At 56.6% G+C, this 56182-nt stretch carries 59 protein-coding genes (2 of these 59 only partly in view); 30 read left to right on the top strand and 29 right to left on the bottom strand.

Annotation, left to right across the window (positions count from 1 at the left end):
- From QE453_RS25060 to QE453_RS25045, 4 genes are all read right to left on the bottom strand, one after another.
- Window positions 1-249, bottom strand: the 5' portion of a protein-coding gene (locus tag QE453_RS25060) for a L,D-transpeptidase (protein WP_205928542.1). Its footprint begins 486 nt before the window's first position; 249 of the gene's 735 nt are visible here — the first part of the coding sequence; its start codon is at window positions 247-249; its stop codon lies beyond the left edge, outside the window.
- The gene (locus QE453_RS25055; protein ID WP_309778662.1) at window positions 246-776 is read right to left on the bottom strand and encodes a VOC family protein; all 531 of its coding nucleotides are present in this window, start codon (window positions 774-776) and stop codon (window positions 246-248) included. Before QE453_RS25055 ends, QE453_RS25060 begins: the two co-directional genes overlap by 4 nt.
- Before the next feature lie 64 nt (window positions 777-840).
- Window positions 841-1689, bottom strand: a complete 849-nt coding sequence (locus QE453_RS25050; protein ID WP_309778657.1) for an alpha/beta hydrolase — start codon at window positions 1687-1689, stop codon at window positions 841-843.
- Between the two features lie 45 nt (window positions 1690-1734).
- Window positions 1735-2559: an oxidoreductase gene (locus QE453_RS25045; protein WP_131607235.1), complete on the bottom strand. Its 825-nt coding sequence runs from the start codon at window positions 2557-2559 to the stop codon at window positions 1735-1737.
- 108 nt (window positions 2560-2667) lie between these two features.
- Between QE453_RS25045 and QE453_RS25040 the strand changes: the two genes are divergently transcribed.
- Window positions 2668-3531: a LysR family transcriptional regulator gene (locus QE453_RS25040; RefSeq protein WP_309778652.1), complete on the top strand. Its 864-nt coding sequence runs from the start codon at window positions 2668-2670 to the stop codon at window positions 3529-3531.
- Window positions 3532-3598: 67 nt separating this feature from the next.
- On the opposite strand, the gene QE453_RS25035 is transcribed toward QE453_RS25040, so the two are convergent.
- The 8 genes from QE453_RS25035 to QE453_RS25000 form a co-directional block, all read right to left on the bottom strand.
- Entirely contained in the window at window positions 3599-3910 is a 312-nt protein-coding gene (locus QE453_RS25035; RefSeq protein ID WP_245417285.1) for a chorismate mutase, read from the bottom strand.
- A 26-nt stretch (window positions 3911-3936) separates the two neighbouring features.
- Window positions 3937-4521 carry a DUF308 domain-containing protein gene (locus QE453_RS25030; protein ID WP_131607237.1) on the bottom strand — a complete coding sequence of 195 codons (585 nt, stop codon included), beginning with the start codon at window positions 4519-4521 and terminating at the stop codon, window positions 3937-3939.
- Between the two features lie 51 nt (window positions 4522-4572).
- A complete protein-coding gene (locus QE453_RS25025) occupies window positions 4573-4902 on the bottom strand; it encodes a hypothetical protein (protein WP_131607239.1) in 330 nt (109 codons plus the stop codon).
- A 34-nt stretch (window positions 4903-4936) separates the two neighbouring features.
- Window positions 4937-5713 carry a molybdopterin-binding protein gene (locus QE453_RS25020; RefSeq protein ID WP_131607241.1) on the bottom strand — a complete coding sequence of 259 codons (777 nt, stop codon included), beginning with the start codon at window positions 5711-5713 and terminating at the stop codon, window positions 4937-4939.
- Window positions 5710-6564, bottom strand: coding sequence for a cytochrome b/b6 domain-containing protein (locus QE453_RS25015; protein ID WP_309778646.1), 855 nt, complete (start codon window positions 6562-6564; stop codon window positions 5710-5712). The genes QE453_RS25020 and QE453_RS25015 overlap by 4 nt, the downstream gene beginning before the upstream one ends.
- A 109-nt stretch (window positions 6565-6673) precedes the next feature.
- The gene (locus QE453_RS25010) at window positions 6674-7300 is read right to left on the bottom strand and encodes a hypothetical protein (protein ID WP_309778645.1); all 627 of its coding nucleotides are present in this window, start codon (window positions 7298-7300) and stop codon (window positions 6674-6676) included.
- A gap of 67 nt (window positions 7301-7367) precedes the next feature.
- The gene (locus tag QE453_RS25005) at window positions 7368-7958 is read right to left on the bottom strand and encodes a TetR/AcrR family transcriptional regulator (protein ID WP_309778643.1); all 591 of its coding nucleotides are present in this window, start codon (window positions 7956-7958) and stop codon (window positions 7368-7370) included.
- Between the two features lie 55 nt (window positions 7959-8013).
- Complete coding sequence (locus QE453_RS25000; protein WP_309778641.1) at window positions 8014-8841, bottom strand: oxidoreductase; 828 nt, start codon at window positions 8839-8841, stop codon at window positions 8014-8016.
- Window positions 8842-8919: 78 nt separating this feature from the next.
- Here QE453_RS25000 and QE453_RS24995 point away from each other — a divergent pair, with 78 nt between their 5' ends.
- Window positions 8920-9846, top strand: coding sequence for an AraC family transcriptional regulator N-terminal domain-containing protein (locus QE453_RS24995; RefSeq protein WP_404977907.1), 927 nt, complete (start codon window positions 8920-8922; stop codon window positions 9844-9846).
- A 51-nt stretch (window positions 9847-9897) separates the two neighbouring features.
- Here QE453_RS24995 and QE453_RS24990 read toward each other — a convergent pair whose 3' ends face one another.
- The 5 genes from QE453_RS24990 to QE453_RS24970 form a co-directional block, all read right to left on the bottom strand.
- The gene (locus QE453_RS24990; RefSeq protein ID WP_309778638.1) at window positions 9898-10587 is read right to left on the bottom strand and encodes an aspartate/glutamate racemase family protein; all 690 of its coding nucleotides are present in this window, start codon (window positions 10585-10587) and stop codon (window positions 9898-9900) included.
- Window positions 10588-10845: 258 nt separating this feature from the next.
- On the bottom strand, window positions 10846-11601 hold the full coding sequence (locus tag QE453_RS24985; RefSeq protein WP_309778636.1) for an SDR family oxidoreductase: 756 nt from the start codon (window positions 11599-11601) through the stop codon (window positions 10846-10848).
- Window positions 11602-11678: 77 nt separating this feature from the next.
- Window positions 11679-13097: an MFS transporter gene (locus tag QE453_RS24980; protein WP_309778634.1), complete on the bottom strand. Its 1419-nt coding sequence runs from the start codon at window positions 13095-13097 to the stop codon at window positions 11679-11681.
- Between the two features lie 80 nt (window positions 13098-13177).
- Window positions 13178-13711, bottom strand: coding sequence for a TetR/AcrR family transcriptional regulator (locus QE453_RS24975; RefSeq protein WP_309778720.1), 534 nt, complete (start codon window positions 13709-13711; stop codon window positions 13178-13180).
- A gap of 158 nt (window positions 13712-13869) precedes the next feature.
- Complete coding sequence (locus tag QE453_RS24970) at window positions 13870-14250, bottom strand: helix-turn-helix domain-containing protein (protein WP_092937872.1); 381 nt, start codon at window positions 14248-14250, stop codon at window positions 13870-13872.
- Window positions 14251-14296: 46 nt separating this feature from the next.
- Here QE453_RS24970 and QE453_RS24965 point away from each other — a divergent pair, with 46 nt between their 5' ends.
- The gene (locus QE453_RS24965; protein ID WP_131607254.1) at window positions 14297-15106 is read left to right on the top strand and encodes an SDR family NAD(P)-dependent oxidoreductase; all 810 of its coding nucleotides are present in this window, start codon (window positions 14297-14299) and stop codon (window positions 15104-15106) included.
- Between the two features lie 45 nt (window positions 15107-15151).
- On the opposite strand, the gene QE453_RS24960 is transcribed toward QE453_RS24965, so the two are convergent.
- The 3 genes from QE453_RS24960 to QE453_RS24950 all read right to left on the bottom strand — a co-directional run bounded on the left by QE453_RS24960 (window position 15152) and on the right by QE453_RS24950 (window position 17508).
- The gene (locus QE453_RS24960; RefSeq protein WP_309778631.1) at window positions 15152-16138 is read right to left on the bottom strand and encodes an alpha/beta hydrolase; all 987 of its coding nucleotides are present in this window, start codon (window positions 16136-16138) and stop codon (window positions 15152-15154) included.
- Window positions 16139-16328: 190 nt separating this feature from the next.
- Complete coding sequence (locus tag QE453_RS24955; protein ID WP_113327736.1) at window positions 16329-16976, bottom strand: NrsF family protein; 648 nt, start codon at window positions 16974-16976, stop codon at window positions 16329-16331.
- Window positions 16969-17508: a sigma-70 family RNA polymerase sigma factor gene (locus tag QE453_RS24950; protein ID WP_309778627.1), complete on the bottom strand. Its 540-nt coding sequence runs from the start codon at window positions 17506-17508 to the stop codon at window positions 16969-16971. The genes QE453_RS24955 and QE453_RS24950 overlap by 8 nt, the downstream gene beginning before the upstream one ends.
- Before the next feature lie 192 nt (window positions 17509-17700).
- On the opposite strand from QE453_RS24950, the gene QE453_RS24945 reads away from it, so the two are divergent.
- The 12 genes from QE453_RS24945 (at window position 17701) to QE453_RS24890 (ending at window position 25823) form a co-directional block, all read left to right on the top strand.
- On the top strand, window positions 17701-18486 hold the full coding sequence (locus QE453_RS24945) for an alpha/beta fold hydrolase (protein WP_113327734.1): 786 nt from the start codon (window positions 17701-17703) through the stop codon (window positions 18484-18486).
- Between the two features lie 417 nt (window positions 18487-18903).
- Complete coding sequence (locus tag QE453_RS24940; RefSeq protein ID WP_045022157.1) at window positions 18904-19149, top strand: CopG family ribbon-helix-helix protein; 246 nt, start codon at window positions 18904-18906, stop codon at window positions 19147-19149.
- Entirely contained in the window at window positions 19146-19436 is a 291-nt protein-coding gene (locus tag QE453_RS24935; RefSeq protein ID WP_113327732.1) for a type II toxin-antitoxin system RelE/ParE family toxin, read from the top strand. The genes QE453_RS24940 and QE453_RS24935 overlap by 4 nt, the downstream gene beginning before the upstream one ends.
- A 280-nt stretch (window positions 19437-19716) precedes the next feature.
- A complete protein-coding gene (locus tag QE453_RS24930) occupies window positions 19717-19977 on the top strand; it encodes a hypothetical protein (RefSeq protein WP_142188064.1) in 261 nt (86 codons plus the stop codon).
- On the top strand, window positions 19977-20243 hold the full coding sequence (locus QE453_RS24925; RefSeq protein WP_309778623.1) for a DUF1488 domain-containing protein: 267 nt from the start codon (window positions 19977-19979) through the stop codon (window positions 20241-20243). Before QE453_RS24930 ends, QE453_RS24925 begins: the two co-directional genes overlap by 1 nt.
- 499 nt (window positions 20244-20742) lie before the next feature.
- Window positions 20743-20970 carry a hypothetical protein gene (locus QE453_RS24920; protein WP_309778621.1) on the top strand — a complete coding sequence of 76 codons (228 nt, stop codon included), beginning with the start codon at window positions 20743-20745 and terminating at the stop codon, window positions 20968-20970.
- Between the two features lie 485 nt (window positions 20971-21455).
- Complete coding sequence (groES, locus tag QE453_RS24915; protein ID WP_100911704.1) at window positions 21456-21746, top strand: co-chaperone GroES; 291 nt, start codon at window positions 21456-21458, stop codon at window positions 21744-21746.
- A 66-nt stretch (window positions 21747-21812) separates the two neighbouring features.
- Window positions 21813-23438: a chaperonin GroEL gene (gene groL / locus QE453_RS24910; protein ID WP_309778619.1), complete on the top strand. Its 1626-nt coding sequence runs from the start codon at window positions 21813-21815 to the stop codon at window positions 23436-23438.
- 49 nt (window positions 23439-23487) lie between these two features.
- A complete protein-coding gene (locus tag QE453_RS24905) occupies window positions 23488-23637 on the top strand; it encodes a hypothetical protein (RefSeq protein ID WP_309778727.1) in 150 nt (49 codons plus the stop codon).
- A 71-nt stretch (window positions 23638-23708) separates the two neighbouring features.
- Window positions 23709-24905, top strand: coding sequence for an IS256 family transposase (locus tag QE453_RS24900; protein ID WP_037095158.1), 1197 nt, complete (start codon window positions 23709-23711; stop codon window positions 24903-24905).
- Between the two features lie 5 nt (window positions 24906-24910).
- Window positions 24911-25243, top strand: a complete 333-nt coding sequence (locus QE453_RS24895) for a hypothetical protein (protein WP_404977913.1) — start codon at window positions 24911-24913, stop codon at window positions 25241-25243.
- 445 nt (window positions 25244-25688) lie between these two features.
- Entirely contained in the window at window positions 25689-25823 is a 135-nt protein-coding gene (locus QE453_RS24890) for a hypothetical protein (RefSeq protein ID WP_268842391.1), read from the top strand.
- A 209-nt stretch (window positions 25824-26032) separates the two neighbouring features.
- Here the strand turns inward: QE453_RS24890 and QE453_RS24885 are convergent, their stop codons facing one another.
- The gene (locus QE453_RS24885; RefSeq protein ID WP_142187246.1) at window positions 26033-26614 is read right to left on the bottom strand and encodes a DUF1003 domain-containing protein; all 582 of its coding nucleotides are present in this window, start codon (window positions 26612-26614) and stop codon (window positions 26033-26035) included.
- A 462-nt stretch (window positions 26615-27076) separates the two neighbouring features.
- Between QE453_RS24885 and QE453_RS24880 the strand changes: the two genes are divergently transcribed.
- The 3 genes from QE453_RS24880 to QE453_RS24870 are packed head-to-tail and all read left to right on the top strand — an operon-like array spanning window position 27077 to window position 30782.
- Entirely contained in the window at window positions 27077-28330 is a 1254-nt protein-coding gene (locus QE453_RS24880; protein ID WP_100911700.1) for a glycosyltransferase family 4 protein, read from the top strand.
- Window positions 28327-29610 carry a glycosyltransferase family 4 protein gene (locus tag QE453_RS24875; RefSeq protein WP_142187248.1) on the top strand — a complete coding sequence of 428 codons (1284 nt, stop codon included), beginning with the start codon at window positions 28327-28329 and terminating at the stop codon, window positions 29608-29610. Before QE453_RS24880 ends, QE453_RS24875 begins: the two co-directional genes overlap by 4 nt.
- On the top strand, window positions 29607-30782 hold the full coding sequence (locus QE453_RS24870; protein ID WP_142187250.1) for a glycosyltransferase: 1176 nt from the start codon (window positions 29607-29609) through the stop codon (window positions 30780-30782). Before QE453_RS24875 ends, QE453_RS24870 begins: the two co-directional genes overlap by 4 nt.
- Here QE453_RS24870 and QE453_RS24865 read toward each other — a convergent pair.
- From QE453_RS24865 to QE453_RS24840, 6 genes are all read right to left on the bottom strand, one after another.
- Window positions 30746-31354 carry a putative colanic acid biosynthesis acetyltransferase gene (locus tag QE453_RS24865; protein WP_100911697.1) on the bottom strand — a complete coding sequence of 203 codons (609 nt, stop codon included), beginning with the start codon at window positions 31352-31354 and terminating at the stop codon, window positions 30746-30748. The genes QE453_RS24870 and QE453_RS24865 overlap by 37 nt on opposite strands.
- A gap of 3 nt (window positions 31355-31357) precedes the next feature.
- Window positions 31358-32635, bottom strand: a complete 1278-nt coding sequence (locus tag QE453_RS24860) for a hypothetical protein (protein WP_309778614.1) — start codon at window positions 32633-32635, stop codon at window positions 31358-31360.
- Entirely contained in the window at window positions 32632-33198 is a 567-nt protein-coding gene (locus tag QE453_RS24855) for a YdcF family protein (RefSeq protein WP_309778612.1), read from the bottom strand. Before QE453_RS24855 ends, QE453_RS24860 begins: the two co-directional genes overlap by 4 nt.
- Window positions 33199-33340: 142 nt before the next feature.
- On the bottom strand, window positions 33341-34486 hold the full coding sequence (locus tag QE453_RS24850; RefSeq protein ID WP_060642740.1) for an MraY family glycosyltransferase: 1146 nt from the start codon (window positions 34484-34486) through the stop codon (window positions 33341-33343).
- A gap of 254 nt (window positions 34487-34740) precedes the next feature.
- A complete protein-coding gene (locus tag QE453_RS24845) occupies window positions 34741-36000 on the bottom strand; it encodes a DUF4038 domain-containing protein (RefSeq protein WP_309778610.1) in 1260 nt (419 codons plus the stop codon).
- 64 nt (window positions 36001-36064) lie between these two features.
- The gene (locus QE453_RS24840; protein ID WP_065705428.1) at window positions 36065-37264 is read right to left on the bottom strand and encodes a glycosyltransferase family 4 protein; all 1200 of its coding nucleotides are present in this window, start codon (window positions 37262-37264) and stop codon (window positions 36065-36067) included.
- A gap of 270 nt (window positions 37265-37534) precedes the next feature.
- On the opposite strand from QE453_RS24840, the gene QE453_RS24835 reads away from it, so the two are divergent.
- From QE453_RS24835 to QE453_RS24825, 3 genes are all read left to right on the top strand, one after another.
- Window positions 37535-38767, top strand: coding sequence for a polysaccharide pyruvyl transferase family protein (locus tag QE453_RS24835; RefSeq protein WP_309778607.1), 1233 nt, complete (start codon window positions 37535-37537; stop codon window positions 38765-38767).
- Window positions 38768-38989: 222 nt separating this feature from the next.
- Window positions 38990-40501 carry an oligosaccharide flippase family protein gene (locus QE453_RS24830; RefSeq protein WP_112391054.1) on the top strand — a complete coding sequence of 504 codons (1512 nt, stop codon included), beginning with the start codon at window positions 38990-38992 and terminating at the stop codon, window positions 40499-40501.
- Window positions 40498-41457 carry a glycosyltransferase family A protein gene (locus QE453_RS24825; RefSeq protein WP_174072788.1) on the top strand — a complete coding sequence of 320 codons (960 nt, stop codon included), beginning with the start codon at window positions 40498-40500 and terminating at the stop codon, window positions 41455-41457. Before QE453_RS24830 ends, QE453_RS24825 begins: the two co-directional genes overlap by 4 nt.
- 33 nt (window positions 41458-41490) lie before the next feature.
- Here QE453_RS24825 and QE453_RS24820 read toward each other — a convergent pair whose 3' ends face one another.
- Complete coding sequence (locus QE453_RS24820) at window positions 41491-45774, bottom strand: CheR family methyltransferase (protein ID WP_065705420.1); 4284 nt, start codon at window positions 45772-45774, stop codon at window positions 41491-41493.
- 794 nt (window positions 45775-46568) lie between these two features.
- Here QE453_RS24820 and QE453_RS24815 point away from each other — a divergent pair.
- The 4 genes from QE453_RS24815 to QE453_RS24800 all read left to right on the top strand — a co-directional run bounded on the left by QE453_RS24815 (window position 46569) and on the right by QE453_RS24800 (window position 51460).
- On the top strand, window positions 46569-47297 hold the full coding sequence (locus QE453_RS24815) for a response regulator transcription factor (protein WP_309778604.1): 729 nt from the start codon (window positions 46569-46571) through the stop codon (window positions 47295-47297).
- A gap of 214 nt (window positions 47298-47511) precedes the next feature.
- On the top strand, window positions 47512-48915 hold the full coding sequence (locus QE453_RS24810; protein ID WP_309778602.1) for a glutamate-1-semialdehyde 2,1-aminomutase: 1404 nt from the start codon (window positions 47512-47514) through the stop codon (window positions 48913-48915).
- 117 nt (window positions 48916-49032) lie between these two features.
- Window positions 49033-50103, top strand: coding sequence for an NAD(P)-dependent oxidoreductase (locus tag QE453_RS24805; RefSeq protein WP_112391050.1), 1071 nt, complete (start codon window positions 49033-49035; stop codon window positions 50101-50103).
- Window positions 50104-50116: 13 nt separating this feature from the next.
- On the top strand, window positions 50117-51460 hold the full coding sequence (locus tag QE453_RS24800; RefSeq protein WP_209159586.1) for a DUF4910 domain-containing protein: 1344 nt from the start codon (window positions 50117-50119) through the stop codon (window positions 51458-51460).
- Between the two features lie 4 nt (window positions 51461-51464).
- Here QE453_RS24800 and rfbC read toward each other — a convergent pair whose 3' ends face one another.
- A complete protein-coding gene (gene rfbC / locus QE453_RS24795) occupies window positions 51465-51992 on the bottom strand; it encodes a dTDP-4-dehydrorhamnose 3,5-epimerase (protein WP_309778599.1) in 528 nt (175 codons plus the stop codon).
- Between the two features lie 307 nt (window positions 51993-52299).
- On the opposite strand from rfbC, the gene QE453_RS24790 reads away from it, so the two are divergent.
- The 5 genes from QE453_RS24790 to QE453_RS24770 form a co-directional block, all read left to right on the top strand.
- Window positions 52300-53592 carry a class I SAM-dependent methyltransferase gene (locus QE453_RS24790; protein WP_065705411.1) on the top strand — a complete coding sequence of 431 codons (1293 nt, stop codon included), beginning with the start codon at window positions 52300-52302 and terminating at the stop codon, window positions 53590-53592.
- Complete coding sequence (locus tag QE453_RS24785; RefSeq protein ID WP_060642731.1) at window positions 53589-54401, top strand: glucose-1-phosphate cytidylyltransferase; 813 nt, start codon at window positions 53589-53591, stop codon at window positions 54399-54401. The genes QE453_RS24790 and QE453_RS24785 overlap by 4 nt, the downstream gene beginning before the upstream one ends.
- Entirely contained in the window at window positions 54398-55051 is a 654-nt protein-coding gene (locus QE453_RS24780; protein WP_026330955.1) for a PIG-L deacetylase family protein, read from the top strand. The genes QE453_RS24785 and QE453_RS24780 overlap by 4 nt, the downstream gene beginning before the upstream one ends.
- An 86-nt stretch (window positions 55052-55137) precedes the next feature.
- Window positions 55138-55848: a response regulator transcription factor gene (locus QE453_RS24775; RefSeq protein ID WP_309778597.1), complete on the top strand. Its 711-nt coding sequence runs from the start codon at window positions 55138-55140 to the stop codon at window positions 55846-55848.
- A gap of 54 nt (window positions 55849-55902) precedes the next feature.
- A protein-coding gene (locus QE453_RS24770; protein WP_309778595.1) for a polysaccharide biosynthesis tyrosine autokinase crosses the window boundary here: on the top strand, window positions 55903-56182 show its beginning. 1883 nt of this gene lie beyond the right edge of the window; the window shows 280 of its 2163 coding nt (coding positions 1-280); its start codon is at window positions 55903-55905; its stop codon lies off the right edge, out of view.

Genomic DNA, 56182 nt, shown 5'->3' with positions numbered 1-56182 from the left:
GTAGGGAACCGCTGGTATCAGGAAACCACCATCTTCAATGGGGCCGTAAATGACCGCAAGTTCGGAATCTGTCGGCGCGGCCGCAATCTGCACAGGGCGAACCCGATCCAGGAGGCGCGTCGGCTGCGGATCCAGCATCCGGCCGGCTCCGGAGGTTGACGTGCAACCTGCCACGGCCGAGGCCGCAGCCATCGCCGAAAGCGACAGAAGGCTGCGGCGAGATAACGAGGTATCAAAGCTCACGCTCATTCCTCGTCCTGCCATCTGCGCAGATCCGTCTGGTCATGATAGGCCATGCGATCAGGCGTGGTGATAAACTCAATCATCGTGCCCCACGGCGTGCGGCAATAGCAGACCTTGTTTCCAGGACCTTTTTCGGTTGCGTAGGGAATAGCGCGTGGTGCCGTGAGGGCTGTTCCGCCGGCCTTCTCAAAGCGCTCTACCGATGCGTCGATGTCGTGGGTATAGACACCGAAATGCGTAATGCCGAAGTCGCTCGGTGTAACCGGCTGCGCTTGTTTGGGGCCGTGCATTTCGAAGAGCTCGATGTCAGGCCCGGATCCGATCTTGACCATCGCCTGCGCACGCACAACCGTTCCCGGGTAGGCACCAGTGGCCCGCTCGAACTCGGGTCCCTCCCTGGCCGGATCCTGCGGCCCGAACGATTGGTAGATCACCTGGCCGCCAAAGGCTTCCACCATGAATGATTTTGCTGCCTCGATATCGGGCACTGTGATGCCGATGTGATTGACGCCACGAATTTGAGGTGCAGTCATGACAGTTTCCTTTCTTGTTGAATCGATGAACGCGTTCGGGCTCATTTTGCCCGGTTCGCAGAGTTCACTTGGCCTTGAGGAAATCGATGAGAGCAGCGGCCACTTCATCCGGGCGCTCGTCCGCGACATAATGACTGCAGCGGCCAATCGAGCCGCCCGTTACATCTGTGGCGAACTCCTTGAGCATTGGGACCATATGAGCACCAAAACGCTGCTCCCCGCCGAGACCTAAAACCGGAATTCGGAGCGGTTGTTTTTTGTATTCGAGCGCGGCCGCATGGTCTGCGGTCAGTGTGCGGTACCATTCCATGCCACCGCGCGTGCGACCAGGAAGTGCCATTGCTTTCGCATAGATGTCGATGTCTTCAGGATTAAAGGTGCTGTGATCGTAAAACCGCTCCGCCATGAAGGTCGAAACATAGTCATGTTCGCGGCCATAAATCAGGCGTTCCGGCAGATCCCGATTAGCATGGAACGCGAAGTGCCAGATCTTTGCCGTCGTAGCCTCCCACTCACTCCAGCCAGGAAGCGGAACATCGAGGACGGCAAGGTGAGTAACGGCATCTCGATAGATAGCGGCCTGCGGAAGCGCCACCATTCCGCCGATGTCATGGCCGCATACGGCGTAGCGTTCATGCCCAAGGGCGATCATGACCTCGTGCGCGTCGCGCGCCATTGTCGCCTTATCGTAGCCGTCAAGCGGGCAGTCGGAAAAGCCTGCGCCGCGTAGATCAATCGCCACCACGCTGAACTGTTCGGCCAGCAGCGGCATGACGTCGTGCCACTCCCACCAAGTTTCCGGCCAACCGTGAAGCAGAAGGAGCGGGGGGCCAGAGCCGCCCGTGACGGCATTGATCTTGATGCCGTTCACCGGCACCAGTTGCTGGGTAAAATCTTCCAGTGTTGGGATCATAACTCTTTCCCGTCGATGTTGATGTTAAACAGAGCTAGCGCCAGCTCAGGCCTGATCGAAATCGGTGGCGACCGAGATGTCTCGCCAAGCGTCGATATCGCTGCGGAAAGAAGCCAGCTTTCGTTCGGCGATTGAATGCGCGACGGGCCCAAGCGGCAGATGAAGCGGGGCGTTATTGGCGTCGACCGCCTGCAGGATCACTGTAACCGCTTTGTCGGGATCGCCTGCTTGATTGCCGTTGTTGGTTTCACGATAATGTCTGCGCGAACTTGCGGCGTATTCCGGCATTTCCTTGGCCGCCATCGTTATCGAGCGTCCAAGGAAGTCAGTGCGAAACGGCCCCGGCTCGACGATCAGCACGCGGACGCCGAACGGCTTCAGCTCACCTGCGAGCGCCTCGGAAACCCCTTCAACCGCAAACTTGGCTGCATTGTAGTATGCTGCCCCGCCGCTGCCCGCGATCCCTGCGCCGGACGACATATTGACGATCATTCCGCCCGAACGTCGCAAGGTCGGCAGCGCTGCTCTGGTGGTTTCGATAAGACCGAAAACGTTCACCTCGAACATCGGTCGATATTCTTCGGGCGTGCCTTCCTCGAGCGCACCAAACAGTCCGTAGCCGGCATTGTTCACCAGCACATCAAAACCGCCAAATGTCTCGACGGCCTTTGCGACCGCGGTATTGGCCGCCGCCGCATCCGTCACGTCGAGCGGCAAGGCGATCATGCGGCCGTCGAATGGCCGAGCCATTTCTTTGATCAAGTTGAGGTTGCGTGCAGTCGCGACAACCTGATCGCCCCGCTGTGCCGCAGCGAGTGCGAGACGTTGTCCGAAGCCGCTCGAGCAGCCTGTGATGAACCATGTTTTCATGACGTTTCTCCGCGTGTATTCAGAAGATGACTTGAATCTAGATGTTTATATTTGTACTTGAAGTGACAGTTTTGTATTTTCATTGTTCACTTTTGTAAGGGCATGGCCATGGAGTGGAGTGACGTAAAAATCTTCCTTGCGATTGCGCGGTCCGGCACGCTCGGCGGCGCTGCGCGTGCTCTTCATACAAGCCATCCGACCGTCGGCAGGCGGCTTCGTGCCCTTGAGGATGCCATCGGCCATACGCTCTTCCAGCGGACCGCGGACGGTCTCGTGCTGACCGAGGAGGGCCATGGGATCATCGCCCTGGCAGAGCAGATGGAAGAAGGCGCGCTTGCAATGGAGCGCCGACTCGCCGGGCAGGAGCAAAATCTCAAAGGCAATCTGCGCATCTCATCGGCAGACTGGTTCGGGGCTTATGTCCTGCCTCCCATCGTGGCGGATTTCTCGAAAGCCTACCCCAATGTAGACGTCGAGATCCTGACCGGCACTCGCCTGTTCAACCTCGCCCAGAGGGAGGCCGACGTTGCCTTTCGCATCGTTCCGTTCGACACTGCCGATGTTATTCAACGGCGGCTCTTTAGGCTCGAATACGGCGTCTACATCGCCGAGGAGTCGCCCGACCCTAAATTCGGCGACGGGACTGGTTTCCGTCTGATCACCCACGACACTTCGACAGGGCAATTCCCCGACATAGCCTGGCTCTCCGAGAGTTTTCCGAACGCGCGACCCGTGCTGCGATCAAACAACCGAAACGTCCAGGGGCGAATGTGCAGGCAGTGTGTTGGGATCGCAGTCCTGCCCCGCGCAGTGGGCAACCAAATCCCGGGTATCCGCAGACTTGACCTACCCAAGCCCCCGCCCGCGCGAGACATCTGGATGGGATATCATCGGGACCTGCGACGTCTTCAGCGTCTTCGGGCGTTTATCTCGACCGTCTCGGACCACATCACAAATGCCCCTGCATGGTAAGCCGCGCGAAGAAGATCGATTTTCCCCGCCGATCCACGGCCGCGGTAGGACAGCCGCGACAGACAACTTACTTGCTGGCCGCAATCTCCCTGTGCCGCTCCACCACAGCGCCCACGATCATTGTCATCAGCCCTTCGACGAAGTGCCGACTGAGGCCCACCTCATTGGCGATACTCATCACTCGATCCAATTGGCGTCGCTCTCGCTCATTATCGATCGCCGGCAACGCCTGTTCGGCTTTCAAGTGGCCGACATGCTCGGTACAGCGAAAGCGTTCGGCCAGAATATAGAGGAGAGCTGAATCCAAATTGTCGATGGTCCTCCGGTAGGAAGCGAGTTGCTGTGCCACATCATCTGTCATCATTTGAATATCTTCCAAGTCGTTTCATAGGCGCGAGGTAGAGCTTATGAGATGGGATGCATACTGCGACGCGACAGGGCGATCGTCAGCCAAATTGCCGAAACCAGGAAGTAGAATGCTCCGACGCCAGCGTAGCCCGCAACCGTGGCGATAGAAGGCTCCTGAGGCATTTGCGCCTGAAAGATGAAGAGAGCACCGGCCACAGAGGATTGGCCTCCGCTCAAAATCATCGCCCACTGACCTCCACTCGTTTTTCGGCGCCGCACAGCAGTTCCAAGCTGCAACAGCCCTGAGAAGATAGCCCATAGACCGAAGGCGCCGAGAACCCAGTTCATGTTCATTGTCAACGCCAGGATCACGGCTATCGTCATAACCGAGCTCGCTGCGACGTTGATCGCTTGGCTCCGGTTGGCGGCAAGACCACCGCTCCTTGCGGCATCGATAACGTTCGCGATTGCATCCCAAGCGGGATAGATGATTAGCAGTGCGGCAGCCACCGCAAAGGAATGCCGTCCGGCAGTCAACGCAGCCGCGACCCACAGCACTGAGAAGGCCGCTCTGGTAAAGTAATACTGCTTGAGCCACTGGTCGTTGCCGCGCGGGGCACGGGAGGTCTGGTTGTTCGACATTGTTTTCTTCCACTTTGTGAACTGGTTGATTGATGGTTCGCGCTAGCGTCGTCAGATGAAGACGACATGTTTGCCGAAGAGGGTGTTCTCGTCCCATTCAGTACGGCCGATCCGATCGCTTTCGCCGGAGAGTTTCCCAGCTGGCTTCTCTGGGAGCTCGACGTTCTGTGCGCCGTCCTGCCACGGCGTCACTAAATCAGTGCCGTGATCGCTCTCCAAGCGCATGCGCCTCTCGAATGCCTCGTTGATCTCCCCCTGCCGCTTTGCGACCCATCGGCCGTCGGGGTCAGAGAGGATCGAGTTGGTTTGGCCGATCTCAACCGGTGGCGAAGAAGCGATCGCTGAGATGGCCATTACTTTTTGAACTGGGCGTCTGCTCATGAGCTTTGATCCTGTGGTTTGCTGTTTGACTGCCTCAGATGCCGGCGTACCATTCGTACCCGCGGTCTTCCCAATAGCCGCCGTTCCCGCCCCACAGGCCGGAGAAACTATCCACCAGTTCGATACGCATGATGTATTTCGCCTGTTTGTAGCCGAGCTGTCGCTCAACCCTGAGACGCAACGGCGCGCCGTGGCCGACGCTCAGGTCCTGGCCGTTCATCTGGTAGGCTAGGATGGTTTGCGGGTGAAACGCATCGACAAGATCGATGCTCTCGTAGTAACGGCCGCTTCCATCGAGTGTCTTTTCGAGTTCGTCGGCACAATGTAGCACGACATAACGCGCCGTCGGCTTCAGCCCAGTCAGCTGCAGCAGACTGGCGAGAGGAACGCCAGTCCATTTGCCGATGGCGCTCCATCCCTCGACACAGTCATGGCGGGTGATCTGCGTGCGCGCCGGGAGCGCCTTTAGATCTGCGAGCGAAAACTCTCGCGGCCGCTCAACAAGGCCGTCAATTTTTAATCGCCAAGCGGAAAAATTACCTTCAGCCAATTCAACATATTCGTCGCCGTCGGGAGCACTCGTTCCATTTACGCGAAACGACGGAGAAATATCCTTTTCATCAAACTCACGCGCCAGGGCATCACGCCCCTGAAGCAGTCTCTGCGCCTTCATCGTTAGGTCCTCGGCCGAACGGAGAACATTGGCGACGTTCGCGTTTTGGTCGAGCAGGTCACATCCGGAAAGGGTCAAGGCGCTAGCGCCAAGAGTGCCACCAATCAAAAAGCGGCGTCGAGTAAAGAGCTTGCTCATGATTTCGGGCCTTTTTCCTGGATCGCATAGCGTCCGGTGATCATCGAGCGGATATTGTTCCAGGGCCCGGAAAGGATCACCATTGCCACATGCACGATAACGAAGATCACAAGCGCCGACGCAGTGATGAAATGGATCGTGCGCGCGGACTGGCGTCCGCCGAAAATATCAACAAGGGACGGCAGAGCGGCATCGACGCCCGGCGACATGGTCAGGCCGGTCAAAACCATCAGAGGCAGCAGGACGACAATGACGGCCAGATAGGTGAGCTTTTGAAGCGAATTATAGTGTTTGGCCTCCTCCCCTTTCGGAAAGCGCAGCCGAGCATGATCGAGGACTTCGCGACCGAGGTGGCTTGGCGAAAGCTCATGGGGCTTTGGCGCAAGGTCCTTGCGGAAATGTCCGCTCAGCACGCTGAAGCCGAGATAGACAATGCCGTTGATCGCAAACAGCCAGGCGAAGAAGAAATGCCAGCGACGTCCGGCTGCAAGATCCTGGAATGAAGGGATGGTTGCCCAGGAGGGAAAAGCGCGTGAGACTTGTCCGCCATCGACATTCGACACGCCGAGGACACCCGTGGTAGGTAGTTCCAGGCCTGCAATGCGAACAAAACCGAGTGGTTCGCCGCCTTTGTCATCGGCCCCAATCGTCAAGACGGCAGGATCGCCGTCGGCGCCATAATGTCCCCAGTATAGTTCGGGGTGGGCGTTGAAGATCTGCAGTCCGCTCAAAAGAAGGAAACTCAGGCAGAGCACGTTCAGCCAGTGCGTGAGCCGGGTCACGACAGAGTGGCGGCGAATAGAGATCGTCCGGGGATATAGAACATTGTCATTGGAAGGGTCTACGCTCATCTCAACGTCTTTCATCGGTGCATTTAGCGGCGACAGACCAAGCAGCGTCGATCTGTAGTCGCCGGCCGAAGCAGTATGGCGGCTGCTCCGGCCAGTGACGGCGGGGTCTTCACATGGGGGGAACCACGCCATTCTTGCCGACGACCACCTGATGGGCGATGGGGCCGGTTGCAGCCTTTTCAGCGGTGATGAAGACTACGGCGCCGGGGACGAGATCATCCTTGGTGGCTCCAGCGATGGTGACGACAGGTGTCCCATCCGGAATGGCGATCTTCTTTTCCTTGCCATGATAGGTGACGGTGACGGTCCGGCCATCTACACCCGTTACGGCATCGGCGACCGTCGCATTGGTCATGCTGCTGTCAGGCTTCAAATCCCAACCATAGCTCCCCTCGCCTGTGCCTTTCATTTCCGGCGGGAAAATTAGGACCTCAAGCGCTCCATCGCCGCCATCGCCCTTTGGCAAGGAAGCGATGCCCACGAAATTGCCCGGCTTGATATCGGTGACCTTTGCGTTGGCAACGCCAGCGACCTTCCAGTCTTTGGCAAGGACGACGTCGACTGTCTCACCTTCGCGGGTCTTCACTTTCAGCGTTGACCCCTCGTAGTCGACGATGCTGCCTCGTACATGGATCGGCGCGGCTTTCTTATCTTCGGCAGATGCAGGTGCGGAAACAACTGTTGCGGAAAGGATGCTGGCTAGGCCGAAGGCCAGAGCTGGGAAAACATTTCTCATTTTTATCTTCCTACTAGTTGGTAGTTTCGATGGGCGCGATTGGCCCGGGTAGCCATGCCACGCAGGATTAGTGTGAGACTGTGGGCATGAGACGATTGAGAGCGGGTTCGAGAATCGTCGAAAAGACCTCCGGTTTCCCGTAGGCTCTCGCCGAAAGCATTGCCCCGTATACGGTGGCCAGAAATGTTTCGGCTTCAACATGCGGCGCACTGGTAAGACTGAGTTCGCCGTGTTTGGAACCGCGTTCCATGACCGAAGTCAGCCATGAGGAGATGAAGCGAAAAAAGTTCGTCACCTCCGTTGCGACTTCCGTCGGGAGGGAAGGCAGCTCACTGGCAAGCATAGCACAGACACAATAGGGTCTGCTGGCATCCTCAATGCATGCAGCCCAGTGGTTTGCATAAGTCTTGAGGATGTCCAGAGCGTTCGGAACCTTCTGCTCAAGGACTGCCACGCTTGCCTGGCCATCCTCTCGATACCGCTTGACCAGCTCACGCACCAAGTCGACCTTGCTCGGAAAATGATGATGGATGCTTGCCTTGCGGATGCCAACAATCTCCGAGATATCAGCATAGCTGAAGCTATTGTAGCCGCCGCTTATCAGAAGGTTTCGGGTTGACGCCAGAATGTCGTCCGAGGTTGTCGAAAGATTGCTCATGCTGTCTATCTACCTTCTAGTAGGCAGATGGTCAATAGCAAATGTTGGTTTTGTGTCAGCCGTCCGTGGAGACGGTCACACCCTTCCATGCTTCGATTTCCTGTTGCAGACGCTCGATACGTGCCGTCACATTCTTCAAGGCATCGCTACCAAGGAGAAGTTGTGGTGGAGGGTTGTCGGATTCGACGAGGGTCAGCACCGCGGCGGCGAGCTTTTCTGGATCTCCGAGCTGCTTGCCGCTCACTGCCTGACGCGCCTCGCGGATCGGATCAAACAGGCTATCATAGTCAGCAATGGAACGCTCTGTACGGACCATCGAACGACCTGCCCAGTCCGTCCGAAATGAGCCCGGGCAAAGGGTTGTCACACGAACACCGAACGGCGCCATTTCCGAACGCATGACCTCTGAAATACCCTGCAAGGCGAACTTGCTGCCGCAGTAATAGGCGATGCCGGGCATGGTGATCATGCCGCCCATCGACGTCACGTTGACGATAAAGCCGCTTCGGCGCTCACGGAACCTCGGGAGAAACGCCTTGGCGACTGCAACGGCGCCAAACACGTTCACGTCGAACTGGCGGCGCATCTCCTCAAACGGCGATTCCTCAAGCACACCCTCGTGCCCATATCCGGCATTGTTGATCAGCACATCCACGGGACCGTGGTCTTCCTCCGCCTTCTGAACCACCTTCGGAATGCGACCGAAATCTGTGACATCGCAAAGGACCGGGTGGAGTGTCGGCAGTGTCTTTGACAACCTGTCACGCGACGGTTCGGAGCGGACGGTCCCGATGACCTTGTGACCGGCATGGATTGCGGCAGTGGCAATGGCCAGTCCAAAGCCTGAGTTTGCGCCTGTGATGAAGAAGGTCTTGGGTGACATGTCGGAAACTCCTTGATTAACCATCCATATGACAGATAATCTAGAGCGCGCTTCAATTCGATTGCATATCCTCTCAGAATGTTGCCAAATCCTATGACATATGAAGAGCCGTCCCCCGCACATGACCAGCTTGTCGTCCTGGCTGAACGGCTTGCACCTCATCTGGGGTACAATCAAACAGCGTTCGGTTGTGTCCGTATCCTACGTACGGAAGCGGTGCTGAATGACGTTCCGGTTCTCTACAAGCCGGGGGCCGTATTCGTTTTGCAGGGAAATAAATACGGCATGCTGGATGGAGAAATGTACCTCTACGACGAGGACCACTATCTTGCCGTTTCGGTACCAGTTCCCTTCCGGATGACGTCTACCGCCAATCCACAGCGGCCGCTGCTCGCAGTCTATCTGGAGTTCGATATGCAAGTGGCGGCAGAAATCGCCATACAGGTCGAGAGACTCACCGGTCCTGTAAGCGCCAAGCCGAGAGGTCTATTCTCAAGCAGAATGGATAGCAGGCTCAAAGACGTCCTGCTGCGCTTGCTGATGACACTTGACAGCCCGGTCGAGGTTGCAGTGCTGGGAGCTTCCATCCTGCGTGAACTGCATTATCGCGTCATGTCGGGTCCGCAAGGCGGCACAGTGATCGCGGCCCTGCAGCAGAAAGGAACGGCGGGAAAACTGGTCGAGAGCGTGATGTGGCTACGGGAGAATTACGCAGCCGACATGGCCATCGCGGATCTTGCTAAAGCTGCGGGAATGAGTGTCCCTTCCTACCACGTCCATTTCAAGGATCTGACAGGCTCAAGTCCTATGCAATATGTGAAAGCGCTGCGGCTCCATGAAGCGAGACTGATGATCGCCCGCCAAAGCGGGACCATTGCAGATGTGGCTGTTTCAGTAGGCTATGTCAGCCCAGCGCAATTCAGCCGCGATTTCAGACGGCATTTCGGGCGCACTGCATCGGAAGAGGCGAAGTGGGTCCAGTATCATCTGGGAGAACAGGTATGATCATTGAGCCTCATCGTTTTCACAATCGCTCGACCGTCAGGACACACCATATCATTGTAAAGCCGCTTCAAGTGCGGCGTTACAATGAACGAGGGTCGTGTCGAAGACAGGAACGCCTACGTTATCCTGGTTCAACAGCATACCCACCTCGGTACAGCCGAGGATAAGACAGTCGCAGCCTTTGTCGACCAGACGCTGTGCAATCCGTTCATAGGTCAAGCGGCTCTCCTTGCGGACGATGTCACGGCACAGCTCGTCATAGATAATACGATGAGTTTCTGCTCGATCATCGGCTTCAGGGATCTCTGGCCACAGCCCCTGAGCTATGAGGCGGTCGGTATAGAAGGTCTGCTCCATGGTGAAGGCGGTTGCCATCAAACCCGGTCTCCGGAAACCGCGGTCGAGGATAGCCGTTGCAGTTGCGTCCGCGATGTGCACGAACGGCATCGAGACCCCGCCCACGATCTTGTCGGCCACCTTGTGCATGGTATTCGTCGCCAGGATGAGGAGGTCGGCACCTCCGCGCTGCAGCGCGATAGCATGATCATTGAGGATGCGGCCCGCCGCGTCCCAATCGGAGGATGCCTGCAACTTTTCGATTTCATCAAAGTCGACAGACCGTATAAGAAGCTCTGGAGAGTGAAGTCCCCCCAGCCTCTCGCGGGTCAGCCTGCAAAGCTCTCGGTAATAAATCTGGGTTGATGTCGCGGACATCCCGCCAAGTATGCCGATGGTCTTCAAGTGTTGCTCCATGTTCATAGGTTAGCTCCCGCTAAACGGACGCTTAAGCAGAAAACAGGCCTGCCATATTCGCTACCTCCGAGGCGGTTGCAACGTCAGGGAACCACGAACTGAGTGAGATTCCCGAATTATGGCCCCACCCGCTCCTTCAAATTTACGCGTGTAGTGCAGCGGAGGAAACGCCGCGGCCCATGCGCGCCCAAAAATTCCGCGTTACTACCTGCAGGTGGAGCGGCCAGCACCGCCTCGTGCCAATGCTCAGGCACTGATGCCGCCATCGACGAGAATGCCTGAGCCTGTAATGTAGGCTGCACCGGGCCCCGCGAGAAAGGCGACGGCCTCTGCGACTTCTCTAGTTTTACCGTATCGAGCAATCGAGAGGTTTGGCAGGATAGTGGCTGCGAGTGCGCCATCGGCAGGGTTCATGTCAGTATCAATCGGACCTGGCCGAACCAGATTGACCGTAATTTCCCGAGAGCCCAGCTCACGTGCGAGACCGCGCGTGAAGCTCTCCAGGGCAGACTTGGTCGCGGCATAGACCGTGATCCCCGCGAACGGCACAGCCAGACCCGCGTTGCTGCCGGTACTGATGATGCGACCTCCGTTGGGAATATATTTCAGCGCTGCCTGAGTGATCAGAAAGACACCGCGAACATTGACGTTCAGCTGAAGATCAATCTCCTCCAGTGGCTGCGTGGAGAAATCACCTGCGAAAAGGACACCGGCATTATTGACCAGAATATCAAGGCCGCCGAGCTCAGCGACAGTTTGTTCGACGGTAGCCATCGCGGCTGCTTTGCTCGCGGCATCGGCATGGATGGCGATCGCATTTCGACCCATGGCGCGGATCTTGGCAACGAGAGCTTCCGCTTTCTCGACCGACTTCTCATAGGTGATCGCAACGTCGGCACCATCCTCGGCCAGTTTTAGCGCAATTGCCGCACCGATACCGCGTGCCGCACCGGTGACCAGCGCGCGCTTGCCGGAAAGAGGTAGTGTGGAGATGTTGTTCATGGAGAGTACCTCTGTATGTCTCTGTTTTGCTCGGGAGTTTCACGCCGTTTCCGCGCGATCGGCTGATGATGCGCCGCTCATCGACGCAACGGTTGGGTCGATGTAAGGCTGACGGAAAGCCATCCCGCGATGAGAAGACAAATGGCAATTGCAACGGCTGCAACGCTGTATGCTCGGCCAATGGATTGAACGTCTGTGGCCGGCCCCAAGATCGAGAAGAACAACCCGCCAACGATCGCGGCTGCCAACGCACCGCCAATCTGAAACATCGAATTGACCAGACCAGAGGCCAATCCTGACTGCGCCCGGTCCACCCTTTGCACGATGCTCTTCACCAGGTTTGGAAGGGCGATCCCCTGCCCCGCACCGATAAGAAAAAGCGCAGCAAAAAGGAATTGTGGAAGGCCATTCGAAATCAAGGCCGCCGTTCCAAACAACCCTGCAGCTTGCAGCACCATGCCGGCGCCGGCGGAAAATCTTCCGAAGACGCGGAGGATGCGCTCACTTGCGAACGGACCAAGGACGAAGCCGACGGCCGCAGGAAGGATCGCCAGCCCGGCCTCGAAAGGCGTCAGACCAAGGCCACCCTGCTGATAGACCGAGAATATCAGCCAGAAGGCCGCAAGCGAGTAGAAGAACAATGCAGCCAGCAGCCCGCGCATTAGTCCACGGTTTTGCAGCAGGCTAGGTACAAGAATCGGATCTCTCCCCGTCGACTCCAGGTGTTTCTCATGCCGCCAGAACAGGAGGAAAAACGGGAGGGACATGACAAGCATCAGGATTAGCCAGATCGGCCACCCCTGCTCCCGCCCCTCGATCAGCGGCGCAATCAGCGCAGATAGCGCAATCGCGATCAACAATGCTCCGCCAAGGTCCAATTTGCTTGGGCGCTCAGATCGGGTTTCCCGCAACATGATGAAGGCGCACGGCGCAGCGACCGCGATAACCGGCAGGTTGATGAGGAAGATGGCTCTCCATCCAAGACCAAGGATATCAAGCGCAATCAACGCACCACCGAGAAACAGACCAACCATCGATGCCACCCCGAATGTCAGGGCATAAAAGCTGAGGGCTTTTGATTTTTCGTGGTCTGGGAAAATTGCATTGATGGAAGCTAAGGCTTGCGGTGCCATAATTGCCGCTGCAAACCCCTGAAGGATACGGCCGACGATCAGCGCGGCTGGAGACCAGGCAAACCCGCATAAGGCAGATGCGGCTGCAAAACCGACCATTCCAGCCAGAAAGACATTTCGTCGACCATAGAGATCTCCAAGCCTGCCCCCAGTGATCAGCATCACAGCATAGGTGGTGGCGTAACCGGAGATAATCAGCTGCATCGTCGACGCAGAGGCCCCGAAATCCTCCCGGATCGAGGGCAGCGCCACGTTGACGATGAAGAAGTCGAGCGGTGGCAAAAAGGCACCGGTCAAAAGGATGACCAGTGCCATCCATCGACGTGGATCGAGTTTGTTATTGGGATTGCTGGTGTCTCTCATAAGTCTCTCCACATCGACCAAAAAATCGATCGACGGTTTGCAATGGCAATGATTTGGAACTATTTGGTTCCAATTTTGGGTCAGCCAAGTGCCTTCAGCGCCAGTTCGACCATGGCCCTCGTCTCAGCGCGATCCGCTCCTGCCTTGGCCAGGACCCGCATACCTTGGATCTGACACACGAGGAACCTGGCGAGCGTTCGTTCATCCAGCCCTGGATCGATTTCGCCCACGGCCTGGGCTCTTATGATCGCCGCCGCATAAAGATCTTGCAGACGTCTGAACAGCCGGGAAATACGTGGTGCGACCTCTTTATCCTCTGGAAGCATTTCGACGGCTGCAAAGACGACAAAGCAGCCACGCAAACCTTCCGGTCCGGATGCTTGATCCACTTGTTGCGAGAAAGCGTCTCGAATTGCTGCTTTGGGCGACGGATTGGAATACAGCGTTTCACCGACCGAGCGAACCGCGTCCTCGATGTAAGCGTCGAGGGCGCGCAGATAGATGCCTCTCTTGTCGACGAAAGCCTTATAAAAGCTGCCTCTGGAAAGTTCCATGCCCTCAAGCAAGTCGGGAAGGGATGCATCGTGATATCCACGATTCCAAAATACGTGCATTGCTTTTCGAACTACTTCATCGAGTTCGAATTCTCGAGGGCGACCGACGGACGCGGATATTTGATTGCGCTTGACCATGGCAAATATATGGAACCATTCGGTCCACAATACAAGCGATATTTTCGGGATGATGCGCCAAGCGTCGGTGCCCAACTTAGTTAGCGACGTCGATCGACGGGATAGTCCCGAGAGAATTCCCTGACGGCCATCAAAATCGGCATAAGCCCGCGGCCTGCCGAACTCAGCGAGTATTCGACACGAGGAGGCTGCTCTTGAAAGTCGTGCCGGATTATGAGGCCGTCAATTTCCAGCTCCCTGAGATGTTGCGTTAGCATCTTCTGGGATATCCCAGGTATGTCTCTCATGAACTGCGATGCCCGCAATGATGGTTCGGCGAACAATCGGAAAAGGATCGGCAGTTTCCAACGTCCTGTGATCATCCGAAGCACCCTGCTGACATGAGAGACAGAACCGTCGGCTCCGAGGCACGTCGCCCTGTCCTCGACAGGCACTATAAAGTGCGTAATTGCCTGCTTCATCGACGAACCTCATATCTGCTGGAGACGGTAAGACGGATCAAATATCATGGACTTACAACTCCAAAACAAGGTTGCGCTGGTCACGGGAAGCAGCAAGGGGATTGGCGAGGGTGTGGCCAGAGGCCTCGCGAAGGAAGGGGCAACCGTTCTTGTCCACGGTCGCGACAGAATGAAAACAGAGGACGTCGCGCATGACATCATATCCTCTGGAGGTCGGGCATTCGCGGTATTCGGCGACCTGACAGTGTCGGATCAGGTCGATCGTCTTGTTAGGGATTCCAAGGCCGCAGCAGGGTCGATCGACATCCTGGTCAATAATGCCGGCGGATCTGCCCCGGCAGAGGATTGGACTTCGACAAACCCTGAAACGTGGGCCGCTGTCTATGACATGAACGTGCTCGCATCTGTGAGGATCATCTCGCTAGTTCTGCCCGCAATGAAAGCATCGCGGTGGGGTCGGATCATAAACATCTCAAGCCTGGCGGCCCTGATGCCGCCCGCAAGTCGACCGGACTACTCCGCCGCCAAGGCGGCCATGATCGCGATGACGGCGTCGCTCGCAAAAGACGTTGCTGCATACGGCATCACCGCAAACACCGTTTCGCCTGGAACGGTGCATAGCATCAGTTTGGATACCGCATTCCGTAAGAAAGCCATTGAGAGGGGGATGGCCATTGACGCCCCCTGGGACGACATAGAGAGAGAAATCCTGCCAATGTTTGCTCAGGTGCCCGTTGGAAGGGTCGGAACCCTCGAGGAGATTGCAGATGCGATTGCGTTTCTCTCGAGCCCCCGTGCTGGCTATATCACAGGAGCAAACCTCCGACTTGACGGAGGAATGTGGCCAGGGATGTAGCAGGACAACAGAGAAGCTGCGCCAAACCTGTCTAAGTTCCCCGCCTCAGTTCCAGTTTGCCATGACGAACCGGTGGATCTCCGCTTCGAGTTCCTGGTCTTCCGGCGTCCCACCCATGAAGCCACCATGGGGCATAGCTTCGAAGACGTGCAATTCGGTTTCCACGCCAGCTTTTCGCAAGGCTCGATGCATCCTCACCGTGTTTGACAGGAACAGGTCACGCGTGCCGGTCTGCAGGAATGTCGGCGGAAAGCCCGCCAAATCGCCGAAGAGCGGCGATAGATAGGGATTGGAGAGATCGGCACCACCGGCGTAGAGCAGGTTGTTTGATCGTAGCGGGCGGGGCAGAACGAGATCAATCATCTGGTTGGTCTGGAAGCTGTCACCGGATTCGGTGAGGTCAACCTGTGGCGAGAGCAAGACTAATCTGCCAGGCATTGGCATGCCTTCATCTCTTGCCCGCAGCAGCATGGCAGTCGCGAGATTGCCGCCTGCCGATCTCCCCAGGATGATTACCTTGTCGGGGGAGTGACCTCTCGAGACATGACGGTACGTGGCTAAGCAGTCATCAAGAGCGGCCGGATAGGGATGCTCAGGCGGCATCCGGTAATCGACACCGTAGCATCGCACGGCGTGCTGGTGAGCTTGGCGTCGCGCACTGACGCGACAGGCCTCACCGCCTCCGAACACCAATGCGCCGCCATGCAGGTCGATGAGTGCGCCACGCTCATGAAATGCTCCGTGCGGCGTCGCGACATGGATCGTTGCTTGTTCGACTACAATTGTCTTGACTGTGGACTGCAAACTCCCGGCAAGATCTTTGGCCGCGGCGGCGTAATGCGCATCTACTGCGGCTTTCATCATCATCCAGCCTGAAAAATCCTCTGGGGACGGCATTTCGAACCGCGCATTCATAGGGCTGCCGTCCTTGTCGACCAGGCGCGACAGTGCCGCTTGTGCTTCGACGCTGATGGACTGTGGGGCCTGAATCATCCGTGAAGGGACGGCTGCACTGCGTGAGGAATTGCTCATTTCTTGCTCTGTAATGGAACGAAGCGACGATGACTTTTTCTCGAACCCGGGCGCCGGTCTGGCCTGTCGATTTTAGATGTTCTGCCCGAGACATGAGATCGCTTCAGATTGGCACTTGGGTCCGCAGCCAGATGACTGACTGTATCCCATTGCTTTGAAGGGAGAATAGCCTATTACCAAACTGATTTTGCTACCACCTCAACAGTTTGGGCCCGATTGACGCTCCCAGTGCCGCTACACATGCAATGGCGATCGAATACCATACCGCCACAAAGGCAGCGCCATCGTTGAGGCAGGCGATGGTATAGGCGAGACCACCAACGGAACCTGCAAGGAAACCTGCAATAGCGCCTGCCTGGCTGAGCCGCGTGGGCGTTCCGGCCCGCATCGCAGAAAGAATAGCGGCGAGCGCCGGGATGGAAGCCATGATGATAGTACCCGCACAATTTAGCACCGAGTAGGTGTGAACCCCAAGCAAGGGAAAGCCGCTCCGATCGAACAGAGCTCCGGTAAGCAGGAAGGCCAGTGCCGGAGCAAGAAAGATAACCGTGCGAGGCACCTGGCTCGGCTGGACCACTGTCCAAACAAGATGAAACCCGCCGGCAGCTACAAGAACCATGCCGATGACCTTGAACAGGAACGTCCATGTCGGGAGTATCTGCATGAGGTCGGAGCGAGGTCCGGCGATCATCACAACGACACCAGTCGCTGCCAGGATCGAAAAGACCAGCGCGACAGGTAGGACGATCGAGAGACGGAGCGAAAGTGACGCGCCTTTACCAGCTTGCGCTGCAAGCCCTCGAATAAGATCGTCCGTTGGTTGTCGATTGTCATTCATGCCCGGGGCCTCTTCTCTGTGTTGCCGCCATCAGTTTCTTCAACGAGCGATGGAAAGCGACGCGCACCGCTCCCTCGGTGGAACCGATTCGCGCAGCGGCCTCTTTGGTAGAGGCACCCTCAAGCCCGATGGCTCGGACAGCTGCCTGTTCGCCAGGGGGCAAGGCGGAGATTAGTTTTTCGACATCTGCCGGATTGCGTTCAGGATCGAACACCTCGAATGAGAACAAGCCGGCCCACTGCTCCTCGGTCAAATCGACGCGCGCGCGTGTGTCTCGGCCCAAGCGCCGGCTGGCGTCAATGATCTTGTAGCGCGTGATTGCGTTCAGCCAGGGAAGCGGAGACCGCTTCGTATCCCATTGGTGGCGACGGGTATGCACTGCTATGAGCACTTCCTGGACGACATCCTCTGCCTCGTAAAGACTGAAACCCATATATCGCAAATGCGCCTCGACGATCCGCCGCACCGAAGCGGCGAAAGCCCTGAGAAACGCCTCGTAGGCAGCGCTATCTCCAGTGCGTTCCGCGCGCATCGCTTTCGCCCATCTGTCTTCCCGTGTGTCCATGCACCCATGCTTTCGGTTGGACGAAACCCATTGTTACGACCTATCGCGAATTTATTCGAATTTACGCGCCGATCACATAGTCGTGACGATGTAAGATTGCGGAATTCCCAACGAAAGACTCCTCCGAAGCATGTGCTTTACGATGAAAGGAAGTCCGGAATGATCATGAACAGGCGCACATTTTCCACTGCTATGCTTGCCGGCGCGGCAGCATCAATGCTTTCAACCAAAGGCATGGCCGCATCGGCGGCCGGCCACCCAGAAAAGGCCCGTAACGTTGTCTTCGTCCATGGGCTATTCGCAGATGGTTCCTGCTGGAGCGAAGTGATATCGAGGCTGCAGCCCGAGGGCTTGAACATCACATCCGTGCAGAACCCTCTGACTACTCTCTCGGAATCGGTTGCTGCTGCGGAGCGAGTACTGGCGCGGCAGGATGGGCCAACAGTATTGGTAGGGCACTCATTTGGGGGAATGATTGTAACTCAGGCCGGCATGCATCCTAATGTGTCGGCTCTCGTGTACGTCGCCGCCCGTGCACCCGACGCAAACGAGGATTTTGGCGCTTTGGCAAAAACCTTCCCTACTCCCCCCGCTTCTGCCGGGATCGTTTTCGACGGTGAGGAAGGGAGACTTAGCGAGAAGGCATTCCTCGAGGACTTCGCCGGCGACATTCCAACGGCCCGCGCGAAGGTGCTGTATGCAACGCAGTATCCGTTCCAGAAGGCGCTACTCTCAGGCAAAGTTATCGAAGCCGCTTGGCGCCACAAGCCCAGCTATTACGCGGTGTCGAGCGAGGACCGCACGATCAACCCGGACCTGCAGCGCTTTCTCGCCAAACGCATGGACGCAAAGGCAATCGAATTGAAAGCCAGCCATCTCTCGCTGATCTCGCACCCGGACGAGGTCGCGGAGCTTATCCTGGAAGCTGCAGGCCAGAAAGCCTAACCCGATCCGCGAAATTCAGACAGTCAGACACCGCTGCGTGACCTCCCCTAAACCTGCGCTAGTCGTCCAGTGACCTCTTTGCAAAGCGGACGGTTTCTAGGCAACGAGGCAAGCAGCGCAGTAGAGAGCGGACGACAGCCAAGACTGGGGGTGTCGTTCTTTCTCCGAGCTGTTAGGCAATGAATATATGTGTGCCAGGTTGTTCAGATTTATCTCTCAAGCAATCTAGCTCTTGAAGGGAGCCGAACTGACGGCCCAGTGGTTACGCTGTTGAGCGGGCGGCAGTCATCAGCGGCATGATCATCGATTGGCCAACCTGAACCAAGGCAACACAAGGGACTTGGGAAATAATCAGTTGAACCTTGACGAACCAAAATGGTTCAAGGATATTCAAGGTGAACAACAGAGGACCTTTTCATGACCGCATTCACGATCCGCGTCCCGGACGAGGTGGCCGACCGCCTGAACCAGATTGCTCAAAAACTCGACCGTTCCCGCTCTTACATGGCAGCACAGGCCATTGAAGATTTTGTGGCGCGCGAAGAATGGCAACTCGCGGAAATTGAAGCCGGAATTGCCGAAGCGGACCGCGGCGAATTCGCCAGCGACGACGACGTGGCGCGCGTGGTCGGCAAATACGTCAAGGCGACTTCTCGATCATGAAACAGAGGCGCATCCGCTGGACCGTGCGGGCGTTGCGGCGACTTGACGAAATCGGCGCGTACATCGAACAAGACGACCCAGATGCCGCTGCACGGGTCGTTGCCCGACTCGTAGCTTCCGTTGATATGCTCGCAGAGATGCCGGCCGCTGGACGCATCGGTCGTATCGCCAACACGCGCGAAGTAGTATTGTCCGACATTCCCTACATCATCCCTTATCGGGTTCGCCAAGACATCGAGATCATTACCGTAATGCATGCCTCTCAGAATTGGCCGAAGAGGCTGTAAAGGCAGTGCGTTGCCTGGACACAACACCGGCAGCGGCTGCTCCGATCGCCTTGAAACGATTCGAACCTTTGACCGCACAATTGAGGGTGAAGCGTAAGATGTCGTGTCGGAGAGTCGTGGTCGTGTATTTGGGCTATGGTTCTCCCTTTCCCAAAGCGGGGGCAAATGCGGCCACACCTTGTAATCCGACTTTTTAACACGACATAAGTCTGTAGCGACGGCTTGTCTTCAGGGCGCTGTCACCGAGGGTACGAACCCTCCCCCAACAAAGGAGGACGACATGTCTTCCACTTCATCAACGGCAGGCCAATTCGATGAGACCGGTTTCAAGCTAGTCAGGGACGTCCTGAGGACTGCAGGCCTACGCGGCGTCGACTCCGCGGCCAGTTCCGACGTGAAACGTGACGCCTCGATTTTCCTCACTGCCGAATTCCGTGGCGGCGTCAGGACGCTCAAAGGGCTGACAGAATCCCTCAATCGCCGCGACCTTAATTCCAAGGAAGATGCCATCGATCGCTGGCGGGATGACGGCGGCCACTGATGGGAATTTCGTTTCCAAACGAGGCGCGCAGTTTCGACAGCAAGACTAACTGTGTTCGATTCAGCGGATACGACGGGATGTTCGAGGTAAAATTCTACCTAGCAACCGAGGTCCTTGCCTGCGAAGAATCTCGCCGAAACGCCAGCAAGAGCGACTATCTATCATCGTTTGATGCGTTGCGGCTCAGGATCCTCAAGGCGGCTGCTTCTGCCTATTTGAAAGAGAAGGGCAGTGCCATCTCCCTGGATCTCGGAAATATTCGTTGAGCAGACCGCCCTTTGAAAGGATACGACCGTGCATGATCCCCGCAATCAACCCAGATTATCTGCCACTCCGAAAACCGTTTTGGTTAGCGAGTTTGCAAAAAGATTTCGGCTCGATCGGGTCGAGGAGAACAGATTGCGAAAGCTTCTCGGTCCCGTCGCCAAGGAAATAGACCTTCTCAGAAACGCAGGCAGATAAACCAAAGGAGTAAATCGAGCCCCGCCGACTTCAAGTATCCCTCTTCAGGATAACCCGCGCCATGGCCTGCCGAGACTTTGTGACGATCATCCGATTGCCATGCCAATGGACTGTTCGCGTCGTCGAAAGCGGCGTGATGACAGAACGCGAATTTCCGATCGAAAGCTACGCCATCGCCTGGGCACACGGTCAGCGCATCAGACTGAACCTGCCACGAGCAACAGGTGGCTATTTCTACTCTATGTCCACCTCGGGATTGAACTTCGATGAGACGGCCCCACCCCAAACGAAGGGATCGCAGGCATGAAAACCACCAAGAAAAGTGTCACCATTGTTCGGCCTTTCCAGCTTGCCGGAATGACTACACCTCATCCGCCGGGCACATTTGAACTTCAGATCGATGAAGAGCCGCTTGATGTCATGTGGGAGGCCTACCATAAGACGATGACGCTGATCTTGACATCAAATGGCCTGATCGAGGCTTGGCCTATAACTGAAGAAGAACTTGAAAGAACGCTGATGCCCGCTTGATCGCAGCTCGGGGTTTTTGAACGGCGTCAAGATTTTTATGGTCTTGTGAGAAAACCGGATTAACGACATTTCCAGATTTGGTCACTGACCCTGGCACACCATCTACCATCGGCATCATAGACATCCGCCGGGTCGCACGCCGATAAAGATGGATTCAAGCCAGCCGCAGGCATCTTAACGCCTAAGCGAATTCGAAAAGTTTAAGTTCGGCAATACTTCGGTCACGATGTGCAAATTTTATCGCGGCAATTCAAAAATTAGCTGCACGCCAGTAGCGCTCTATGCCGCACCAGAGTGACAGCATCTCTTTCCAAAATATTATGCGCAATATTGGCGCACTATACGTGTCGAATTTGCGCGCACTGGTCGACTAATTCATTTCGGTTGGCAGCCATTGCGAATTCTCTAGCACTCTTACCGTTGGACTGCTAACATGCATTATCGGGAGCGGCCATTGGGTTTCGTTGCCGTCGAGGAACCCCAAAATGCTGACTACTGTTTTCCGGCCGTTGCACGACCGTGTTGTCGTGCGTCGTATTGAGGCCGAAACCAAGAGTGGGATCATCATTCCGGACACCGCCAAGGAAAAGCCAGCTGAAGGCGAAATCGTTGCCGTTGGCCCTGGTGATCGCGACGAAAGCGGCAAGCTCAACCCGCCCGACGTGAAAGTCGGCGACCGCATCTTGTTCGGCAAATGGTCCGGCACTGAGATCAAATTCAATGGCGAGGACCTGTTGATCGTGAAGGAAGCCGATGTCATGGGCGTGATCGCCTGATTTTCGGCCTGGTCGTTATTTCCATTTCCATGAAGACCTAGGGGCCAATGGGCCGGGAGTTTTTCCATGTCTGCCAAACAAATCATATTCGGCCGTGATGCACGCGAAAAGCTGCTGCGCGGGGTCGACATTCTCGCCGACGCTGTGAAAGTCACACTGGGACCCAAGGGCCGTAACGTGGTGATCGATAAGTCCTACGGTGCGCCGCGCATTACCAAAGACGGCGTTACCGTCGCCAAGGAAATCGAACTCGACGACAAGCTCGAGAATATGGGCGCCCAGATGGTGCGCGAAGTTGCATCAAAGACCAACGATGTCGCAGGCGACGGTACGACCACTGCAACCGTTCTTGCCCAAGCCATCGTTCGCGAAGGTGGCAAGGCAGTTGCGGCCGGCATGAACCCGATGGACCTAAAGCGTGGTATCGACCTTGCCGTCGCAGCCGTCGTCAAGGACCTGCTGGCCAAGGCCAAGAAGATCAATACGTCGGAGGAGGTCGCTCAGGTTGGCACTATCTCGGCGAATGGAGAAAAGGAAATCGGTCAATATATCGCCGATGCCATGCAAAAGGTCGGCAATGAAGGTGTGATCACCGTCGAAGAAGCCAAAACCGCTGAAACCGAACTCGAGGTCGTCGAAGGCATGCAGTTCGACCGCGGCTATCTGTCACCCTATTTCGTCACCAATGCCGAAAAGATGGTCGCTGAACTGGAAGATGCCTATGTGCTGCTGCACGAGAAGAAGCTTTCCAATCTCCAGGCGATGCTGCCGATCCTCGAAGCCGTCGTGCAGAGCGGCAAACCGCTCCTGATTATCTCCGAGGATGTCGAGGGCGAGGCTCTCGCAACGCTTGTTGTCAACAAACTGCGTGGCGGCCTGAAGATCGCTGCCGTCAAGGCTCCGGGCTTCGGTGATCGTCGCAAGGCGATGCTCGAAGATCTCGCCATCCTGACGGGCGGGACGGTCATGTCCGAAGACCTCGGCATCAAGCTGGAAACCGTCACACTTGGAATGCTCGGCCGCGCCAAGAAAGTCACCATCACCAAGGAAGCGACCACCGTCGTCGATGGCGCGGGCACGAAGGCGGATATCGACGGTCGCGTTGCGCAGATCAAGGCCCAAATCGAGGAAACCACGTCGGACTACGACCGCGAAAAGCTGCAGGAGCGACTCGCCAAGCTTTCCGGCGGTGTCGCCGTAATTCGCGTCGGCGGCTCGACGGAAATCGAGGTCAAGGAAAAGAAGGACCGCATCGACGACGCGCTCAACGCAACTCGCGCTGCTGTCGAAGAAGGTATCGTTCCCGGCGGTGGCACGGCCCTGCTGCGTGCCTCGATCGTGCTCGATATCAAGGGCGAGAACGACGACCAAAATGCCGGCATCGCCATCATCCGCAAGGCCCTGCAGTCGTTGGTACGCCAGATTGCCGAAAATGCCGGTGACGAAGGCTCGATCGTTGTCGGCCGGATTCTGGAAAGTGACACCGACAATTTCGGTTACAATGCTCAGACATCCGAGTACGGCGACATGATCGCCATGGGTATCGTTGATCCGGTCAAAGTGGTTCGCACCGCCCTACAGAATGCCGCTTCGGTGGCAGGTCTTTTGGTGACAACAGAAGCCATGATTGCCGACCTTCCCAGGAAGGATGCTGCCGGCGGCGGCATGCCTGACATGGGCGGAATGATGTAGCGCTTACTCTGGAACTTGGATCAGTGAACCGATCAACGAGGAGAATGTCATGGCCGTGCAGAACAGCAAAACATCAATATTCCAGCGATTTGATACCTATCAGCCCTCCAAGACAATTCTTGGGTGGGCATGTGTGGCGACGGCGGTCGCGACCGTCATTGTCGGATTTAACTGGATCGTGTCCCAGCGCGTGGTGTAGCTGGATTTCATAGCCATCGGTGATTTCCGGTAGGGTCGGGTTGCTTAGATCCAACCTGAAGGACACCACCGATGACCGACGATATGATGAACCTGCGCTCACTCGTTGAGAAGAGTGCCGACGCCGATTTGCTCCGGGATATGATCGGCTTTGCTGCCGAGAAGTTGATGGCACTGGAAGTCGGGGCGAAGACTGGCGCGGGATATGGCGAGAAGAACGGCTTTCGACTTGCCCAGCGCAACGGCTACCGCGATCGAGACTGGGAGACACGAGCAGGGACCGTCGAGCTGCGCATTCCCAAGCTTCGCACAGGCAGCTACTTCCCGAGTTTCCTGGAGCCGCGCCGGATGGCGGAGAAGGCTCTGACGGCGGTCATTCAGGAGGCTTACATCCAAGGCGTTTCGACCCGATCCGTAGATGATCTCGTCAAGGCCATGGGCATGAGCGGCATCTCCAAGAGCCAGGTATCGCGGCTCTGCGAGGAGATCGACGAGAAGGTGAAGGCCTTCCTCGACCGTCCTATCGAGGGCGAGTGGCCATACCTCTGGATCGATGCCACCTATCTGAAGGTTCGTCGCGGCGGACGCATCGTCTCTGTCGCTGTCATCATCGCTGTCGGCGTCAACACCGACGGTCGACGCGAGGTGCTCGGCATGGAGATCGGCACTTCAGAAGCAGAAGCGATCTGGACTGAGTTCCTGCGCAAGCTGACCAGGCGAGGCCTGCGCGGCGTGAAGCTTGCTGTCTCCGATGCGCATGAGGGCATCAAGGCAGCGGTGTCGAAGGTGCTGTCCGCCACATGGCAGAGGTGCCGGGTCCACTTTATGCGCAATGCGCTTGCCCATGCCGGGAAGAGCGGACGGCGTGTCGTCTCTGCCTTCATCGCCACGGCGTTTGCCCAGGATACTCCGGAGGCTGCAAGCACCCAATGGCGTAATGTCGCCGACCAGATCAGGCCGAAAGTGCCGAAACTCGCTACCCTGATGGATAGTGCCGAGCAGGATGTGCTCGCCTACATGACCTTTCCCAAGCAGCACTGGGCAAAGCTTCATTCAACAAACCCGATCGAACGTCTCAACGGCGAGATCAAGCGGCGCACCGAAGTCGTCGGTATCTTTCCGAACGACGACGCCATCGTCAGGCTCGTCGGCGCTTTGCTCCTCGAGCAAAACGACGAGTGGGCTGTTCAGCGATCCCGCTACATGACACTTGAGACCATCGCCACAATGAGCGATGATCCGCTCATCAGCCTGCCAGCCGCAAGCTGACACTCATCCGCCCCTCTGGGATGAGCCGTGGTCGTCTAAGCTACACCACTCCCCGGGACACGATCTTTAACTGGGGTGGCTGGGTGACCGGCGGATCTTCAGTGCAGGCAGCGACAGCTGCGGGCAAGATAGCCCGTGGAGAGCTCGCATCAGCCATATGCGTCGAACGCTTCAAGGCTGCACCTGACGCGACCGGAAAAATGATCGAGTTTAAGGCTCTCTCAGATAGCTTTGCAAAGCGTCAGTTCATCGAAACTGGCGGGTGGGCATCCATGCCGGGGCAGACATCGGTCGACAGCAATATCGCCGAAAGCTGCAGCGCGGCGCTCTCCGTTTAGGGTCGTGTTTGATGCTATGCAAGCTCAGGCGCTTCTGCGGGAGCGCCTCATTTGGGTGCCTCGCTTGTCGATTCCAGAACGATGAAAACTGATCATTACGGGATGGCACCCAAAATCTCACGCCATAGACGATAGGCAGAGTAAAGACGCAACATCTTCTGGCATCATCACCGGCATATTTATCTGGCGTTTCCAAAATGCGGGTCGAAGGAAGGGCGGATTTTACGCCTTACAGTTCGGCTGTCTAAGTTGGACCTGCGCTCAGCTCTTGAAGGGATCAGAACTGGCGCCCCGCTTTTTGGCCACGCGATAACAACGATTGTCGATTTCTATAGCGCGCCAATCAGGATGAGACGCCGCATTGCCTCACAAGAAATGTTCCCTGATTGTTGGCCGTTGCCTCATCTGCTTTGCTCCCATCATTTGTGGGTGCGGAGCAAATCAGATGAGGCTGATCAACGTGACGACGAAGAAGGAATTGGTTGCGGCTCTGGCAAAGCGCTATGCAAGGGGAAAGCGGGAGGAAAAATCGCGTATCCTCGATCAGTTCGTTTCGATCAGGCAGTCGTCCTTTGGTTGAGGAAAGGCAGATGCACCCAGCGCCCGATTCAAAAAAGCCCTCATCGATCCACTGTGCGCTCAATAAGAGGGATGCACAAGCGCCTGGGTTTTCTGGAAAATCATCATGATATGCCCCAGCCGCCAATGCACAGCTGGCACGCACAGCGCGTCGTTCTCACATACCGCCATCGTGCATTCCCAGGTTTTCCTAATTTTACCAGGAATGTTCTAGCCCGCTTGTCTCAGCACGAGTTTTGTCAAAAGATCGATCTGTTGTTGCTGTTTATCGACGAGCGCCTTCAGCTCGATCGAGCGTATCTGATCGAATTTGTCATGCAGCGCCATGATTTCGATCTCCGCTTTCAGGTTAACCTCGTAGTCATGCGCGGCATCTATCCGATCCTTGGCCGCATGTCGGTTCTGGCTCATCATGATCACCGGCGCCTGAACAGCTGCAAGCATGGATAAGATGAGATTGAGGAAAATGAACGGGTAAGGATCGAAAGCGTTCGAGGATGCTACGATGTTTGCGCCCAACCATGCTGCAAGTAAAGCAGCGAAGATTAGGATGAAGGTCCAGGAACCGCCAAATTTAGCGACCGCATCAGCAAGGCGCTGGCCAGGCGTCAGTCTCTCATCGAAAACCGCGTTAGCGTCTTTCGAGATGGTGCGCCTCGCTGCAAGGCGACGGAATATCGCCCTTTCCCTCTCAGACAGCATTTCAAGAGGCTTTCCCAAATAGCGGCCCGCTACCTCCGCAAGATCCTGCGAGATAAGGCTGTCGCTGTCGTCTTCAACATAGATCGCCATTGTTATTTCCTCCTCGGCTGACGCAAAATCGCGACCACATCAATACCCGAAGCATACGCATAGTCGGATGTTCGGGTGTGTCACGCTATCATGCTTTGCGTTCAATGACCTTCGGGCGCTTTACGAGCCAAGGAGCAGCCTGTCGGGAACGGCGACAATTTAGAGACCGTTTCATGAGGATATCTGCTGGACGGCGTCAGCAGAACGCAATGCTTTCTCAAACTAAGTTTGCGCAGGGTAGCATGGAGCAGAGTGGAGAAAGAGTCTCGCAATTTTCCCGCGCTTCATTAGTGCCTCATTTTCATTTCAGCCACCAAAAGGATGACACGTCACCTGCTTCAAAGTATTCGCCGCTCCCTACTGTGAACCTATTAATCCTTACGACCAGCTTGCCGCCTGTTTTCACCTCGCCAAGAATGTTCATTCAGACGGGACATTGGGCGGGTGAAAAAAAGCGTGAGGATGATCTTCCTGAACAGATACGGTTTGCCCGACCAGTCGGCAACAAGCCGGATGATATCATCGCTCGCCGTTTCAATGGCGCAGCGCGGAATGAATGTGACCGTCGTTGCGAGTCGCGAAATACACAATCATCCCGGAAGCGTGTTGCCCGCAACCGAAATGGTTCGGGGTGTACATATCCGACGGCTCGCAAGCAGCCGCTTCGGCCGGCACAGCCTCATGCGCCGGAGCATTGATTATCTTCTTTTTCAGGTGCTGGCATTCGCCTGGCTTCTGCGCAACGTTCGGGCGACAGATACGGTCGTTGTCTGCACCGATCCTCCGCTCCTCTCCGTCATGAGCAGCATCGCGATCCGCCTAAAGGGCGCACTCATGGTGAACTGGATTATGGATCTTTTTCCGGAGACCGCAATCGAGCTTGGATTTTTTAGGAAACGTGCACGGTGGCTTGCGCCATGGCTGACGCAGGCGCGCAACTGGTCTCTGCGATCCCCCGGCATGGTTGTCTGCCCTACCAACAAGATGGCGGAATTCCTCTTCACGCAAGGCCTTGCAAAGGATCGCGTCAGCATCCTGCATCACTGGTCGGATGGGGAGGAAATCTATCCTGTCTTGCCCCAAGATAACAGCCTGCGGAAGGCGTGGGGACTGCAGGATGTGTTTGTCGTCGGCTATTCAGGAAACTTCGGGCGGGCGCATGAGTTCGGCACTATGCTGGCGGCGGCGAAACATCTCGAGCACCGGCAGGATATCCGGTTCCTTCTCATTGGCGGCGGACACCAGCACGCCGCTGTGAAGACTATCGTTCAGGATCTCGGTCTTCAGAACGTCATCTTCAAGCCGCTGCAGCCCGTTGAAAAACTTGCTGAAAGCCTAAGCGTTGCGGATGTGCATCTGGTCTCGCTGCTGCCGGAACTGGAACACTGCATCATTCCAAGCAAATTCTATGGCATCCTGGCGGCTGGACGGCCGACGATCTTCGTTGGCGACCCTGATGGAGAGGTGCCGCGTGTTCTCAGAGCCAAAGAATGCGGCAGCAACGTCGAAATCGGAGAGATCGATAAGCTCTCCGGCATGATCGAAAAGCTCTGCGACGACCCGGATACCACGACAGCAATGGGGGATGCGGCACGGCGGCTGCTGTGTGCCGACTATTCCCGAGAAAAGGCGGCAGATGCCTGGGCAGTGCTGATCGCCGAGCTGCAGACTGTCGAGCCTTCCAGGCCCCCTATCGCTCAAGGTATCTCGTCATGAAAGATAAAATCGTCGTCAGCCAGCTCGGCGCCCGCATGCATTATGCCGTACCGAGAATATTCGCATCCGCTGGCCGCCTTGCGCATTTTTACACCGATATATGCGCCACGAAAGGCTGGCCCCGGATTGTCAATTCGTTTCCGGCAAACCTTTATCCAGCACCTGTCAAACGGCTGGCCGGTCGGCTGCCAAAAGGCGTGCCGACAGCGCTGACGACGGTGTTTCCCAGCTTTGGCCTCCGTTCCGTACTGCGCCACATGCGTACGAAAGACGTTGTGGAGGAAACCTCTCACGCGATTTGGGCCGGGTCGACTTTCTCCGAAATGGTGGCAAGGCGCGGCTTCCACGGCGCAGCTGGGCTCTACGCCTTCAGCGGCGACGCACTCGAGCAGATGCGGGCGGCAAAACAGCAGGGCCTTTGGACCGCTGTCGAGCAGATGATCGCGCCACGCGATGTCGTCGAAACGCTTTTGGACCAGGAAATGATTCGGTTTCCCGCATGGGCCGGCCCGGTGCGGGATAATCCGCATGCGCGTCTGTTCGCCGATCGGGAGAAAGCGGAGTGGCGCCTCGCTGATGTCATCGTCTGCCCGTCGGAATTTGTCCGCAAGCACGTAGTCGCATGCGGTGGGCCGGAAGACCGGTGTGTCGTCGTTCCCTATGGGGTCAATTCCGCGGCTTCCGTCGACAGACCGGCACGTATGCCGGGGCCAATCAGGGTCCTGACCGTGGGCGAAGTCGGGCTGCGCAAGGGATCGCCCTATGTCGTGGAAGCTGCTAGATTGATGGACGGCGCCGGCCGTTTCCGGATGGCGGGCCGCGTTCGCGTACCCGATGACGTCAAGCAGCAGATTTCGCAATGGGTCGAGCTGAGAGGGATCGTTCCGCGCTCGCAGATCGTCGAGGAGTTTCGGTGGGCGGATGTCTTCCTGCTGCCGTCGCTCTGCGAAGGCTCCGCGACCGCCGTCTATGAAGCGCTGGCAGCGGGCCTGCCGGTTATAACGACCGAAAACACCGGCAGCGTCATTCGCGATGGCATCGAAGGTTTTATCGTTCCCGTCTGCGATCCGGAAGCTATCGCGACTGCGGTGCGTGCGCTGGCCGACAATCCCGAGTTCAGGCGGATCATGTCTGCCAACGCACTCCTGCGCGCAGCCGAACATACCGTGGAGTCTTACGGCAAGCGGCTTCTTGCCGCCCTGTCCGGGCCGCATCTGTCCGGGTCCGCGGGTCTTTGCCTCGCCGACGACGCGCGATACCTGGGGAACAAAGAGATATGAAGATCATCCACGTCATCGCTTCGATTGATCCCAAGCATGGCGGCTTGCAGGCCGTCGCCATGCGCCTTGCCGCTGCACAAGCCGGCCTCGGTCTCGATGTGAATATCGTCAGCTATGGCGACGCCGCGATCGAGGCACAGGTCAAGGAAATCGGTCGCAGTATACCGCATTTCGAGAGTATTCACTGGCATCTCCTACCGCCGGCCGGAAGCCTGGAAACATTGTTTTGCTTCAGCGGCCGGCGCTTGCTGAAAGCCTTGCTGAAAGATGCCTCCTTCATGCATATTCACGGCGTATGGGAGCCATTTCTGCTTTATGCGTCCAAGCTCGCCCGCGCTGCTGGCGTACCCTACTGCATCTGCCCGGCCGGCATGCTGGACCGTTGGAGTCTCGGCCAGCGATCGTGGAAAAAGAAGATCGCCCTGATGCTGTGCTACCGCAAGATGCTGAACAGGGCTGCGTTCCTGCACCTATTGAACGTCGATGAAATGGCAGCTGTCGAGCCGCTGAATTTCCAGGCACGAAATCTGATCATACCGAACGGTGTTTTTGCCGAGGAATTCGATCCCCTGCCGGCCCGAGGACATTTCAAGCAGAAAATCGCGCTGGCGCACGGCAGGCGTTACATTCTGTTCCTGTCACGCCTGCACATCAAAAAAGGTGTCGACATTCTCGCCTCGGCCTTTGCGGCTATCTCTGACACCTATGTCGACGTTGATCTCGTCGTCGCAGGTCCACGCGGTGGAGCAGAGGGCCACTTTATGCACCTGGTAAAAAAACTGAACATCCAGCACCGCGTCTTTATGGTCGGGGCCATTTACGGCGAAGCAAAGCTCGAAGCCATGGTCGATGCCGACTGTTTCTGCCTGCCAAGCCGACAGGAGGGTTTCAGCATGGCGATAACAGAAGCGCTCGCCTGCGGCACGCCTGTTGTGATCACCGATCAGTGTCACTTTCCCGAAGTCGGATCTGCCGATGCCGGGGTTATCGTCGCGGTTGACGCGGCGGAGGTTGCCAAGGGCCTGGCAAGCGTGCTCAGCAACCCCGCTAAAGCGAGAACGATGGGTGAAAACGGTCGCCGACTTGTGCTGGAGAAATTCACCTGGCCGGCCATCGCCCAAGCCACACTGGAGGGTTATCGGCTGAGCGCATTGGAGGCCGCCGCTTCCTGACGACGCGAGCCGACTGGCCTTGCCGGATTGCCGACATAGATCGTCCAGGGCTTCAATGACTTCGCGGTGACGGCTCGCGCGCCGAGAACAGCCCCCTTGCCGACGACGACACCGGGACCAACGAAGGCTTCCGCCGCCACCCAGGCATCCTCGTCGATCACCATCGGCCCCGTCACGAGGGGAAATGTGCTATCTTGTATATCGTGCGACCCGGTGCACAGATGCGCACGTTGCGAGACCGAGGCATATCGGCCGATGGTGATCATGTCGACGTTGTAGCAGATCACTCCAGGCCCGAGAGATGAATGACGCTCCATGACGAGGTGCCCCGGCCACCATACGATCGCGCTAGAATACACCATTGCCGTGGCGTGCAGGCGCGCGCCAAAACTGCGCAGGAGAAAGTTGCGCCAGCGCCGCATCGGCGGCGGCGTCCAGGAGGCAAGAAGCCGCCATACGATCATCCAGACCAGCCGTTTCAACCGCAAATTCAGTGCAAAGGTTGGACCTCCGAAACGCGGCAGGGGCGTCGTTGCATGCTGGAAGGCGGGATCGTGGTATCGCGAGCGCATGGCCTATCCTCCGGCTTGAGACGTCAACGATGATATCTCGCACCGACGCTGCTGCACGCGCGCGGGTACGACGGCAAATGCCAGCGCCGGTGCTGCAAACATCAGCATATGCACCCAGACCATGAGAACCCAGTCGGTCTGATGAGAGATGGCGTGCATGGACGGTATGATCGATAATAGATAGGTGAATTGTGCAGCGAACTCGCCCGTGTTTGCGGTCACCCAGACCCGGCGCACTAGATAGGCGAGCAGGAAAAATTTTAACGCTCCCAGATACCAGAAGGATCCAAACGCATCCGCCATGCCGGTCTCCGTCGTGCCGAGAACAGGATTGTAGTCGCGCGATTGAACCGGCACCGGCAGCATGAAGGATTGCTTGATCTCTACGCCCACGAGTTGCGCGGGCACGAAGTTGAACACCAGCCTGTTCCAGTGGAACTTGCCGTAATCAAATTGCAGGGTGTTTGCGGTGTTGTCGATCCGCATAATAGCGTTGCGCATCTCGTCGCCGCCATCCCGGAACACTTTCTCAAGATTGCCGACGAAATCTATCTTCTTGATGTCATCCCAGACCGGCGCGCCGTTGGCCTTGGTGATGGCGCGGTAGTCGCCCATGCTGTTCATCGACAGTGTGCCGAGAAAAAGCGCAATGATCACGAAGACGCGCGGGATCGCCCATCCCTTGTAAAACCACCATGCCAGCGCGAATGTCATGATGAGTTCCACCGCTTCGGCTCGCTTTCCGGTTATCACGATGCGATCCAGGTAAAAGACGAGATCGAACGCAAGTACGGCCAGCGCCAGACAGGAAAATCGCCGTGCAAGGCAAAGCACCGCAATGGCCAGACCATAGCTCAACAACCGCGAAAAGAAGATGTACATGACCGGAACTCCGGTCATCTGCACCGCAATGGTCAACTCTCCCGGCAAACGGCTAAGCTTGAAATAGAAGTAGGCGCCGGCGACCGAGAGAACGGCTGCGACGATCAGCAGACGTGTTTCATCGAAATCGATCCGGAAGAATGCAAAGGGTTTTGCCGTTCTGCTCCATCCCCACCAGCACATGAAAAGGCACAGCATCATGAACAGCGCGGCTCTGGCGAACGCGCCTTCCGGCAGGAATCGTTCCGACGCCAGTCCGGGAACCTGCGGCAAGATGAAACTGAACGTGATGACGCCCGTCAGAAACGGGAATTCGTAAATTCGCTCCCGACGCATCATTCCCCAGAAGAGGAGCAGGACGACACCAGCGAAGAGGCAAAAGACCAGAAGCGTGTTCATGATGAAGCAAGCCCCGCCTGAACCGGCGGCATATCCCGCACGACACTGCTTCTGAGGTCGTAGAGGAGCGCTTTGGCGTACTCCTTGAACACCTGCACCCCGTCGCCGTTGATGGCAAGCCGCCACAGTGGCACGGTTCGTTGCGCAGGAAGGGAAATCCACTCGATTTGAGGCATCACAAACCGGAAGCGCTTTACTGCGCGTCGTGAATGAAACCAGCTCGTGACCAGAATGGCACTTTTTGCCCCCATTCCAGTCAGTATAGGCTGTGCGAATGTCGCGTTTTCCCAGGTGCTGAGCGAAAGACATTCCGTTGAGACGACTGCGGAATCCACCCCCAGCCGCACCAGCATGTCGCGGATGAAGTCGCAATCCCCATAGCCAGTCACCAGAACGAGCGGCGCCCTTCCCTCGTGCCATAGTTTTGCGGCCTGGGCAGCTCGAGGAGGACCGTCCCCGCCCAGAACTACGATGACGTCGGCTTGCGCAGGCGGGTCCTCCACTACAAGGAGCGACCCCGCTGAGACGAGGGCAAGTCCGTAGAGCCCGATTGCAGTCAGCATCATCAAGCCCAGTAAAATTGCGTTCCGTTTCAATGGCGGAGCGTTTCGGATGTTCTGGGAAATGCGCGAACGCGAAAGCCGTCCTTTTGAAACCGGTGTCGAGGGAATTCGCGGTCCGGGCCACGGCGCTTTCATGAGGCGATTACTCTTCATTCGCCGATTGAATGGCTCTTGGCTCCGGCGCGGCGCTTGCGGCGACCGGTAGACGCGCCACCTCGCGGTAGAGATCGAAATTACCCCTGTGAAGCCAGGTTTTCGAGAGGTAGCCCGTCGCGGTAAGGACGAACGCGGTGTGAAGGGCAATCGGCACGAGAAGGCCGGCGGCCATCATCTCCGCCGGAACACCGGCTTTTATTCCGGCAAAACCGATGCCGCCGCAAATGAAGGAAATGACGACCAGCGTGTTCGTTGCCGCCGCCGGCGCGAAACCATAGTCCAGCAGCAGATGATGAAAGTGCCAGCGATCGGCCGACATTGGACTGCGACCGTGCATGATACGACGGACAATCAGGCTGAGCGTATCGGTGATCGGCAGGATCACGATCCAGAGCAATGCCGGAAAGGATACCGCAGCGCTTGTGGTCGCCAGCAGGACGATTACATAGGCAATCGTCGCACCCAGTGCGGTACTGCCCGCATCGCCGAGGAATATGCTCGCCCGTGCGCGCCATGGACCGCGCATGTTGAAGACCAGAAAAGCGCAGAGGCATACGCAGAGTGCCTGAAGCGGCGCGATAATGTCGCCGACACCTGCGAAGATCGCCACGATCATCAGCCAGATCAACGCGACACCCGCAGTGCCACCTGCAAGCCCGTCGACGCCATCAAGCATGTTCCACGAATTCACCAGCCCGGTCACGAAGAGAACTCCGATGACGAAAAATAGCGGCAGGAACAGCTCGGAATGCTGCGTGAACAGCACGCCGATGGAGAGAGAGCCGATATCGGCGCCGCCTACGAGAGCGATCGCCATGGCTAGTTGCATGAGAAGGCGTCCTGCTGCGGGTAGCGGCCGGCGATCATCGACAACGCCCATTAGTAGAATGACCGCCAGCCCGAGCCAGAAGTTCATGCCGAGAGCCTCGCTCCACCCACCGACGAATGCGGAAACAGCGAAAGCGGCAAAGATCGCGATGCCACCGCAAAGCGGAACGGCTCCCGTGTGGCGTTTGCGGATTGAATCGGGGCGATCCACAAGCTGAAACACAATGGTCAGGCGCCTGAGAACGACGATGAGGGATACGCACAGAACGAAAGTGGCAATGGTGTTGAAGAGTATCCCCGACATGTCTGATCCCCACACTGAAGCTTGGCGGCGCATTTGCAACGATACTCGCCTCCAGACGATCCTAAAAAACACCGGCCCTGAGGGGTATGCGGGCAAAAGGCGTGTGAAATCCACCAAAGGGAGAGGGTGTCGAAATTAACGGCTACCCTCCCCACCCCCGAACCGGATCGAATATCGAAAGAGCTAGGTTTGAGACCTTGACGGCGAGCGACCACAAATGAACGACTCGGCAGCGTGCGGCATCTTGCAAGTGATCATTCCTGTGTGGAGAGAACGGCGATCCAGTCCTGAAAGCCGAAAGCATTCGCCGATGCCGGCACCGTCACGTTACGAAGGCCGCTGCGGCCAAGACGCTCGATCGGTTCGATGTAAATTCCATTCGAGGGATCATACCAGCGAAGGGTTTTCTCGCCTGCCGCCAAACTGTCGAGATCGATCGCAACGGAAGGAGTGTCGAGATAGATCACGGCGAAAAACCCTTCCCTGTCGCGCGCCGCGAATGCGCCCGCATCGCTTTTCAGCAAGCTTCCCTGATCGGGTACGAGCTTCCACCATGCCAGTTGTCTGAAAAGCGAGGCCAGATGGGTGATGCTTTGAGCACCACGGCTGTTCAGCGAACCTTGCCAGCTGTCCTTCGCTTCATAAAGCCCGGCGGCGGAAAAATGCCAGACCGGATTATTGCCGAAGAGCTGACCGCTCGCGCCTGAAAGCAGCGCACCATAGGCAATAAGACGAACCTGACGCTCCTTCACATCGTTCTCGCCTTCATATGCGCCTTCGATGAGGAAAAAAGGGCGTCTTGGTCCCGATCGGTAACGATCCAGCACCGCCGCCGCGACATTGCTGTAAGTATAAACTGAATCGATATCGAGCCAGGAAGCGTCCCGCCAAAAATCGCTCGTCTCGGTATCGGGATTGCCATGCACGGTCTGCAATGCCGAAGGATCAGTTTCAGCGATCCCCATTGCAACAGCCATGACCAGATTGCGATCTGGCGGATCGTAATCCCCGCCCTGCACCCAGATGATGTTGGGGTACTTCGCAAAACGCTGCCCGAGATAGCGTCCATAAGCCCGCAGCTTTTCTGGCCCGGCCGCGACCATTTCCTGATACCATCCTTCGGGGCCACCGCGTGCGCCGCTATAGGCCGGACAGAGAAGCACCAGCAGGTTGCGACTTGCGGCTGCCTTTATGACGGCTTCTGCCCTGTCGAAATAGGCCTCGTTCGGTTGCTCGAAGACATCGCCTGCGAAAGGTTTCTCGTCGTAGAAGTTCGCTGGCGCCTTGCGGGAGAACTGATGCTCGATCAACGATACAAGCACGGTGTTGAAGCCCTGCCGCTTTCGGGTTTCCAGGTAAAATTCCGCATCGGGAATAGAGGTGTCGCCAATGAGCGACCACGCACTGTCGCCGACAATCAGGAACGGCAGACGCTTGCTGTCTTCAAGATAACGCCCGTCCTGCGACGTCTGCAGCGGAAAAACGGTATCCTGTGCGTTGCCGGTCGAAAACATGCATAGCCAAAAAAAGAAGACGCCGCACAGATGTCCAAGTCGCCGCTGATCGCCGAACATCGCTTCAGAGCCGTTCACGAACGACGCGAAGCCAGTTTTTCAAGGGCAACGGCAGATAGGTTCGAAGGCCCGGCCTCAAACCGGCGGGAATAGACCAGTCCTCCATCCTGAGCACCGTTGACAGGCCAGGACGATCGTTCAGTGTCATGGTAATGACTTCGTTATAGCGTGCGGCCATCCGTTCGATGCTGAAGCGGTTCAGGACCATTTCCTTTCCCGCAATCGACATCCGCTCGAGAAGGTCGCGATCGGCATGCAAGCGCGCGATCGCATTGGCCGCTGCCGTATAATTGCCGATCGGGAACAGAAAGCCGTTTCGGCCCGGCTCGACAATCGTGTCCGTCACGCCACGGATATGGGACACGACCGGGACGCAGCCGCCGGCCATTGCCTCGATCATCGTCATGCCAAGCCCCTCGAAGCGGGACGGCATGATGAGAACATCGTGACTGGCCATGATGACCGGTATGTCTGAAAGCTGAACGGATCCTGCGTAACTGACGCGATCGCCATGGCCGTCAAGCCTTCGCCTGAGCTTGCCCATATCCGGCCCATCTCCGACGATCGTCAGGCGTACCGCCTCGGGCGACGCATCCAGTATCTCCCGCAGCCACATCACGCCTTTCGATGCATCTTCAATGCGGCCGACGAAGAGAACCTTGAGTTCCGGCCCCCGGTTGATGCGCCGAACCGCCTGGCTCCGGAACGCATCGCTGTCCACCGCGTTCGGGATTGCGTAGGTGCGATCCTTCGAAAAGCCGTTGCGCGCGACCAGATCGGCGCGGCACCGCTCCGATACGCCGATCGTAACATGGGCATAGTCCCGGATCGAGCGCGCGGCAGCGTATGTTCCAGGTGAGATATTATGAACGACGAGAATACGCAGGATACCTTCTGGCAGATAGCGCGCGATATTTGTCTGCAACTGATCGCCAAGAACATTGACGATCACACCGTCGAACCCGCCGTCTTCGATGGCGGCCGCCATTCGTGCTGCACATTCGCGGTCGCTGAGATTGACGGGCATCCGCAGCAGTTGCCCGAATGCCTTTTCACCCTGCAGATCGAAAGGCAGCCCGTATGTTTCCTTGCACACGCCGAGCCATCGCACGTCTATGCCATAGGCGGCGAGACCTTTGCGAAGATGTTTGAAGACGGAATAGGTGCCGCCGATATGGGGAAGAACAAAATAGGCAAGCTTCATGGGACACTCTCGCTCTAGCATCCACAACCATGCCGCAACGGATCGACGGCGGATGGTTCGAGTGGCTGCTAAGGCGACATACTAAAAAGCCACGGGATGACAGTCAGTTGCATCTTAGGCTTGGCTGTATCTTCCTTTGAGAAGTTTGCGTCAGTCAGACTATTCGTTTGGCGTAAGACGCAACCCGAATGTCGGTGTGGGGTCGTACTGCTCCAGCGGATATCAATGCCATATCGAGCGTGTCGGCGCCGGGCTGCGATTGGAAAATAAATGAGGATCACTCTCCTTGGACAATTTGGCTCTGGCAATTCGGGCAATGACGGATCGCTGGAAGCCATGCTCCTTTATCTGCGCAGGATGAGGCCCGATGCCGATCTGTTGTGTATCTGTGCAAGTCCGACAGTCGTAAGTGCGAAGTTCAATATTCGTGCGATGGGTGTTGGGGGGCCTCCCCTGACGAATGCATGGATGAGGCAACTGGACAAGCTACTCGGCAAGGTGCCTTCACGGCTCATGCTATTGGTCAGTTCCCTCTTTAGTTTCGACAAGGCTGATCTGATGATCATACCGGGAACCGGCATCCTCGATGATTTTCAGGAAAAGTGGTTCGGCTGGCCCTTTGTCGTGTTTTGCTGGTGTCTCGTTGCACGCCTTCGCAACACACGGATCGCCTTAGTCAGCATCGGCGCCGGCCCGATGAAAAGCCGTCTCAGCCGCTGGTTCCTGCGCTCTGCCGCACAGATGGCCTCCTATCGATCCTACCGGGACGATTTCTCGCTCAACTACATGAAAACGATCGGTGTCGACGTGTCGCGAGACCACCGTTACCCCGATATCGCCTTTGATCTTCCTATTCCTGTGCCCCACCGGCAGAGCCCCGCCGACGGCGTAATGAGAATAGGTGTCGGCGTCATGGACTATCGCGGCTGGCGTCACAACGACCCCGAGGCCGCCAGGATTTACAAGACCTACATCCACAAGCTCTCACGGCTCGTGAGCTGGTTGATCGGTGAAGGCCATCGCATCACCCTTTTGATGGGAGACATTACGGACAGGGTCGCCTGCGCGGATCTGATGTTTCTGCTGACGGACATGCTCTCCGAGGACGAGTTGGCGCAGATCGACATCAGCTCGGCCGCAACGCTGCGCGATATCATGCAGCAGATGGCAGCAATCGACCTTGCGGTGGTGTCGAGATATCATGGAGTTGTCTGTTCCCTGAAACTCGGAAATCCGACAATATCAATAGGTTATGCCAGAAAGTTCGATGATCTGATGAACGATTTCGACCAAGAGAAATTTGCCCGACACATCGACACGTTCGAAGTCGAGGAAGTTATCGAGCTGGTGAAGGAGATACTCGCTGGAGCCGGGGCGGTAAGACAGCGGATCGACCACGCCAATGATCGCTTCAAGCGCCAGCTTTCCGAGCAAGAGGCGCTACTCGGCCGGGAATTTCTCTCAACTGATGCCGTCGCAACGCTGCAGAGCGTTACGCCTTAGCAAAGGTGTCCCGCAGCCTAATGCTTTCGACGTAATACCGAGGCTCTTCACCACTCGACGGGAGTAGTCCGCACAATGTCGCACGCCCTTCAACGGACATTCTCCAAACGGCCTACACCTACGGATCCGGCTGCCATCCCAACGGTCAGATTTCCAAGATCCAAGTCCCCACTCTAGATTTGACGCTACCGTCGATTATCGGCGACGCTGTCGGAGCCCTCGATGCACAAAGTCCGCCGCGCCTTTTTCATGGCCATGCTGGAACAGCACCTCGGAATTGCGATCAATCTCGCTCTGATCGCGATCGTATCGAGACTATTGTCGCCGGCGGAAGTTGGCTTTGCCGTCATCGGCTACGGGGTGACATCGGTGATATTCGCCTTTCGCGAATTCGTTTCTTCCGATTTTCTCATTCAGCTCGATGTCGTTGAACGCGATGACATCAACACGTCGCTTACACTCTTGCTCCTCGTCAGCGGCATTCTCGGGATCGTTCTCTATCTATGCGGACCCTATCTGGCGATTTTCTACCACCAGCCCGGTCTCCAGCATTATCTTATCCTGGCAATTGCCGCCGTCATGGCCGAAAGCCTGGGCATGCCGGCATTTTCCATGCTGCGTCGCCGGCTGGCATTCGGCACCATCGCACGCGTCCGAACCATCGGCCTCGTGGCTATGGCTACCGTGACGATCTTCGCTGCCAGCAATGGATGGGGCTTCGTCAGCTTCGCGCTCGGCCTGCTCGTCGGCAACAGCGTTGCCAGCGCCCTTGCAGCCTATGCCGATCCGGCCCAGCGTACAGCACGCCTTTCGCTCAAGTCGTGGCGCCGTATGGCCGAATTCGGCCGTTACAGGGGCGCTGCAACCATCGTTGACAAATTATACGAGTCCCTGCCGCAACTGGTGCTCGGCTTTGCCATGACACCGACAGCGGTCGCGATCTACAATCGCGCCAATACCGTTTGCTCCATTCCCGATCGCATTTTCCTCTCGGCAATCTTTTCCTTCGCCTTCCCGGCGCTCGCCGCCGAAGTTCGCGAAGGTGGAGACGTCCGCAGGTCCTACCTGCGCGCCCTCAGTTACATCACCGTGCTGTATTGGCCGTCGCTGATCATGGTGGCCATTCTCGCCGATCCCATCGTGCGCCTTGCACTTGGAGACCAGTGGCTCGCCGCCGTACCGATCACCCGGATTCTCGCGCTTGCGTCGATCTTCTGGTTTCCCATGGTTTTGACAACGCCGCTGCTGATCGCTCTCAACGCCAACCGGGAGGCTTTTCTGGGCAATTTCGTCTGCCGCAGCGTCTCGGCAATTGTGCTCTGCTCTGCCAGCTTCTTTGGCCTCACCGCGGTAGCGCTGAGCCAGTTCGTCACGCTGCCCTTCCAGATGCTCGTCGCATTCTATCTCGTCAGACGCCATGCGCACTTTAAGTTACCCGAACTGTTCGCAGCCATCGGGCCGAGTGCCGCCGTGACCCTTGCCGCGATTGTGGGGCCGCTTGCCATATCTGCCTGGATGGGATTCCGCTTCGATTACTCCCTCGCCATGGCTGGCGGCGCCGTCATCCTTTCGGTGACAGGCTGGGCCGTTTGCCTGTTTCTTCTGCGTCATCCACTCGTCAGCGAAATACGTTCGACGCTCGATGCTTTTGCCGGGAGTCTGCGCAGGGTCGGAAAACCTCCTGCACCGGCTTCCATTCCCGACACCGTCGTTGCCGCAGCGGTGGAACCATGAGCAGCATCGATATCGTCATCCCCAACTACAATTACGGTCGCTTTCTGGAGGGATGCGTAGAAAGCGTCCTTGGCCAAAACATCCCGGACATGCGTATCCTCATCATCGACAATGCCTCCACAGACGACAGTGTCGCGATCGTCCGGTCTCTCGCGGCAGCAAATCCCCGCATCGAAACGAGCCTGCGCGCAAGGAACCTCGGCGGTCACGCGTCTTTCAACGAAGGCATCGATTGGGCTCGGGCGGACTATTTTGCCATCATCTGCGCCGACGATGTCCTGTCGCCTGGAGCACTCGCGCGCGCAATGGAGGCGCTCGACAATAGCCCCGGCGCGCACATGGCGTTCGGCCGCACCACCTTCTTCAGTGACGATGCCGACATAGCATTGGGCCTTCGCAGCGATGCCGGTGGCATGCAGCTTCATCGCGGGGTCGACTTCATCGCCAAAATTTGCGGGACGGGACGCAGCCCGGTAGCAGGCCCACTCGCCGTTACCAGAACGCACATTCAGCAACATGCCGGTCATTACCGGCCCGCACTACGCCATACCGACGATGTCGAGATGTGGATGCGGCTCGCGGTGCTTGGCGACATCGTCGAACTTGATGCCGTGCAGAATTTCACCCGTATCCACGGTGCGAACCAATCCGCCATCCTTGATAACGTGCTTGCCTGGAATACCGAAATCGAAGCCGCGCTCGAGAGCTTCTTTGGCAATGAAGGGGCTTTGCTTGCCGATGCCCAAACACTGCTAAGGCGCGGTCGCGCGAGCCTGAGCGACCGCGCCTATTGGTGCGCGCTTTCCAATCTGGTCCGGCGCCGGCCCGGCGCGGGTGCCCTTCTCGCACAGGCTTTCCGCCTGAGACCCGCTTCAGCGTTTCTGCCACCGGTGAGTTATCTTGTGCGCAGACCTGATGCATTGTATCGCATTCGCGCAGCGATCGCCCGCCGATAGCGATAGACCGGCCAAATTTTCGATGATGACGGCCTATTCTTCGGCATTCAGGACAAGCCGCAACAGCGCCGGCAACGAAGCGGATTTCGTTCGGCGCATGATTGATGCGCGATGGTTCTCGACAGTGCGCTGACTAAGCTTCAAATCAGCTGCAATAACCTTGTTGGCCTGCCCCTGAACAATCCGGTCAAGGATCTGGCGTTGCTTGCGAGTAAGCGTTGCCAGCGTGGCACGAGCCGTTTCACGCCGCTCTTCGCGCTCGTTTGCATCACGCGATCGCTCGAGGGCCGATTGCACGCTCCGATATATTTCCTGGTAAGAAAACGGCTTCTCGATGAAATCGGCCGCTCCATATCGCATCGCATTGATTGCCATACGGACATCGCTACGACCCGTGATCACAATCACCGGAAACCGATGATGTTTTTCTTTCAGCAAACGCAGCAACTCCATGCCGACCATGCCCGGCAGATACGCATCGACAAGCAGACAACCTGATCTGTCCGGCTGGTAATCTGCAAGATACTCTTCTGCCGATACATAGGTTGCAACCGTCCAGCCTTCTCCTTCGAAAAGAGCGCGCAAATTGTCCCTGATGTCCTGCTGGTCGTCGATGACTTCGATGAGCCGACCCGTCATCGGCCTCATGTATTCGGGTTCGCTTATGTGCACTACCCTCTCGTCGGTTTGGCGAACAACCAGGGTCTCGACGACCTGCACGACGTCCTTGAGTTTCGCCGGCTTGTGCAGATACGGAATTTCGTGCTGTGCAAAAGCCCTCAGGGCCTTGCTTGAAATATCGCCTGTGAGAATGAGCGCCGGAACATTTCGGCGGAGTGCTTGCCGGATATCTCCTATTGCAGCTATGCCATTCCCCCCGGTAGGGAGATTGTAGTCTGCGAGAATGACGTCGGGCGTGAACTGCAATCCTCGAACAATCGCGAGCGCCTCGGCAGCCGTAGAGGTCGCAGCCACCACATATCCAGTCTGCTCAAGTCCCATCTTGAGCAAATCACGCATGCCGTTTTCGTCTTCGACGATCAGAACCGACGCCCACGACAGGGTAGCCGCTTGGTTCGAATGGTCATCCACTGGCGCAGGAAGTGGTACAAGCGGCTCACCGGCCGGTGCGTGATCGATCTCGATCATGAATGCCGAACCTTTATGCAGTCGTGACTGCACCACTACCCTTAGTTCGAGAAGCTCGCTGAGCCGCTTGACGATCGACAATCCCAGCCCCAAACCACGGTCTTCCGTTCCAGCAGGCGCATCGAGCTGGAGGTATTCCTGAAAAACATCCTCGATATGGTTTTCGGGAATGCCGATGCCAGTGTCCCACACTTCGAAACGAACCTTCGTACCGCGCCGGCGACAACCGACCAGAATTTTGCCGCTCGTCGTATATTTCAGCGCATTGGACAGAAGGTTGCGGACGATCTGCTCGAACAGACGCGGATCGGTGCGAACGGCGAGGCTGGACGGCACGACATGGAGTTGCAGCCCGGCGGCCTGAGCGGGATAGTAAAATTCCTTGAAGAGCCTTCCCAAAAGATCGCCTATTGCAAAGCTCACGATCTGAGGTTCCACCATACCCGCTTCGATCTGGTTGATGTCGAGAACGGAGTTGAGTATTCCCAACATCGACGACAGCGTCTCCTCCATCCTCTGAACGAAGGTGCGCGCCTGGCCTTCGCCCACGCTCTTTTCCAAAAGCCCCTGCAACAGCTTCAAGGTTTGCAGCGGCTGACGCAGATCGTGGCTTGCCGCAGACAGGAACTGCGACTTTGCCTCAGTCGCCCGCTCGGCGGATTTCTTTGCAGCTTCCCTGCTTTCCGCAACCTGCTTCTGGGCGCTCATATCGATGAATGTGATAACGACCCCGTCGACGGTCTCGCTCTCGCCGCGATAGGGTTTGATGCGGCGGACATACCAGCGGCCGTCAGGTCCTCCTATCTCCCTGTCGATTGTATTGCCGTCCTGGAGGGTCGCCATCGCATCGACTTGAAGCGAAATGTCCCCATCAAAGCCGCTGAGGTCCGAGAGGGGGCGGCCGACATCGGACGATATAATCTTGAATACTGACCGGGTGGCTGGTGTGAAAAACCGTATACGAAGACTGGCATCCAGAAAGAGCGTCGGGACATCGGTGCTGTACAAGACGTTTTGCAGATCGTTGGAAACTGCACGCTGACGCTCCAGTGCTTCGTGCAATTGATTGTTGAGGGCTGTCAGCTCTTCATTGAGGGATTGAAGCTCCTCTTTCGAAGTAACGAGTTCCTCATTCGTCGACTGATACTCTTCATTCAGAGACAGTGCTTCGGCGGTGATCTGCTTCTGTTCTTCGCTGGCAATTTCCAGATTGCGTATGGCGCCCTGCAATTCCGCCCGTGTCTCCTCCAGTTCGAATTCCAACTCGGTAATGGGCGACGCATCTGTCGTCGATGATTTCTGCGATCGGACAACCCTGTTGGCTTGCGCAGCATCTTCCACGAAACATATGAGGAACAGCTCTTCACCCTGACTGAACAGCGGTTCTACGTGAATGCTGAACTCGATATGCGCGCCGTTGCTGTCGAGTTTTGCATTCTTGGCTACGAAAGGCTTCTGATCGCGGGTCGCACGGTGGATCGCAGACCTGATCTTATTATGGAGCGCCTTCGGTGTCATGGCGAACAGATCATGCGATGCCGGACCTGAAGCGATCCGCAGGAACCTTGCTGTCGGGCCTATGGAGTAAAGATATTCATACTTTCTATTGACGAGGATCGCGGCGGGCACGTAGCTACCCAGCAGAACCTGGGCAACCGCGTCGGCAAGCGCACTGTGCCTCAACGCTGAAGTCACCTTTCCTAGCGAAGAGGGAATTCTGACATTTCCACCCGGAGCCACGCCGAAATTAAGATCACCGAAAACCGGCGGCCCGATACGCCGATATACCCGTTCGGTTTCCGAAATCAGCTTGAAACGGTCATCCATTCCGCCAACGGTTTCGGATTTTCCGACCAGTAAAATGCCGTTCTCCCGCAGGGCGAACCTGAAAAGCGACAAAACCTTGGCTTGGGCGTCCGCTTCGAGGTAAATCAACAAGTTGCGGCATGAAATCAGATCGATCCGTGAGAACGGTGGGTCGCTCAGGACATTCTGCACGGTGAATACAACCGCCCCACGCAGTTGCGCCGTCACGGTGTATCCGTTGTCATCCCTTACGAAATATTTTTCCAGCAAGTCCGTCGGCAGCGATTTGGTCGCCTCATGTGAATAATGTCCGTCTCTGGCAATTGCAACCGCCTCGCCATCGGCGTCCGAGGCAAACATCTGAAACTGGAGACGAAGGCCCATAGACTGAATGAGCTCGAGGAAGAGAATAGCCAGAGAATATGCTTCTTCCCCCGTGCTGCATCCAGCGACCCAGACCCGCACTGCTCCGTGAGCCGCTTTTGCGTGGAGAATATCCGGAATAATGGTATCGCGTAAAAAGTCGAACACCTTCCCGTCGCGGAAGAAGCTGGTGACGTTGATCAGGAGATCCCTGACGAGATTTTGGCGCTCTTCTTCGCTGTTTTCGAGCATCTCAAGATATCGGTCAATCTCCTCGATCTCGATACCGAGAACCGCAATGCGTTTTTCGACACGGCGCTGCATCGTTCCATGTTTATAGGCCGAAAAATCATTCGCTGTGGAAACTCTCAATATCTCGATGATCCGGTCCAGCTGGGGCATTTGGCGCACCATCGAGTGATCGGCTCGAAGCCGCGACAACAGCGCAATATGTTTGGCAATGGCAGCAGGCATCTCAGCAACCGGCAAAACGGTAGCGCCAATCCCTAGCGAAATAACACTTTCGGGCATGCCGTCGAACTGTGCCTCTTGAGGCTCCTGTACCAGAACGAGCCCCTTGAAGTCCCTGATCTGCTGGACACCGGATGAGCCGTCGGATCCCGTGCCGGACAGGACGACCGCTATCGACCATGGTCCGTACTCCTTGACCATCGAACCCAGGAGAACATCAAACGGCAGAGGTGCCTCATGCATTTCCCGCCGCGGCGACAGATATATGCGTCCTCCATCAACCGACATCAAGAATTTTGGTGGAATGACGTAGACGTGCTCGGGCTCTATCAATGCAAGATTGACAGCCTCGGTCACGACCATATTCGTTTCGCTCGCCAGAAGTTCTGCGAGCATGCTTTCATGCGACCGGTCAAGATGCTGAACGAGAAGAAACGCACAGCCGGTTTTTTCAGGCAACGCCTTGAGCAGGGATCTGAACGCATTCAGTCCACCCGATGAAGCTCCGACGCCGACAATCGGGAACATCCTAACGGGACTTGCTTCCTGTGACCCGGACATCGGACCGGTGTCTACCTCGAAAGTAGAGGGAACCTTGTTACTATCCGCGCCGCGTTCCGTCATATTCACTCTCGTTAAAATTGACGCGCATTCCAAACAGAAATCGACCCTTACGAAGCGTCAGGGGGTGGAGGGTCAACGAAGTCTTGAAAACGGCCAACACGGCCTTGAGATCATTCGTCAGTGATAAATATTCACCACGCCCCGTTATATACGGGGTACAGTGTGTTGAATTGTCTTGAGGCGCAATTTGAAAATGCGATTAACACGCATAGGTTGCCGACATCAAAAACAAGAGCAACAAAGGTTGATGATAAATCAATCCAGCAAATATTATAATTCATCCAATATAATTAGACGCGGCCCGCGAAGAATGAAGTTGGTGTGATCGAAATTCCATTTCACCGGTTCTCGTGCACCTGCTGGCATTTTTACGTCATGCCAGATTGAACACCGTCTCGAAATCTCAATCAAAAGTGAGTAATTTCCGAGCCTTTTCCAGTTGAGGTACTCCATTGTAGGATGCCGGAGTAGAAATTCGGGTAGTGCCACGTCTATTGCTTTCTGGCCGACATTAAATTCCGAAAAATCCAGACCGCAATTCAGATCATCTCTTCCGAAGTTCCAGATTGATGACGACGTTCCGGGTTGAATTACCTCCGACGTCCGTTGTGCGGGCTCGTAGAAAGAAACTCTTCGGTTGCGTCTCTGCCAAGCCAGGCAGGTTCGCAAAGCAATCTTTAGCGCGGATAGGACATAACATGCTGACATCAGTTCCTAACAACGGACATAGCCAATTCTCATCAAATTTCCATGTGGTTGCGCATTCGAAACCTATGGAAACTTCGGTCAGAAAGCTGGCGATCATCGACGACCGCGCGCTCGACCGTGAGTGTCTGGCTCAGAGCCTGATCGCATACGGCCTTGATATGGAAGTCGAGTTGTTTTCATCACTCGACGACTGGAGACATGCTCCAAACGGCCAGCATAGCGGCATCCTGGTCAATGTCGGTCGCAGCGATTTTTGCGATGACGTTTCCCTTCACGAGTTGCGGAAATTCATCGCCGATTTCCCTTATCTGCCAGTCGTCATTCTTGCGGAAAACCGCGATCTGCGTCAGGTCATGAGGGCGTTCGACGCGGGAGTTCGCGGGTACATCTCCTCGTCGATAGGGTTGGCGGTGTGCGTGGGCGCCATCTCACTTGCATTGGCGGGCGGCGCTTTCGTATCAGCTGAAAATCTGAGCGATCTCAGGCAGTTGCTCGTGGTTGCGGAAGACAAGGAACGTCAGCGCACGGCCATGTTCACCCAACGTGAGGTCGATGTCATCAACGCCTTGACGCAAGGCAAGCCAAACAAGATCATAGCCTATGAACTCAATCTTCGTGAAAGCACCGTAAAGGTACATATTCGCAATATCATGAAGAAAGTCGACGCCAAAAACAGAACGGAAGTGATCTTTAAAATATCCGATCTCTTCAAAAACTAGTCATGTGTCGTGCAGTGGACCTGTTGTAAATCCATAATTGCCTGCGGGTGTCGGGCCCCGCAAGATGCAAACGCATCGGAACGATTATGACAAGAAGATTGTATATCTCCTCTAAGCCTTTCGGCTAGCATTCCAAGCATAAAGACGGGGTGACGGCCACCGGGCCGGATACGGTAATCTCTGGTCATTGGACATATGGACCCGGGATTTCGCCATGCAAACTTTCGTCGAAAATTTCGAAAACTCGGATCGATTGCGCCTGCGCTCCCGCAACATCATACCGGGCGGCGCACATACCTATGCAAAGGGTGACGACCAGTACCCTGTCCTGTCTCCCGGCTTCATTGAAAGGGGATATGGCTGTCATGTCTGGGATGTCGATGGAAATGAATATATCGAGTACGGTATGGGCAATAGGGCTGTCGGCCTTGGCCATGCCTATGCCGACGTCGTAGAGGCTGCGCGTGCGGAACTATACCGCGGCTGCAATTTCACGCGCCCCTCAAAGATCGAGGTGGAATGCGCCTCGACCTTCCTTGATACGATCCAGGCGGCCGAAATGGTCAAATTCTGCAAGAACGGTTCCGATGCGACATCCGCTGCGATACGACTTGCGCGGGCTGTTACCGGCCGCGACCTGATCGCGCGCTGCAGCGACCACCCCTTTTTCTCCACCGACGACTGGTTCATCGGAACAACGGAGATGAATGCGGGCATTCCTCAGGCGATCCAGAATCTGGTCCTTGGCTTCAGCTATAATGATCTGGCGAGTGCGCGCAGTCTGTTTGACCGTTTTCCAGGCCGCATAGCCGCCTTCATCCTGGAGCCGTCGCGCGGTGATCCGCCTCGGGACCAGTTTCTTCACAAACTCCAGAATCTTTGCCACGAAAACGGCGCGCTTTTCATTCTCGACGAAATGATCACCGGCTTCCGCTGGGATGCGGGTGGCGCGCAGAAGACATACGATATCGCCCCCGATCTATCCTGTTTCGGCAAGGCGCTGGGGAATGGCTTTTCGATTTCCGCACTTGCCGGCAAGCGGGAATTCATGGAACGAGGCGGTATCGATCAAACCGATGCCCCCCGCGTCTTCCTGCTTTCGACGACGCATGGCGCGGAAACGCATGCGATGGCCGCGGCCATCGCAACCATGAAGGTTTACACGCAGGAACCCGTGGTCCCACATCTGGTCCGACAGGGAAATTCGCTGCGCGCCGCCATCAGCCAGATCGCAATTGCGCACGGGCTCGATTCCTATTTCGGCATCCAGGGCCATTCTGCCTGCCTCAGCTACTTCACGCTGGACCAGACCGGAAAGCCGTCTCAGGCTTTTCGCTCGCTGTTTCTGCAGGAAACCATCCGTCGCGGCCTTCTCGCACCGTCTCTCGTTGTAAGCTACACGCATGAGGACGAGGATATAGCCAAAACGCTTGACGCCATCGATGGAGCGCTCGTCGTCTACCGTAAAGCGCTGGAATACGGCGTCGACAAATTCCTGACAGGACGCCCATCCGATGTCGTCTTCCGGCGTTTCAACGGCAACGCGCAGCATCAGGCCAGCCACGGGTTGGTCATGGCCGACATGCCCGAATTATCGGAAAGCATCCGAAAGCCTTAACCGAGCGGGGCACCTAGACCGTTCGCATTATCGATACAGCCGCTTTGCGCGGTGCATCGATCTAGCCTGAAAAGATACGCTCGTTGCGATCGAAAATAGATTTTGAGGGGAAATTTCATGCACGTTCTAGTCACCGGGCATCGCGGATACATCGGCTCCGCCATGGTACCCATCCTGCGCAAGGCGGGTCACGAAGTACACGGCTACGACACTGAATTCTACCATCGCTGCGCTTATGTTCCAGGCGGACCTTTGCCGCAGGTCCCCGGCGTCTGCAAGGACATTCGCGATATCCAGCCTTCGGATATGGAAGGTTTCGACGCTGTCATTCATCTTGCGGCGCTGTCCAACGATCCGCTGAGCAATCTCAATCCGGAAATTACCTATGAGATCAATTACCGCGGCAGCGTTCGGGCAGCGCGAGCCGCAAAGCAGGCAGGCGTCAAGCGTTTCATCTTCGCCTCGTCGTGCAGCAACTACGGCGCCGCTGGCGAAGGACTGGTCAACGAGACGGCCGAGCTGAAGCCGGTATCGGCCTACGGCACGTCGAAGGTCTTGGCGGAGCGGGAGATTGCAAGCCTTGCGAGCCCCGGCTTCTCACCGGTCTATATGCGTCCGGCAACAGCATATGGCCTTTCGCCCATGCTGCGTTTCGATATCGTCCTCAACAACCTGACCGCTTGGGCTGTGACGGAAGGACTGATCCTCCTGAAATCCGACGGATCGCCATGGCGCCCAATCGTTCACATCGAGGATATTTCGCGCGCCTTTCTGGCTGCGCTCGAAGCGCCGACCGATGCCATACACAATCAGGCTTTCAACGTCGGACAGGATGCGCACAACTATCAGATCCGGGAGATTGCCGAAATCGTCGCTCTCACGGTGCCCGGATGCCGGCTGCAATATGCGAGCGATGCAAGCCCCGATACCCGTTCGTACCGCGTCGATTTTGGCAAGATCGCCCGCGCGCTTCCGGCGTTTAAACCGACATGGACGGCCGCCGCAGGTGCCGAGCAACTCTACCGGGCCTACAAGAGCGCCGGCCTGACAATGGCCGAATTCGAGGGGCCGCACTATCAGCGGATCGGCCAACTCCAGAAGCTGATCGGCGACAAGGATATCGACATCAACCTGCGCCGCCCCATGGCCGCGCCGCGCCAGAACGCCGATATTGCAGCATCGGTTTAAACAGGAGGCCCGGATGGGCAAGATAGAGCCTGGTGCAAAGCTGACAGGCGATGCATGGAGAGAGGCAGGTATCGGCCAGACTATTCATGATCTGGCTTCCCGCCTCTTTCCGATCTGTCGCAGCATCACCGGCAAAGGCGTGTGTGACACCATCGATATCCTTAAAGACTATATCGATATCGAGCAGCGCGCCGTCCCTAGCGGGACGCGGGTTTTCGACTGGACGGTGCCCCAGGAATGGACCGTCCGGGACGCCTATGTGAAGAACGCGGCGGGTCGCAAGGTGATCGATTTTCAAATGTCGAACCTGCATCTCATGAGCTACAGCATCCCTCAACGTCGCGTGATGCCGCTGGCCGAACTGCAAGCGCATATCTACACCTTGCCGGCACAACCCGATCTCATTCCTTACAAAACAGCCTATTACACGGATGCCTGGGGCTTTTGCATGTCGCATCATGAATTCCTCAAGCTAGAGGAAGGCGACTATGAAGTCGTCATCGACACCGAAAAGGTGTCAGGCAATCTGTATTACGGCGAATATCTGCATATCGGACAAAGCACCAAAGAGGTGCTTCTCTTCGCGCATATCTGTCACCCGTCGCTCGCAAACGACAATTGTTCCGGCCTGGCATTGCTAACGTGTCTTGCTGCAGGCCTGAAAAGCAGGTCCACATATTACAGCTACAGGTTCGTCTTCGCACCCGGAACGATCGGCTCCCTGTCATGGCTTGCGCAGAACGAAGACGGGATATCGAACATTGCGCATGGTCTTGTGGTTTCTTGCATTGGTGACGGGGGCGGGCCGAACTACAAGCGCAGCCGCAGGGGAGATGCACTGATCGACCGAATCGCCGCCTGCACCCGCTGCGGAGAGGATCGCAAACATCTGGCAATCGCCGACTTCATTCCCTACGGCTACGACGAGCGCCAATTCTGTTCGCCGGGCTTCAACCTGCCGGTTGGACTGCTGCAGAGAAGCGCTTTCGGAACCTTTCCCGAATATCACACCTCGGCCGACAATCTCGACTTCATCGAGCCCAAACATCTCGACTCATCCTTTTGGATGATCATGGACATGATCGATGCTCTCGAAGACAACTGGACGCCGTTGAACCTTCGGCCCAAGGGTGAGCCACAGCTGGGGAAATACGGGCTTTTCCCTGCGATAGGCGGCCATAAGACGAATGACGACCGTACCATGGCCTATCTATGGATACTCAACCTCGGCGATGGAACCAACTCGCTACTGGATATCGCCGAAAGGTCTAAAATGCCGTTTGTCGATATTGCGAGCGCTGCCGGCAGGCTGCTCGAGGCGGGCCTTGTCTCGAACCTCGGTTTCCTGACGCGCTAGACCTTCATTGCAAAGCGGGCCAACCGAGGTCCTTTTCCGATATGACCGAGGGCGGCGCAGGCCATTCTACACCTATCGCGGGCGCGTCATAACGGATCCCCGCCGCACTTGCCTCGGCATAGGGCGCCGAAATCAAATAGGACACAGCAACGTCGTCGCTGAGCGACTGGAAGCCGTGTGCAAAACCCTCGGGAATGTAGAACTGCGCGCCATTGTCGGCCGACAACACCATGCCAACCCATTGCAGATAGGTCGGCGAGCCGCGGCGCAGATCGACGGCGACATCCCATATCGATCCTTTGACGCAGGAAACCAGCTTTGTCTCCTGATGCGGCGGCCGCTGGAAATGCAGCCCTCGAACGGTGTGTTTAAGCTTCGATAGAGAAAGGCTGTGCTGACTGAAGTCCGATACCAGCGCGTTGCTCTCAAATTCGCGCTTGCAGAACGTCCTGGCAAAAGAGCCGCGACTGTCCCGCACAGGCACCGTACTGACTACCCAAAGCCCTTCGATTTTCGCCTTCTCAAACAGCATTCGGCGCTCCTGATGCAACCCCGTATTCAAGAAGAATTCTCCGCCATTTCAGCGGCTCCGGAATACACCCATAGGCAGCACCATACCTTGAAGGCGGGCTGGCAAATAAGTCACCCTTTCGGTTGCGGAAACCAGCCGCCGGAAGCGCATTTTAGCGGATTATCATATCAACCTACGGCTTATGGATGACGTTTTCGAGCCGAATGCAGTATCGTCACCCACCCCGATCCATAGTATTTTTTCCAGTTAATAAAAGAATTTTCTGGAATTCACTCAAAGACACTGTGATGAAATCAGGGGGCGTCAGATGAACAATGAGGCAGTTTTTTCTGCAAGATTGAGCTCGACGCATCACGTCGGGCTTTGCCGTCTCTGCAGCTCGCCATTGGTGCATACCTTCGTTGATCTTGGAATGTCTCCGCCCTGCGAAAGCTTCGTCGCAGCTGACGCAGCCAACGACGTCGAGCCATTCTATCCGCTCCATGCATTCGTTTGCGACGAATGCTTCCTCGTCCAGCTTCAGGAATATGTGGCGCCCGAGAATATTTTCACGGAGTACGCGTATTTCTCTTCGTTCTCGGACAGTTGGGTCGCTCACGCGAAACGGTATTGCGACATGGTCATCGAGCGCTTCGCGCTTGGCGAATCCAGTTTCGTTGTCGAACTTGCCAGCAACGACGGTTACCTGCTGCAGCACTTCCTGACCAGCAACATTCCGATGCTTGGAATTGAACCAGCGGTCAACGTCGCAAAGGTGGCGATCGGGAAAGGTATTCCGACACTCACGGAATTTTTCAACGAGGCTCTAGCGACCGATATGGCGGCCAGGGGACAAAAGGCCGATCTCATCATCGGCAACAATGTCCTCGCACAGGTGCCTGATATCAACGATTTCGTTGCCGGCATGAAAGCCTTGCTCAAGCCTGATGGCGTCATCACCCTCGAGTTCCCGCATATAGAAAAGCTAATCGAGGAGAACCAGTTCGATACGATCTATCACGAGCACTTTTCCTACTTCTCATTGCTGACCATAGAAAAAATGGCCCGCCGTCATGGGCTCAAGGTTTTCGATGTCGAAGAGATCCCCACACATGGCGGTTCGCTGCGGGTCTTTTTCTCGCACGAAGACGGCAATTTTCCGCGTGAAGCCCGCGTGGATAGCCTTCTGGCACGGGAGTTGAACGCCGGGCTCGACAGAATAGAGACCTATACGGCATTCTCCGAAGCCGTGCGCCAGACCAAGCGAAACCTCCTGTCTTTCCTCATCCGGCTCAAGGAGATGCGCAAATCGATCTGCGCCTATGGCGCACCGGGAAAGGGCAACACTCTGCTGAATTATTGCGGTATCGGCACCGATTTCATCGATTTTGCAGTAGATCGCAATCCTTACAAACATGGTCGCCTCACACCGGGAATGCATATCCCGATCCGGCCCGTCAGCGAAATCCAGCGCATAAAACCGGACTACGTTCTCATTCTCCCCTGGAACCTGAAGACTGAGATCGTTGCACAAATGAACGACATCAGAAACTGGGGCGGGAAATTCATCGTTCCAATTCCTGACGTATCCATCATTGATCCGAAGGAGTTGGCACAATGAAGGTCGTCTTGTTCTGCGGCGGCAGGGGTACCCGCATCAGGGAATATTCCGAAAGCGTCCCGAAACCGCTGATCCCGCTCGGGTCTCAACCGATCATGCGGCATGTCATGCAATATTACGCCCGTTTCGGACATGAGGACTTCATCCTCTGCCTTGGCTACAAGGCGCATGTCATAAAAGAATTCTTTCTGAACAGCCGGCCGGAAAGCTATGCCGATTGCGTCATATCGAGCCCCGGACGCGTGGAGTTGCTCGAGGAATTGCCGAGAGACTGGCGCGTATCCCTGATCGATACCGGGATATGGCGCAATATAGGCGAGCGCCTCTGGGCCGTACGTCATCATCTCAAGGGCGAGAAGATGTTCCTTGCCAATTATAGCGACGGCCTGACCGACGTCGATCTCGACGACATGATTGCCCAATTCGAAAAGAGCGACAAGCTCGCCTGCTTTCTCGCTGTCAGACCGCCCCTCACCTACCACCTGGCGGAAATCGACGAGAGCGGAAGGGTCCGGGAATTTCGGTCGTCGGAAACATCCGATATGTGGATCAACGGCGGCTACTTCCTGATGCGGCCGGAAATTTTCGACTACATGCGCGAGGGTGAAGAACTCGTGCTGGAACCGTTCTCGAGGTTGATTTCTGAAGACAAATTGATGGCCTACAAACATGAGGGTTTCTGGCGGTCAATGGATACGCTGCGCGACTGGCAGACGTTGGAGGCGATGGTCGAGCGTGGTGACATGCCATGGATTGGAGACGATGGATCAATGGCACGCAAGTCGTCAAACACGAAACTGCTGCCATGAAAAACATGTCCCTCGCCTCCGCCGGTGATCGCCTGTCGATCCTTTGTCTAGGAGCTCACTCCGACGACATTGAGATCGGCGTCGGAGGCACCGTCCTCAGCCTGCTTTCAAAGGGCGTGTTGCTTGATGTCTATTGGTGCGTCCTCAGTGCCGGCAACGAGCGGGCCCTGGAGGCGCGCAGTTCCGCCGAAGCTTTTCTTGCAAAAGCAGCATCCTACTCGATTGAGCTCGCATCGTTTCAGGACAGCTACTTTCCCTCGCAAAGCCGCGAGATCAAGTCATGGCTGCTGACATTGCGCGACAAAGTCAGCCCTGACGTCATATTCACACATAGTCGCGAGGACGCGCACCAGGATCACCGCGAAATCAACAGGCTCACATCCAACATCTTCAGAAATCACCTGATCATGGAATACGAAATCCCGAAATGGGACGGCGATTTCGGCAGGCGAAATGCCTATGTGCCGTTGAGCGAAGACGCGATGAACATGAAGGTCGAGCTTCTCTTGCAGCACTTTGGAACACAGAGATCCAAGGACTGGTTTGACGCAGATACCTTTCGCGGCTTGGCGCGGCTGCGGGGAATGGAATGCCGTGCGCCTACACGTTTTGCGGAAGCCTTTACCGTCAGAAAGCTGACGTTCGCCTGAAACAGGCGAAAGCCTGTTGACGTTACGAAATCGACGTTTTTCGGAAATTAAAAGAAACCAAAAACAATACAGGGGGCATTTTCGTCATGATCCATAACCACATCTCCGAGAACCCACCGGAAGGCGCACCGCATCCGCAGGCCGCATCAAGTGCGGCTGGCTATATCGGCATCATAGATCGTCGCATGCTCGAGCGGGAATGCCTCGCCCATAGTCTCAACTATCAATATGCGGACAGTTGCATCCTGACCTTCTCCAATCTCGGCGAATGGCAAAAGGCACGCGCGGAAATCGGCATGCCTGCGGCAGTTCTGGTCAGTGCCTGGCCTGGTCCGTCGGCAGAGACAAACAGCGAGCTTGCGGAGATTGTCGCTGCGGTTTCGCCGGCCGCCGTCGTCGTGCTCTCCGACGATCAGGATATCAATACTATCCTCGATACGATCGCTCTTGGCGTGCGCGGGTATATATCGAGTTCCGTCAGCGTCGACGTCTGCGTCCAGGCGATCAGTCTTGCAATCGCGGGCGGCCGTTTCATACCGGCCAGCAGCGTCATGAACATGAAAAGTCTGTTCGGCCTGACGGCACACGCCGCCATACCGCCGATGAAATTTACAAGCCGTCAATCGGCTATCGCTGAGGCCCTGCGGTGTGGAAAGGCGAACAAGGATATCGCTCTGGAGCTGAATCTCTGCGAAAGCACCATCAAGGTGCATATCCGCAATATCATGAAGAAGCTTGGGGCAACCAACCGCACGGAAGTTGCCTGCAAGATCGGCGACATGGCGTACGACCGCTAAGCACACGCCATCCACCGACCGCTACTGAACGCCCCGCTTACAGCAGGAACCGTCATGATCCAGTCGCCATCATCTCCGGTTGAGCAGGAAGGTATTTCCCGCTTCATAACCATCCTGCGGGAGCGGCGCAGAGCCGTCTTCATTTGCTTTCTCGCCAGTTTCGCAGTCGCGGCAATCGGCTATGCGCGAACCCCGATCCGTTACAAGGCCGAGGCGACCCTCGCACTTGATGTCCGCAAGCTTCAAGCGCTCCCCACCGAATCCGTGGTCTCTCCCCTACCTCAGGAAAGCCCGGTGCTTCGAACCGAACTCGATATCATCGGATCGAGGTCCA

This window comes from Agrobacterium sp. SORGH_AS_0440 (genome assembly GCF_031453135.1).
GTDB classification, from domain to species: Bacteria; Pseudomonadota; Alphaproteobacteria; order Rhizobiales; family Rhizobiaceae; genus Agrobacterium; species Agrobacterium pusense.
This window is presented reverse-complemented; position numbering and strand designations above follow the sequence as displayed.

Excerpts from the sequence above, each read along its gene's own strand:
- QE453_RS25050 (WP_309778657.1), bottom strand. The coding sequence starts at position 1,689 with ATGATCCCAACACTGGAAGATTTTACCCAGCAACTGGTGCCGGTGAAC.
- QE453_RS25015 (WP_309778646.1), bottom strand. The coding sequence starts at position 6,564 with ATGAGCGTAGACCCTTCCAATGACAATGTTCTATATCCCCGGACGATC.
- QE453_RS24930 (WP_142188064.1), top strand. The coding sequence starts at position 19,717 with ATGTCTTCCACTTCATCAACGGCAGGCCAATTCGATGAGACCGGTTTC.
- QE453_RS24965 (WP_131607254.1), top strand. The coding sequence starts at position 14,297 with ATGGACTTACAACTCCAAAACAAGGTTGCGCTGGTCACGGGAAGCAGC.
- QE453_RS24850 (WP_060642740.1), bottom strand. The coding sequence starts at position 34,486 with ATGTCGGGGATACTCTTCAACACCATTGCCACTTTCGTTCTGTGCGTA.
- QE453_RS24945 (WP_113327734.1), top strand. The coding sequence starts at position 17,701 with ATGATCATGAACAGGCGCACATTTTCCACTGCTATGCTTGCCGGCGCG.
- QE453_RS25000 (WP_309778641.1), bottom strand. The coding sequence starts at position 8,841 with ATGTCACCCAAGACCTTCTTCATCACAGGCGCAAACTCAGGCTTTGGA.
- QE453_RS24805 (WP_112391050.1), top strand. The coding sequence starts at position 49,033 with ATGCACGTTCTAGTCACCGGGCATCGCGGATACATCGGCTCCGCCATG.
- groES (WP_100911704.1), top strand. The coding sequence starts at position 21,456 with ATGCTGACTACTGTTTTCCGGCCGTTGCACGACCGTGTTGTCGTGCGT.
- QE453_RS24860 (WP_309778614.1), bottom strand. The coding sequence starts at position 32,635 with ATGAACACGCTTCTGGTCTTTTGCCTCTTCGCTGGTGTCGTCCTGCTC.
- QE453_RS24935 (WP_113327732.1), top strand. The coding sequence starts at position 19,146 with ATGAAACAGAGGCGCATCCGCTGGACCGTGCGGGCGTTGCGGCGACTT.
- QE453_RS24820 (WP_065705420.1), bottom strand. The coding sequence starts at position 45,774 with ATGTTCCCGATTGTCGGCGTCGGAGCTTCATCGGGTGGACTGAATGCG.
- QE453_RS24950 (WP_309778627.1), bottom strand. The coding sequence starts at position 17,508 with ATGCGCGCGGAACGCACTGGAGATAGCGCTGCCTACGAGGCGTTTCTC.
- QE453_RS24790 (WP_065705411.1), top strand. The coding sequence starts at position 52,300 with ATGAACAATGAGGCAGTTTTTTCTGCAAGATTGAGCTCGACGCATCAC.
- QE453_RS24800 (WP_209159586.1), top strand. The coding sequence starts at position 50,117 with ATGGGCAAGATAGAGCCTGGTGCAAAGCTGACAGGCGATGCATGGAGA.
- QE453_RS24985 (WP_309778636.1), bottom strand. The coding sequence starts at position 11,601 with ATGAACAACATCTCCACACTACCTCTTTCCGGCAAGCGCGCGCTGGTC.
- QE453_RS24975 (WP_309778720.1), bottom strand. The coding sequence starts at position 13,711 with ATGCACGTATTTTGGAATCGTGGATATCACGATGCATCCCTTCCCGAC.
- QE453_RS25055 (WP_309778662.1), bottom strand. The coding sequence starts at position 776 with ATGACTGCACCTCAAATTCGTGGCGTCAATCACATCGGCATCACAGTG.
- QE453_RS24890 (WP_268842391.1), top strand. The coding sequence starts at position 25,689 with ATGAGGCTGATCAACGTGACGACGAAGAAGGAATTGGTTGCGGCTCTG.
- QE453_RS24960 (WP_309778631.1), bottom strand. The coding sequence starts at position 16,138 with ATGAGCAATTCCTCACGCAGTGCAGCCGTCCCTTCACGGATGATTCAG.
- QE453_RS24845 (WP_309778610.1), bottom strand. The coding sequence starts at position 36,000 with ATGTTTTCGACCGGCAACGCACAGGATACCGTTTTTCCGCTGCAGACG.
- QE453_RS24815 (WP_309778604.1), top strand. The coding sequence starts at position 46,569 with ATGCTGACATCAGTTCCTAACAACGGACATAGCCAATTCTCATCAAAT.
- QE453_RS24955 (WP_113327736.1), bottom strand. The coding sequence starts at position 16,976 with ATGAATGACAATCGACAACCAACGGACGATCTTATTCGAGGGCTTGCA.
- QE453_RS24785 (WP_060642731.1), top strand. The coding sequence starts at position 53,589 with ATGAAGGTCGTCTTGTTCTGCGGCGGCAGGGGTACCCGCATCAGGGAA.
- QE453_RS25040 (WP_309778652.1), top strand. The coding sequence starts at position 2,668 with ATGGAGTGGAGTGACGTAAAAATCTTCCTTGCGATTGCGCGGTCCGGC.
- QE453_RS24920 (WP_309778621.1), top strand. The coding sequence starts at position 20,743 with ATGAAAACCACCAAGAAAAGTGTCACCATTGTTCGGCCTTTCCAGCTT.
- QE453_RS24905 (WP_309778727.1), top strand. The coding sequence starts at position 23,488 with ATGGCCGTGCAGAACAGCAAAACATCAATATTCCAGCGATTTGATACC.
- groL (WP_309778619.1), top strand. The coding sequence starts at position 21,813 with ATGTCTGCCAAACAAATCATATTCGGCCGTGATGCACGCGAAAAGCTG.
- QE453_RS24810 (WP_309778602.1), top strand. The coding sequence starts at position 47,512 with ATGCAAACTTTCGTCGAAAATTTCGAAAACTCGGATCGATTGCGCCTG.
- QE453_RS25045 (WP_131607235.1), bottom strand. The coding sequence starts at position 2,559 with ATGAAAACATGGTTCATCACAGGCTGCTCGAGCGGCTTCGGACAACGT.
- QE453_RS24875 (WP_142187248.1), top strand. The coding sequence starts at position 28,327 with ATGAAAGATAAAATCGTCGTCAGCCAGCTCGGCGCCCGCATGCATTAT.
- QE453_RS24925 (WP_309778623.1), top strand. The coding sequence starts at position 19,977 with ATGGGAATTTCGTTTCCAAACGAGGCGCGCAGTTTCGACAGCAAGACT.
- QE453_RS25030 (WP_131607237.1), bottom strand. The coding sequence starts at position 4,521 with ATGTCGAACAACCAGACCTCCCGTGCCCCGCGCGGCAACGACCAGTGG.
- QE453_RS24830 (WP_112391054.1), top strand. The coding sequence starts at position 38,990 with ATGCACAAAGTCCGCCGCGCCTTTTTCATGGCCATGCTGGAACAGCAC.
- QE453_RS24775 (WP_309778597.1), top strand. The coding sequence starts at position 55,138 with ATGATCCATAACCACATCTCCGAGAACCCACCGGAAGGCGCACCGCAT.
- QE453_RS24870 (WP_142187250.1), top strand. The coding sequence starts at position 29,607 with ATGAAGATCATCCACGTCATCGCTTCGATTGATCCCAAGCATGGCGGC.
- QE453_RS25010 (WP_309778645.1), bottom strand. The coding sequence starts at position 7,300 with ATGAGAAATGTTTTCCCAGCTCTGGCCTTCGGCCTAGCCAGCATCCTT.
- QE453_RS24995 (WP_404977907.1), top strand. The coding sequence starts at position 8,920 with ATGTTGCCAAATCCTATGACATATGAAGAGCCGTCCCCCGCACATGAC.
- QE453_RS24865 (WP_100911697.1), bottom strand. The coding sequence starts at position 31,354 with ATGCGCTCGCGATACCACGATCCCGCCTTCCAGCATGCAACGACGCCC.
- QE453_RS25025 (WP_131607239.1), bottom strand. The coding sequence starts at position 4,902 with ATGAGCAGACGCCCAGTTCAAAAAGTAATGGCCATCTCAGCGATCGCT.
- QE453_RS24825 (WP_174072788.1), top strand. The coding sequence starts at position 40,498 with ATGAGCAGCATCGATATCGTCATCCCCAACTACAATTACGGTCGCTTT.
- QE453_RS24980 (WP_309778634.1), bottom strand. The coding sequence starts at position 13,097 with ATGAGAGACACCAGCAATCCCAATAACAAACTCGATCCACGTCGATGG.
- QE453_RS25005 (WP_309778643.1), bottom strand. The coding sequence starts at position 7,958 with ATGAGCAATCTTTCGACAACCTCGGACGACATTCTGGCGTCAACCCGA.
- QE453_RS24840 (WP_065705428.1), bottom strand. The coding sequence starts at position 37,264 with ATGAAGCTTGCCTATTTTGTTCTTCCCCATATCGGCGGCACCTATTCC.
- QE453_RS24835 (WP_309778607.1), top strand. The coding sequence starts at position 37,535 with ATGAGGATCACTCTCCTTGGACAATTTGGCTCTGGCAATTCGGGCAAT.
- QE453_RS24855 (WP_309778612.1), bottom strand. The coding sequence starts at position 33,198 with ATGCTGACTGCAATCGGGCTCTACGGACTTGCCCTCGTCTCAGCGGGG.
- QE453_RS24880 (WP_100911700.1), top strand. The coding sequence starts at position 27,077 with ATGATCTTCCTGAACAGATACGGTTTGCCCGACCAGTCGGCAACAAGC.
- QE453_RS24885 (WP_142187246.1), bottom strand. The coding sequence starts at position 26,614 with ATGGCGATCTATGTTGAAGACGACAGCGACAGCCTTATCTCGCAGGAT.
- QE453_RS24780 (WP_026330955.1), top strand. The coding sequence starts at position 54,398 with ATGAAAAACATGTCCCTCGCCTCCGCCGGTGATCGCCTGTCGATCCTT.
- QE453_RS24940 (WP_045022157.1), top strand. The coding sequence starts at position 18,904 with ATGACCGCATTCACGATCCGCGTCCCGGACGAGGTGGCCGACCGCCTG.
- QE453_RS24900 (WP_037095158.1), top strand. The coding sequence starts at position 23,709 with ATGACCGACGATATGATGAACCTGCGCTCACTCGTTGAGAAGAGTGCC.
- rfbC (WP_309778599.1), bottom strand. The coding sequence starts at position 51,992 with ATGCTGTTTGAGAAGGCGAAAATCGAAGGGCTTTGGGTAGTCAGTACG.
- QE453_RS25020 (WP_131607241.1), bottom strand. The coding sequence starts at position 5,713 with ATGAGCAAGCTCTTTACTCGACGCCGCTTTTTGATTGGTGGCACTCTT.
- QE453_RS24970 (WP_092937872.1), bottom strand. The coding sequence starts at position 14,250 with ATGAAGCAGGCAATTACGCACTTTATAGTGCCTGTCGAGGACAGGGCG.